General features: G+C 42.0%; 53 protein-coding genes and 1 other annotated feature (2 of these 54 cut by a window edge). Of the genes, 28 read left to right on the top strand and 25 right to left on the bottom strand.

Going from position 1 to position 57,671, the window contains the following annotated elements:
- Together addA and FZC79_RS03290 are read left to right on the top strand one after the other, a co-directional pair.
- Positions 1 to 1,543, top strand: partial view of a helicase-exonuclease AddAB subunit AddA gene (gene addA / locus FZC79_RS03295; protein ID WP_148945426.1) — the 3' portion only. Its footprint begins 2,228 nt before the window's first position; the window shows 1,543 of its 3,771 coding nt (coding positions 2,229–3,771); its start codon lies beyond the left edge, outside the window; the stop codon is at positions 1,541 to 1,543.
- 792 nt (positions 1,544 to 2,335) lie between these two features.
- Positions 2,336 to 2,641 (top strand): HNH endonuclease, encoded by a 306-nt coding sequence (locus FZC79_RS03290; RefSeq protein WP_148945425.1) that lies wholly within the window; start codon positions 2,336 to 2,338, stop codon positions 2,639 to 2,641.
- 22 nt (positions 2,642 to 2,663) lie between these two features.
- On the opposite strand, the gene FZC79_RS03285 is transcribed toward FZC79_RS03290, so the two are convergent.
- The 6 genes from FZC79_RS03285 to FZC79_RS03260 form a co-directional block, all read right to left on the bottom strand.
- The gene (locus FZC79_RS03285) at positions 2,664 to 2,882 is read right to left on the bottom strand and encodes a spore germination protein (RefSeq protein ID WP_148940742.1); all 219 of its coding nucleotides are present in this window, start codon (positions 2,880 to 2,882) and stop codon (positions 2,664 to 2,666) included.
- A 65-nt stretch (positions 2,883 to 2,947) separates the two neighbouring features.
- The gene (locus tag FZC79_RS03280; protein WP_148945424.1) at positions 2,948 to 3,328 is read right to left on the bottom strand and encodes a spore germination protein GerPE; all 381 of its coding nucleotides are present in this window, start codon (positions 3,326 to 3,328) and stop codon (positions 2,948 to 2,950) included.
- 6 nt (positions 3,329 to 3,334) lie between these two features.
- On the bottom strand, positions 3,335 to 3,514 hold the full coding sequence (locus tag FZC79_RS03275) for a spore gernimation protein GerPD (protein WP_148945423.1): 180 nt from the start codon (positions 3,512 to 3,514) through the stop codon (positions 3,335 to 3,337).
- A complete protein-coding gene (gerPC, locus tag FZC79_RS03270; protein ID WP_148945422.1) occupies positions 3,489 to 4,127 on the bottom strand; it encodes a spore germination protein GerPC in 639 nt (212 codons plus the stop codon). The genes FZC79_RS03275 and gerPC overlap by 26 nt, the downstream gene beginning before the upstream one ends.
- Positions 4,128 to 4,154: 27 nt before the next feature.
- A complete protein-coding gene (locus tag FZC79_RS03265) occupies positions 4,155 to 4,376 on the bottom strand; it encodes a spore germination protein GerPB (RefSeq protein WP_148945421.1) in 222 nt (73 codons plus the stop codon).
- A gap of 17 nt (positions 4,377 to 4,393) precedes the next feature.
- On the bottom strand, positions 4,394 to 4,615 hold the full coding sequence (locus FZC79_RS03260) for a spore germination protein (protein WP_148940733.1): 222 nt from the start codon (positions 4,613 to 4,615) through the stop codon (positions 4,394 to 4,396).
- A 129-nt stretch (positions 4,616 to 4,744) separates the two neighbouring features.
- Between FZC79_RS03260 and FZC79_RS03255 the strand changes: the two genes are divergently transcribed.
- From FZC79_RS03255 to FZC79_RS03240, 4 genes are all read left to right on the top strand, one after another.
- Complete coding sequence (locus FZC79_RS03255; protein ID WP_148945420.1) at positions 4,745 to 5,926, top strand: DUF418 domain-containing protein; 1,182 nt, start codon at positions 4,745 to 4,747, stop codon at positions 5,924 to 5,926.
- A gap of 528 nt (positions 5,927 to 6,454) precedes the next feature.
- Positions 6,455 to 7,357 carry a fumarylacetoacetate hydrolase family protein gene (locus tag FZC79_RS03250; protein ID WP_148945419.1) on the top strand — a complete coding sequence of 301 codons (903 nt, stop codon included), beginning with the start codon at positions 6,455 to 6,457 and terminating at the stop codon, positions 7,355 to 7,357.
- 98 nt (positions 7,358 to 7,455) lie between these two features.
- Entirely contained in the window at positions 7,456 to 7,827 is a 372-nt protein-coding gene (locus FZC79_RS03245; protein ID WP_148940728.1) for a YisL family protein, read from the top strand.
- 585 nt (positions 7,828 to 8,412) lie between these two features.
- Positions 8,413 to 11,328 carry a bifunctional diguanylate cyclase/phosphodiesterase gene (locus FZC79_RS03240; RefSeq protein ID WP_148945418.1) on the top strand — a complete coding sequence of 972 codons (2,916 nt, stop codon included), beginning with the start codon at positions 8,413 to 8,415 and terminating at the stop codon, positions 11,326 to 11,328.
- 578 nt (positions 11,329 to 11,906) lie between these two features.
- Here FZC79_RS03240 and FZC79_RS03235 read toward each other — a convergent pair.
- Entirely contained in the window at positions 11,907 to 12,467 is a 561-nt protein-coding gene (locus FZC79_RS03235) for a DUF2777 family protein (RefSeq protein ID WP_148945417.1), read from the bottom strand.
- 176 nt (positions 12,468 to 12,643) lie between these two features.
- Between FZC79_RS03235 and asnB the strand changes: the two genes are divergently transcribed.
- Complete coding sequence (asnB, locus tag FZC79_RS03230) at positions 12,644 to 14,494, top strand: asparagine synthase (glutamine-hydrolyzing) (RefSeq protein ID WP_148945416.1); 1,851 nt, start codon at positions 12,644 to 12,646, stop codon at positions 14,492 to 14,494.
- A 484-nt stretch (positions 14,495 to 14,978) separates the two neighbouring features.
- On the opposite strand, the gene FZC79_RS03225 is transcribed toward asnB, so the two are convergent.
- From FZC79_RS03225 to FZC79_RS03210, 4 genes are all read right to left on the bottom strand, one after another.
- Positions 14,979 to 16,355, bottom strand: coding sequence for an ammonium transporter (locus tag FZC79_RS03225; RefSeq protein ID WP_148945415.1), 1,377 nt, complete (start codon positions 16,353 to 16,355; stop codon positions 14,979 to 14,981).
- Between the two features lie 125 nt (positions 16,356 to 16,480).
- Positions 16,481 to 16,822: a P-II family nitrogen regulator gene (locus tag FZC79_RS03220; RefSeq protein ID WP_148945414.1), complete on the bottom strand. Its 342-nt coding sequence runs from the start codon at positions 16,820 to 16,822 to the stop codon at positions 16,481 to 16,483.
- 876 nt (positions 16,823 to 17,698) lie between these two features.
- On the bottom strand, positions 17,699 to 19,045 hold the full coding sequence (locus tag FZC79_RS03215) for an MATE family efflux transporter (RefSeq protein ID WP_148945413.1): 1,347 nt from the start codon (positions 19,043 to 19,045) through the stop codon (positions 17,699 to 17,701).
- 952 nt (positions 19,046 to 19,997) lie between these two features.
- Positions 19,998 to 21,755: an alpha-glycosidase gene (locus FZC79_RS03210; protein ID WP_148945412.1), complete on the bottom strand. Its 1,758-nt coding sequence runs from the start codon at positions 21,753 to 21,755 to the stop codon at positions 19,998 to 20,000.
- 262 nt (positions 21,756 to 22,017) lie between these two features.
- Here FZC79_RS03210 and FZC79_RS03205 point away from each other — a divergent pair, with 262 nt between their 5' ends.
- The 5 genes from FZC79_RS03205 to FZC79_RS03185 all read left to right on the top strand — a co-directional run bounded on the left by FZC79_RS03205 (position 22,018) and on the right by FZC79_RS03185 (position 28,282).
- Entirely contained in the window at positions 22,018 to 23,304 is a 1,287-nt protein-coding gene (locus FZC79_RS03205; protein WP_148945411.1) for an extracellular solute-binding protein, read from the top strand.
- Positions 23,305 to 23,472: 168 nt separating this feature from the next.
- Entirely contained in the window at positions 23,473 to 24,765 is a 1,293-nt protein-coding gene (locus tag FZC79_RS03200; RefSeq protein ID WP_148945410.1) for a carbohydrate ABC transporter permease, read from the top strand.
- A gap of 1 nt (position 24,766) precedes the next feature.
- Positions 24,767 to 25,609, top strand: coding sequence for a sugar ABC transporter permease (locus FZC79_RS03195; protein WP_148945409.1), 843 nt, complete (start codon positions 24,767 to 24,769; stop codon positions 25,607 to 25,609).
- Between the two features lie 40 nt (positions 25,610 to 25,649).
- Complete coding sequence (locus tag FZC79_RS03190; RefSeq protein WP_148945408.1) at positions 25,650 to 27,188, top strand: alpha-amylase family glycosyl hydrolase; 1,539 nt, start codon at positions 25,650 to 25,652, stop codon at positions 27,186 to 27,188.
- 50 nt (positions 27,189 to 27,238) lie between these two features.
- A complete protein-coding gene (locus FZC79_RS03185) occupies positions 27,239 to 28,282 on the top strand; it encodes a LacI family DNA-binding transcriptional regulator (protein ID WP_148945407.1) in 1,044 nt (347 codons plus the stop codon).
- A gap of 103 nt (positions 28,283 to 28,385) precedes the next feature.
- Here the strand turns inward: FZC79_RS03185 and FZC79_RS03180 are convergent, their stop codons facing one another.
- From FZC79_RS03180 to FZC79_RS03160, 5 genes are all read right to left on the bottom strand, one after another.
- Positions 28,386 to 29,243 (bottom strand): SDR family oxidoreductase, encoded by an 858-nt coding sequence (locus FZC79_RS03180; protein ID WP_148945406.1) that lies wholly within the window; start codon positions 29,241 to 29,243, stop codon positions 28,386 to 28,388.
- Between the two features lie 106 nt (positions 29,244 to 29,349).
- Complete coding sequence (locus tag FZC79_RS03175) at positions 29,350 to 30,711, bottom strand: CoA-disulfide reductase (protein ID WP_148945405.1); 1,362 nt, start codon at positions 30,709 to 30,711, stop codon at positions 29,350 to 29,352.
- A gap of 354 nt (positions 30,712 to 31,065) precedes the next feature.
- Entirely contained in the window at positions 31,066 to 31,557 is a 492-nt protein-coding gene (locus tag FZC79_RS03170; RefSeq protein WP_148945404.1) for a YajQ family cyclic di-GMP-binding protein, read from the bottom strand.
- A gap of 325 nt (positions 31,558 to 31,882) precedes the next feature.
- On the bottom strand, positions 31,883 to 32,014 hold the full coding sequence (locus tag FZC79_RS03165) for a DUF3941 domain-containing protein (RefSeq protein ID WP_148945403.1): 132 nt from the start codon (positions 32,012 to 32,014) through the stop codon (positions 31,883 to 31,885).
- A gap of 62 nt (positions 32,015 to 32,076) precedes the next feature.
- A complete protein-coding gene (locus FZC79_RS03160; protein WP_148945402.1) occupies positions 32,077 to 32,943 on the bottom strand; it encodes a DegV family protein in 867 nt (288 codons plus the stop codon).
- A 308-nt stretch (positions 32,944 to 33,251) separates the two neighbouring features.
- On the opposite strand from FZC79_RS03160, the gene FZC79_RS03155 reads away from it, so the two are divergent.
- Positions 33,252 to 34,106: a YitT family protein gene (locus tag FZC79_RS03155; RefSeq protein WP_148945401.1), complete on the top strand. Its 855-nt coding sequence runs from the start codon at positions 33,252 to 33,254 to the stop codon at positions 34,104 to 34,106.
- 57 nt (positions 34,107 to 34,163) lie between these two features.
- Positions 34,164 to 34,922 carry a BsuPI-related putative proteinase inhibitor gene (locus tag FZC79_RS03150; protein WP_148945400.1) on the top strand — a complete coding sequence of 253 codons (759 nt, stop codon included), beginning with the start codon at positions 34,164 to 34,166 and terminating at the stop codon, positions 34,920 to 34,922.
- Between the two features lie 908 nt (positions 34,923 to 35,830).
- On the opposite strand, the gene FZC79_RS03145 is transcribed toward FZC79_RS03150, so the two are convergent.
- From FZC79_RS03145 to FZC79_RS03140, 3 genes are all read right to left on the bottom strand, one after another.
- Positions 35,831 to 36,025: a DUF3813 domain-containing protein gene (locus FZC79_RS03145; RefSeq protein WP_148945399.1), complete on the bottom strand. Its 195-nt coding sequence runs from the start codon at positions 36,023 to 36,025 to the stop codon at positions 35,831 to 35,833.
- 3 nt (positions 36,026 to 36,028) lie between these two features.
- Positions 36,029 to 36,181: a hypothetical protein gene (locus tag FZC79_RS22940; protein ID WP_187442618.1), complete on the bottom strand. Its 153-nt coding sequence runs from the start codon at positions 36,179 to 36,181 to the stop codon at positions 36,029 to 36,031.
- Between the two features lie 319 nt (positions 36,182 to 36,500).
- Complete coding sequence (locus FZC79_RS03140; RefSeq protein WP_148945472.1) at positions 36,501 to 37,316, bottom strand: Cof-type HAD-IIB family hydrolase; 816 nt, start codon at positions 37,314 to 37,316, stop codon at positions 36,501 to 36,503.
- A 144-nt stretch (positions 37,317 to 37,460) separates the two neighbouring features.
- Here FZC79_RS03140 and FZC79_RS03135 point away from each other — a divergent pair, with 144 nt between their 5' ends.
- Both FZC79_RS03135 and FZC79_RS03130 read left to right on the top strand, forming a co-directional pair.
- The gene (locus tag FZC79_RS03135; protein ID WP_148945398.1) at positions 37,461 to 38,228 is read left to right on the top strand and encodes a prolyl oligopeptidase family serine peptidase; all 768 of its coding nucleotides are present in this window, start codon (positions 37,461 to 37,463) and stop codon (positions 38,226 to 38,228) included.
- 106 nt (positions 38,229 to 38,334) lie between these two features.
- A complete protein-coding gene (locus FZC79_RS03130) occupies positions 38,335 to 38,643 on the top strand; it encodes a metal-sulfur cluster assembly factor (RefSeq protein ID WP_148940689.1) in 309 nt (102 codons plus the stop codon).
- Between the two features lie 139 nt (positions 38,644 to 38,782).
- Here FZC79_RS03130 and FZC79_RS03125 read toward each other — a convergent pair whose 3' ends face one another.
- The gene (locus FZC79_RS03125; RefSeq protein WP_148945397.1) at positions 38,783 to 39,475 is read right to left on the bottom strand and encodes a Crp/Fnr family transcriptional regulator; all 693 of its coding nucleotides are present in this window, start codon (positions 39,473 to 39,475) and stop codon (positions 38,783 to 38,785) included.
- A gap of 825 nt (positions 39,476 to 40,300) precedes the next feature.
- Positions 40,301 to 41,113: an undecaprenyl-diphosphate phosphatase gene (locus tag FZC79_RS03120; RefSeq protein WP_148945396.1), complete on the bottom strand. Its 813-nt coding sequence runs from the start codon at positions 41,111 to 41,113 to the stop codon at positions 40,301 to 40,303.
- A gap of 313 nt (positions 41,114 to 41,426) precedes the next feature.
- Between FZC79_RS03120 and FZC79_RS03115 the strand changes: the two genes are divergently transcribed.
- Positions 41,427 to 41,609, top strand: a complete 183-nt coding sequence (locus tag FZC79_RS03115; RefSeq protein ID WP_113930483.1) for a YjzC family protein — start codon at positions 41,427 to 41,429, stop codon at positions 41,607 to 41,609.
- A 99-nt stretch (positions 41,610 to 41,708) separates the two neighbouring features.
- Positions 41,709 to 44,300 carry an ATP-dependent chaperone ClpB gene (gene clpB, locus FZC79_RS03110; RefSeq protein WP_148945395.1) on the top strand — a complete coding sequence of 864 codons (2,592 nt, stop codon included), beginning with the start codon at positions 41,709 to 41,711 and terminating at the stop codon, positions 44,298 to 44,300.
- 657 nt (positions 44,301 to 44,957) lie between these two features.
- Here the strand turns inward: clpB and FZC79_RS03100 are convergent.
- Positions 44,958 to 45,149 (bottom strand): YjzD family protein, encoded by a 192-nt coding sequence (locus FZC79_RS03100; RefSeq protein ID WP_397541097.1) that lies wholly within the window; start codon positions 45,147 to 45,149, stop codon positions 44,958 to 44,960.
- 562 nt (positions 45,150 to 45,711) lie between these two features.
- On the opposite strand from FZC79_RS03100, the gene FZC79_RS03095 reads away from it, so the two are divergent.
- From FZC79_RS03095 to FZC79_RS03080, 4 genes are all read left to right on the top strand, one after another.
- Positions 45,712 to 46,452, top strand: a complete 741-nt coding sequence (locus FZC79_RS03095) for a hydrolase (RefSeq protein WP_148945393.1) — start codon at positions 45,712 to 45,714, stop codon at positions 46,450 to 46,452.
- 27 nt (positions 46,453 to 46,479) lie between these two features.
- On the top strand, positions 46,480 to 47,238 hold the full coding sequence (locus tag FZC79_RS03090) for a hypothetical protein (RefSeq protein ID WP_148945392.1): 759 nt from the start codon (positions 46,480 to 46,482) through the stop codon (positions 47,236 to 47,238).
- Between the two features lie 191 nt (positions 47,239 to 47,429).
- On the top strand, positions 47,430 to 48,392 hold the full coding sequence (locus FZC79_RS03085) for a BMP family ABC transporter substrate-binding protein (RefSeq protein ID WP_187442624.1): 963 nt from the start codon (positions 47,430 to 47,432) through the stop codon (positions 48,390 to 48,392).
- Between the two features lie 2 nt (positions 48,393 to 48,394).
- A complete protein-coding gene (locus FZC79_RS03080) occupies positions 48,395 to 48,583 on the top strand; it encodes a ComZ family protein (protein WP_148945390.1) in 189 nt (62 codons plus the stop codon).
- Positions 48,584 to 49,572: 989 nt separating this feature from the next.
- Here FZC79_RS03080 and FZC79_RS03075 read toward each other — a convergent pair.
- Positions 49,573 to 49,803 carry a hypothetical protein gene (locus FZC79_RS03075; protein WP_148945389.1) on the bottom strand — a complete coding sequence of 77 codons (231 nt, stop codon included), beginning with the start codon at positions 49,801 to 49,803 and terminating at the stop codon, positions 49,573 to 49,575.
- A 261-nt stretch (positions 49,804 to 50,064) separates the two neighbouring features.
- Between FZC79_RS03075 and FZC79_RS03070 the strand changes: the two genes are divergently transcribed.
- The 5 genes from FZC79_RS03070 to FZC79_RS03050 all read left to right on the top strand — a co-directional run bounded on the left by FZC79_RS03070 (position 50,065) and on the right by FZC79_RS03050 (position 54,990).
- Positions 50,065 to 51,000 carry a beta-ketoacyl-ACP synthase III gene (locus tag FZC79_RS03070; protein ID WP_148945388.1) on the top strand — a complete coding sequence of 312 codons (936 nt, stop codon included), beginning with the start codon at positions 50,065 to 50,067 and terminating at the stop codon, positions 50,998 to 51,000.
- Between the two features lie 66 nt (positions 51,001 to 51,066).
- On the top strand, positions 51,067 to 52,305 hold the full coding sequence (fabF, locus tag FZC79_RS03065) for a beta-ketoacyl-ACP synthase II (protein ID WP_148945387.1): 1,239 nt from the start codon (positions 51,067 to 51,069) through the stop codon (positions 52,303 to 52,305).
- Positions 52,306 to 52,663: 358 nt separating this feature from the next.
- Positions 52,664 to 53,446, top strand: a complete 783-nt coding sequence (locus FZC79_RS03060; protein ID WP_187442617.1) for a DUF2268 domain-containing protein — start codon at positions 52,664 to 52,666, stop codon at positions 53,444 to 53,446.
- A gap of 373 nt (positions 53,447 to 53,819) precedes the next feature.
- On the top strand, positions 53,820 to 54,068 hold the full coding sequence (locus FZC79_RS03055; protein WP_252183226.1) for a hypothetical protein: 249 nt from the start codon (positions 53,820 to 53,822) through the stop codon (positions 54,066 to 54,068).
- A gap of 175 nt (positions 54,069 to 54,243) precedes the next feature.
- Positions 54,244 to 54,990: a YjbA family protein gene (locus FZC79_RS03050; RefSeq protein ID WP_148945385.1), complete on the top strand. Its 747-nt coding sequence runs from the start codon at positions 54,244 to 54,246 to the stop codon at positions 54,988 to 54,990.
- 187 nt (positions 54,991 to 55,177) lie between these two features.
- Here FZC79_RS03050 and trpS read toward each other — a convergent pair whose 3' ends face one another.
- Positions 55,178 to 56,164: a tryptophan--tRNA ligase gene (gene trpS, locus FZC79_RS03045; RefSeq protein ID WP_148945384.1), complete on the bottom strand. Its 987-nt coding sequence runs from the start codon at positions 56,162 to 56,164 to the stop codon at positions 55,178 to 55,180.
- Positions 56,165 to 56,239: 75 nt separating this feature from the next.
- Positions 56,240 to 56,465: a binding site (T-box leader), on the bottom strand.
- 40 nt (positions 56,466 to 56,505) lie between these two features.
- Positions 56,506 to 56,880 carry a DUF3899 domain-containing protein gene (locus FZC79_RS03040; protein WP_148945383.1) on the bottom strand — a complete coding sequence of 125 codons (375 nt, stop codon included), beginning with the start codon at positions 56,878 to 56,880 and terminating at the stop codon, positions 56,506 to 56,508.
- 490 nt (positions 56,881 to 57,370) lie between these two features.
- Here FZC79_RS03040 and FZC79_RS03035 point away from each other — a divergent pair, with 490 nt between their 5' ends.
- Positions 57,371 to 57,671, top strand: partial view of a peptide ABC transporter substrate-binding protein gene (locus FZC79_RS03035; RefSeq protein WP_148945382.1) — the beginning only. 1,388 nt of this gene lie beyond the right edge of the window; 301 of the gene's 1,689 nt are visible here — the first part of the coding sequence; it begins with the start codon at positions 57,371 to 57,373; its stop codon lies beyond the right edge, outside the window.

The following is a 57,671-nucleotide window of genomic DNA, read 5'->3' as shown; positions in this document are numbered from 1 at the left end:
CGCCGGAGGGATGCCTGGAGGGAAACAGAGGCAGGCCAATTTAAGAGCCCTCTATGACAGAGCACGCCAGTATGAAGAAACCTCTTTTCGGGGATTATTCCGTTTTCTGCGCTTCATAGACCGTATGCGCGAACGGGGAGATGATTTAGGAGCAGCAAGGGCCTTGAGCGAACAGGAAGATGTTGTGAGAATGATGACCATCCACTCTAGTAAAGGGCTTGAATTTCCAATCGTATTTGTGGCTGGACTATCAAGGCAGTTCAACTTAATGGACCTGAATCAGCCCTATCTGCTTGATAAGGAATATGGTTTTGCTTCGAAGTACCTGGACCCGGACAATAGGATCAGTTATCCCTCATTGCCTCAGCTGGCTTTTAAAAGAAAGAAGAGGCTTGAGACAATAGCAGAAGAAATGAGAGTGCTCTATGTCGCTCTTACTCGTGCGAAAGAAAAACTATATCTTATAGGTACTGTAAAAGATGCGGAAAAGTCAATTAAACAATGGAATGCAGCTGCGCACCATCAGGAATGGCTGCTTCCGGATTTTGAAAGGGCCAAAGCCTTGAGTTTCATGGACTGGATAGGGCCGGCCCTTGTCAGACACAAAGATTGCTCAATCTTAAGTGAGGGTGGTTCCGCATCCAGTCCTCTTCATCCCGAAATCGGTGAGCATCCGTCTTGCTGGAAACTTGACGTCATCCCGAAATCGCAGTTCTTGATTTTAGATGGAGAAGAAGATGCCAAGGAGACGGAGTGGCTGGAAAAGGTCAAAGCAGGACTTCCTCTTGAGAAGGAATCTCCTGATAAAGAGGAAGTTGTTGAAGCATTGTCGTGGCGTTATCCATTTCCGGAAGCAGCTGTACTTCCTTCAAAGCAATCCGTTTCGGAAATCAAAAGAATGTTTGAGATTTCTGACGAAGCCAGCAGTGACCGGATGGTAAGGAAAATCCAGAAGCCAGTCTTCAGGCGGCCTAAATTCCTTCAAGAGAAAGAGCTGACCCCGGCTGAAATCGGTACAGCCATGCATATGGTCATGCAGCATATTTCTTTTTCTGAAATGCCGGACGAGCAGTCGCTGGGTCTGCTCCTTGAAGACCTGAAGCGGAAGGAACTGCTGACAGATGAGCAGGCCGAAGCTATTGACCAGCAGAACATCCTTGGATTCTTCAAAAGCAATATGGGGCAGAGAGTATTGAGAGCTGAGGAAATTCACCGGGAGGTTCCTTTCAGTATGGCTGTACCGGTCCAGGAAATTGATGCGGCGGCTTCTGCAAAAGATTCGGAAACAGTTCTGGTCCAGGGAATCATCGACCTGATTTTCCGGGACGAAAATGGCCTTGTCCTCATGGATTACAAGACTGATGGCATAGAAGACCGTTACAAAGGCGGCTTTGAGGAAGCAAAGCCGATTCTGCTTGATCGTTATCGTGTGCAGGTAGGGTTGTATACCAAAGCCGTTGAACGGATTTGGAAGGAAACAATCAATGAACGTTACCTGTATTTCTTTGACGGCAGTCATGTGTTAAATGTGGAAAAAGAGTAGCATTGGAAGCTCCGGGGATTTTTCTCCGGAGTTTTTTGGGGGTGAGGAAGGCAGCGGGCAGTATGGCAGTGGGGCTAAATGTATGCTTTAGCGTAAGGAAGGGTAAATATAACTTAATAATACGCGGGCAGAGGTGGACTGTTGACGAAAACGGAAAAATGTGGAGATGATGTACCTGGCATCAAGAGCGAGGTACCTGAAACCGGAAAAACGCGAAGATGATGTACCTCGCTTCAAGAGCGAGGTACATTAAAACGGAAAAACGCGGAGATGATGTACCTCGCTTCAAGAGCGAGGTACATTAAAACTGAAAAACGAGGAGATGATGTACCTCGCATCAAGAGCGAGGTACATGAAAACAGAAAAAGGCGGAGATGATGTACCTCGCATCGAGAGCGAGGTACATGAAAATAGAAAAACGCGGAGATGGTGTACCTCGCTTCGAGAGCGAGGTACATGAAAATAGAAAAACGCGGAGATGATGTACCTCGCTTCAAGAGCGAGGTACATGAAAACAGAAAAAGGCGGAGATGATGTACCTCGCTTCAAGAGCGAGGTACATGAAAACAGAAAAACGCGAAGATAATGTACCTCGCTTCAAGAGCGAGATACATGAAAACAGAAAAACGCGGAGATAATGTACCTCGCTTCAAGAGCGAGGTACATGAAAACAGAGAGAAAGCAGGATTCAGGCCCGCAACAAACAACCAACAAACCCCAAGCCTGCTGATACCCCAGTCTTTCTGAAATTCCAAAAAACTTCCCTTAAATAAAAAGCAGGAGGTGGAAAGGGTGGCCAAGAGTTCGATTGGTACTTGTGAATTATGTATGAGAGAAGAAGTTGAGACAACCAGACACCATCTCACCCCAAAGGAAGAGGGAGGAACGTTCCTGCCGACTGCTCAACTTTGCAAAGCCTGCCATAAACAGATTCATTCGCTCTATACAAATGAAGAGTTGGCTGCAAGGTTATCGACCATCGAAAGTCTCCGGAAAGATGAAAAGATAGGAAAATTCGTAAAATGGATTAGAAAACAGCCGTCCACCAAGCTGGTCAAATCAAGGAAATCGAAGGAAAGAAGACAAAAGGGAAGGTGATGATGAATTCATCTGCCTTCCCTTAGTTATTTCCGGTAATCGGCTGGTCGATTACATTGCAATCAAAGGTCGTATTAGCACTGAACACGTTATACGTAAGCTGGAAAGGCCCTGTATTGAAACCGCCGGAGCCCGCTGTTGTTTTTTGGCTGGATTTTGGAGAAATAATTCCGGCATCCCCGAACTGGACATTCCCTCCGCCTACACTGAGAATTTGGACAGGTCCTATAATAGCCGGCATAAGAATACATCCTTTATCGTCAAATTGGCTTATAGTTCTACTTTATGAAAAAACGGGGCATTTGTTCATACTTCATCATTTCCACGAGGTTTGAGCTGCCTTATATTCTTGACCCTTGCCTCCATAAATACATTTTCTGTCTGGCCTATATGGAGGACAGATGAAAAGGATGAACCAATGATATCGATTTTGTTCACTTTTATCGGGCACTCGTCTAATTTTGTAAAAGCCACTGGAGGGGGCGGAGGTGTAAAAGGGATAGGTTCACTGTAAATGGGGTATTGGCTGAAATCCCCCTCACTGGAAAAGAATAATTCTCTTTCTCTTTGAACGGCAAATGCCTTTTGAAAGGAGGTGATTTCTTTTGAATCTCCGATCTGAAGGACAGCACTGAAAGAGAGGGTTCTAATTTTAAACTCTTCTACAATGGAATATCTATTGCCCATCCACAATCACCCTTTCGGAGTCAAAGGAACAAATGGTCCAATAATGAGTGACTCAGCGGGAGTGTCGAAAGTGGAGGCAAGCTGTATGATGTTGGCGTCTCCAATCAAGAGCAGGGATGAACTTGCCACTGCCTCAATATTGAGGCTATTCACGCATAATTCACGATTGATCACTTGAAGGTTCATTTTGGACATCTCCTTTCATATTATGGGGAAGATTGGCCATGAAGGCATGAATGGCATTCGAGATATCACTTTTCACCTTGGCAAAAATTTTCTCCTCCCAAGCGGGTTCTCCTTGCTGCCTTTCCTGATATACAGGCATGGATTGAATGTAAAATTGAACTCTCTGCGGCATCTGCTTCTTTATATCTTCTTTAATCAATTCATAATAAGATTCATCCAGTGATATGCCTAATTGAAGTTCGGTGTCACTAATGATTCCTGGGACTTCTTTCTGAATATAATCATTTACCCTAGGCATGAGGGACTTTTGCATATCTTCCATGTCAACCTGCTTGACAGGGGGGATGGGGGCTGAAGGCTGCCCTTCAACAGCGAAGTCTTCAATTTTTTCCAAATCACTTGGGTTCAAGCCGATATTGAGCGTCCCTTCCAGGGTTTCAACCTTGAGCTGGTCAAATCGATATTCAATACTTTCTACATTGATGGATGGTTTTTCTTTTAGAGCAGAGACTTCCTGCTGCAGCTCTTGGATGAGTGTCTCAAGGTTGCTTACTCGTTTGTTTTGCTCAGTTATAAATTGATAGAGTTGCTGGTAAGTGTAATACTGCTGCAATGGTAGTCACCGCTTTCTTTTAAAATTCTATATTCCTGGCGCAGTCAAAGGAACCAATACATCGTTCCCCTCTGAAGCTGGGCCGTTCTTTTCCGGTTCCGGTGCTGGTTCCTCAAACCCGCCTGTATTATAAAGGTAAGAAGTCGGGAGGATTTGTCCCGAGGTGCCAATCTGAAAAACGGAGGAGTTGGTCATTCCCCCGATTTTAATCATGTGTATATGAATGGACTGCTGGACATAGAGTTTCATCTTGATCACACTCACAATCACAATGTAAAATTTATTCCCTGGTCAAGCGTATCATCATCAATTGTGTAGGTAACAGAGTTTTCATTATAAACAGAAATCCCATCACCGGTAATGAACGACCCTGCTCCTGCAAATGTTTTTGCGGAGGAAACCGGCCTTATCTGAAACACGTCACCGATATGAAAGACTCCGCTTGATCCCACGCTGATAACTTGAACAGCTCCTACAAAAGCCGGCATACTGTTCACACCTTTTCTGCTGAGTTAGTTAGATTATCTTATGACAGCGGACGGTGGATGTGATAATCGCCTAAAAGCATTAAACAAGTTACAATAGAGGATATAACCGTTAGAGAAGGAGACAGAAACATGCAGGTGCTTCAACCAGTCAATAAACAGGAAAGGCTGCTTTCACTTGATGTGATAAGAGGCTTTTCGCTGCTCGGAATATTCATCATTAATATGATCTCTTTTCATTCGCCATTTTTGTATGTGGACCACTATTCCTGGTGGAGCTCGCCGGCTGACCAGCAGCTGTTCCCATGGATAGATATTTTGGTTCAATCAAGCTTCTATCCGCTGTTTGCTATGCTGTTTGGATATGGATTGGCCATACAACAGGAAAGGTCAGTAGAGAAAGGAGTAAACTTTTACCCCCTTGCTGTAAGGCGGCTTCTCGTACTTTTGCTCATAGGCTGCGTCCATGCCTTCCTGATTTGGTCGGGAGATATTCTGATCAACTATGCTTTATTTGGTCTGATATTACTTGGTTTTATGAAAATGTCCGGAAAAGCATTGCTGTGGACGGGCGCATTGTTATTTTTGCTTCCGCAAATGTTTTTCAGTATCCTGCTTCTGCTCGTTAGTGTTACTGACCCGGCAGGTACTGCTTTTTATTCTGATTTAACAAATATCACGAATTCATTGGAAGCATACAGCAGTGGAAGCTTCAAAGAAATCTTTCTTCAGAGATTTGAAGATTGGTACAATGTAAATGGACCTGGAAATATCATTTTCTTGATGCTTTCGATTCTTCCAATGCTCATGATTGGAGCAGGTGCCGGCAAGCTGAAAGTGCTGGAACGGATTCCTGAACATAAAAAATTTTGGATGGTGATGCTGGCCATTTTTGCTTCTGCAGGATTGATCCTTAAATCATTGCCATTCACTACCCATGCCAATATTGCTTCTGCTTATATACAAGATATGCTGGGAGCTCCATTCTTATCAGTATCATATGCGATACTGTTGGCTTTATTATTGATTAACCGAAAAATTTCAACCGTTCTTAAGCCATTGGCAGCTGCAGGAAGAATGTCACTGACGAACTATCTGGCACAGTCAATCATCGGAACATTGATTTTCTATAATTATGGTTTGGGGTTATATGGAGAAGTGACCTTGGTAACCGGAGCATGGCTGGCGGCAGCGATTTTCCTGATTGGAGTGATTCTGTCAGAATTATGGTTGTCCAAGTTCCGCCAAGGTCCTATGGAAAAGCTTTGGAGAGTCCTTACTTATAAAAAAGAGGGAGCAGAAACATCTAAATAAAAGGCTGTTTTCGCAAAGATTGTGGCTTTGAGAAGTAATAGATTTCCGCTCCAGGCGGACGACTCCGCGGGGCGGGCGGTGAGCCTCCTCGGCTTCGCCTGCGGGGTCTCACCTGTCCCGCTAGTCCCGCAGGAGATCGTACGCCCTCCGCTCCCATCCTTCTACGTAAAGGGGGTGAAGGTAAAGAAGCATTCTAAAGCATCAATCATTTAGTTAAATAGAGAGTTTTGGCATTTATTATTATTGCTGAAAAATCCCATGAGCACCACGCTTTATACTAATTTTTCTCTCTATATGTGAATCAGCTCATTTACTGTTGCTTACAGAATATTACCTGTTAAGAAGTCTTATCTTATGAAGATCATATAAAATAGCAACAAACTATACGAAAAGAGCCAATCATAAAGAGCAGCTCTTTTCTCTCTTACTAACGAGGATATTCCGGTACATCTTTGTAAAATTGTATCAAATCAAATAGCAAGAAAGTTTATGAAAAGAGCCAAATAAGAGATAAAGGCAGGGTGAATTATGAAACTGGTATCATTCAAAACAGGGAAGGAAGAAAGATACGGTGCTGTAAAGGAAGTAGGAGAGACGATTTGGAATCTGGCTGCATTGGAGAGGAGTTTTGACAGGAAGAAAGTGCTTCCTGCCTCACTGCTTCAGCTCATTCAAGAAGAGACGCATATGACCCGCCTGGATGAATTGGTAAGGTTCGGAGAGTCACTCGGGGATACAGCCTCACTTGTATATCCTTGGAGAGATGTGACTCTGCTCCCGCCGATACCAAGACCGGTTAAAAATATTATGTGTGTGGGCAAGAATTACCGTGAACATGCCATAGAAATGGGAAGCGAGGCGGACATCCCGGAGCATATCATGATATTCACGAAGGCACCAACATCGGTGACTGGCAGCATGACTGCTATTCAATCCCATAATTCTTTAACATCGCAGCTTGATTACGAAGGAGAACTCGCGGTCATTATTGGTGAAAAAGGGATAAATATTTCGGAAAAAGAAGCCCGTCGCCATATTTTTGGTTATACGATACTCAATGACATCACGGCCAGAGACCTTCAAAAAAAGCATAAGCAGTTTTTCCTTGGCAAGAGCCTTGATACGACGTGCCCAATCGGTCCTTATATCGTAACGGCAGATGAAATTGAGGATCCCGAATCTCTCACCATTACAACCCGGGTGAATGGGGAAGTCCGTCAGGAGGCACCAGTAAGTGATATGATCTTCCCAATAGGAAAAATTATTGCAGAGCTGTCAGCAGGCATGACTCTTGAACCAGGAGATATCATTGCTACAGGCACTCCTTCAGGGGTAGGGAAAGGTTTCACACCACCCAGGTTCTTAAAATCTGGTGATAAAGTTGAAATTTCAATAGACAGGATAGGAACACTTACCAATACCATTCAATAGAAGTTACAATTTTTTGTCTTTAACAGCTATTATTCGTGCAGATGAAGACTGGTATGGTAAGATAATGAGGATATTAGTTGTTCAAGGAGGATAAGTACATGTTTGATAATACTCATGCCCATATTGCAACGTGGGTGATCGGGATTATTTTGTTCTTTGCAGCACTGTACCTACATAACAGCGGCAAAAAGAAAGCGATGAAAATTGTTCATATGACATTGAGACTTTTTTACCTATTGATCATCCTGACAGGAGCTCTTCTGTTCTGGAAACATCAAGGAGTCTTTCCGATGCAGTACGGACTGAAGTTATTGGGAGGATTATGGGTAATTGCCATGTTTGAAATGATTTTAGTCCGGACCAATAAAGGCAAAAAAACAGGTATTTTTTGGGCTCAATTGATTATTGCCCTGGTAGTTACACTTTATCTTGGCGTCTGGCTGCCATTGGGACTTTGGTCTCTGGCATAATTGCTGCAAAGGCTGCTCTTAACGGAGCAGCCTTTTTTATTGTTTACCAGGAAATTATTAAATCACCCTCTGTGGATAACTTATAGATATTTCAGCGCCTAGCCCCTCGGGGTCAAATAACCCCCGGAGAATAAAAGGAAAGAGCGCCTTTTTTTCTCCGGGGAACATTTGCCTGTCGGGGCTGATCGAGGCGCTTCCGCTTTTGTTCTTGATTTAACATAACAAAAAACACAGGATATGAACTGACAGCCAAAAACTTCCCGCTGTCCAGCCGGCTAATGAAAATCCGTAAGGCAGCGACGTAAAAGTATCCATCGATTGAAGTAAAAAAACTGGGTGGCCGGGAATATCAAAAAGCAACAATTTATGCGAAAGCAGCTTGTTTTTAAAAGCATCATAGACAAAAAAATACTATGAAAGCCACATTCCCTTAACATTCTACATAAATTACAAAAAATATGTACATTATGTCTGAAAATTATGGTATTTTTTATATAAGTCATATACGTCTGAATCAATAATGTACGAATACTAAACAAAAGAAAAAGTATTACATAGATTGTTTCCAAGAGCGGTGGTGTGTCAATGGCTAAATCATTCAATCATATATATTCTTCTCAAGAAAGACTGGCTGGTTACATCAGCTCAAATAAATTAGAACTGTACCCGACTATACTTGTTCAAATGTTTTTGGGACAAGTGGGGATGGACGAGGCGAAAGAGATCAGAGCAGAAATTTTATCCTATCTGCCTGGGGCTGTCATTATTGGCTGCAGTACTGAGGGTCAGATTATAGATGGAGAGATTATTAATGATTCTCCTGTTTTGTCCTTTACAATCCTTGAAAAAACAGAAGCAGTTTCTAAGCTTTTAGAAGTCATTGATGATGAGCATGCCTATGAAACAGGCAGGCGTCTGGCTGAAGAGCTCGTCGATATGGAAACAAAAGCAGTCATCCTGTTTGCGAGCCATCTGGATATAAATCTGCCAAGAATCCTCGAAGGATTTCATTCTATAACTCCCCAGATACCAGTGGGAGGCGGTGTTTCAATAGATGTTCCAGGAAGAAAACAGTCAATTGTATTGACCGAAATAGAAGAATCGGAAAAGGGTATAGTTGCAGCTGCCCTGAACAACTCTGGCTTGATTGTTCAAACCTTTATCAATGAACAATGGAAAGAAGTAGGAAGGTCATTAACGGTCACGCAGTCAAAAGGAGCCGTCATTGAAAAGATCGATCATTTGAAACCACTGAAGGTATTGGAACACTATCTGGGGGAAAGCTTTGTTTCCCGTCTTCCGGAGTCAGGTGTTGAGTTTCCTTTCCTGGTGAAGAGAAATGAGGGGGTAACTACTCTCTTTCCAATAAGGATCCTGGGAAATGGTTCTATAGAAATGAGTAAAGAAGTGAAACAGGGAGACTGTCTCACTTTTGCGTTTGCTGATCTGGAATCGATTGTGAAATGTTCATTGAAAGAATTAAATCGGTTAAGGAGGAAGCCGCCCGAAACTCTATTCATTTTTAACTGTGCTGCACGCAGGCAGTTCATTACGGACTTTACTAAGTCCGAAATGGAAATGATGGCAGAGATAACAAACACATCCGGTTTTTTCTCGCATGGGGAAATTTTATTGGACGGCAGCAAAACACCTGATTTATATTCCCATTCTCTTACTTACCTCTCTATCTCTGAAAATGATAGGCTGCTCCCTATTGAGAGGGACAGGTTTCAGTACACTCTTACTTCAGAAGGAAATACAAGGGTTTCCCTTACACAGCTGATTAATGCTTCTTCTAACGATATTCAGAAGTTGAATGAAAATATCCAAATTTCCGAGGAATACTATCGGTCTCTATTTGAAAATAATACTGATTTTGTCTACTCAACCGACTTAAAAGGTAAATTTAATTCTGTAAATCCGACCTTCCTGAAGACATTTGGATACTCTGAATCTGAGCTGATCGGGAAATTATCCATATCTTTTATATTTGAAGAGGATGTTCCCCGGATCAAGCGGCATTTCTTCAGGACTCTATCAGGAAAAGAACAATTTTACGAGCTGTGGATTCCCTCCAAGTCCGGGGAGGTTCAATTATTTCATATTAAAAATATCCCGATTACCATCGACGGTAAGTGCGTAGGCTTATTCGGAATCGGCAGGAATATTACCGAACAGAAGAAAACAGAAGAAAAAATTACCCAGCTGGCTTATTTCGATGCAGAAACAGGTCTCCCGAACAGAGTGAAATTCAGGGAGTTATCAGAAGAATTCATCGAACGGGCCAATAAAAAGAAGCGCCGTCTCGGAATCCTCTTTCTGGATATAGACCGTTTCAAACTGGTTAATGACACACTGGGACATTCTGCAGGTGACCGCATTTTGATCCAGCTGGCTGAAAGGATTAAATGTGTGCTGCCAAAAGGGGCTTATCTTGGCAGGTTTGGCAGTGATAAATTCACAATATTGATAAGCAAAAATGTAACAGATGAAAAAATCAGGCAGGTTGCAGAACTAATTGCAGAACATATCCAGATGCCGATCGTGCAGGGAAACCAGGAATTCTATATAAAAGCAAGTATAGGTATTGCGGTATATCCAAACCATGGAACTAACTTGTCAGACCTTTTGAGAAATGCCGATACGTCATTGAATTGGGCGAAATCAAATGGTGGAGATCAGGTTGTTTTCTATACGGATGAAATGAATATAAATACGCTGAACAAAGTGAAGATGGAAAGTTATCTGCGAAAAGCCCTTGAAAGGGGAGAATTCAGCCTTTATTACCAGCCTATTGTGGAGCTGAGCGGAAGGAGGGTGATTGGAGCAGAGGCCCTAATCCGCTGGAATCACCCTTATCTGGGAACCGTATCTCCAATGGAGTTCATTCCGTTGGCGGAAGAAACCGGGTTGATAGGTCCAATAGGAAACTGGGTGCTTCAAGAGGCTTGTAAGCAGGCTAAGGAATGGCAGGAAAAAGGGCTTCCTGATTTTTATATTTCAGTGAATGTCTCAGCTAACCAGTTTCAACAGCCTTCCTTCACACAGGAAATCAACTGCGCATTAAAATTGTCTGGGCTGTCGCCGGAGTGCCTCTGCCTGGAATTGACAGAAAGTGTGATGATCCAGCATTCGGAACATACGATTGATAAGATGGAGGAACTGTCAGCCCTCGGAGTCAAGATTGCCATTGACGATTTCGGAACAGGTTATTCATCTTTAAGTTATTTGAAACATCTCCCTTTACACGTTCTTAAAATCGATAAATCATTTGTTCAGAATATCGAGGAAAGCAGTTCTGACTATGCTATTGTCCAGGCTGTTTCAACAATGGGGAAAGGGCTGGGCATGCAGGTAATCGTCGAGGGAATTGAAACTGGTGAACAACTCGATCTCCTCCATGATCTCAATTGTGATTTGGGACAGGGATACTTTATTTCAAAGCCTGTTCGTCCGGAGGAAATGGAAAAGTGGATGAGAGATACCCGGGTTTACCTTTGAACTCAGAGTGTTGTGTTACTTTAAAATTTGATGCTTTTGATAGTGATCTTTCCATACCAACTTCAAGAAAAGTCCTGCCTGTAATTCAAACACATTTTTGAGTTATCAGGAACCGGGTTGTCAATGAACCAATAAGATAAAAGAAAAGCTGTTAGTCCCGGGCTTCAGCTTTTCTTTAATGGGCGAAAATCCATTAAAAGCATACTCTATGTGAAAAGTCCTTGTGAAAAGAGCAAAAAAAAGAAACTGTAAGCCGGCAGTTTCTTTTTGATAAGGAATTTATAAAATTACCCTATGTGGAGTACATGCGGCTATATTATGCCCGTCCAGCTGCAGCGCCTAGCCCCTCGGGGTCAAATAACCCAAAGAGAGGAAAAGGGAAGACCGCCTTTTTTCTCTTTGGAACATTTGCCTGTCGGGGCTGAACGAGGCGCTTCCGCTTTTGATCCGTCCAGCTGCAGCGCCTAGCCCCTCGGGGTCAAATAACCCAAAGAGAAGAAAAGGGAAGACCGCCTTTTTTCTCTTTGGAACATTTGCCTGTCGGGGCTGGTCAAGGCGCCTCCGCTTTTGTTCTTGTCTTATTCAAGTTTTTCAATAACGATTCTCTTTCCGGTACTCAAGGTGAACTCAAATCGGTCGCGTTGTTTTTTATAATAAGTAAAGTGATGCTGTACCGAACACACTGTCTCCCCATTATCAAACGTCAAAAAGTTCACCCCTTCTCTGATTTTCCTGTCTTCGAGAAAACAGAGGTGATTGTGGCAGAATATGCAATCATACAAAGAGAATTCAAGTGAGTTCAAGCTGGTCAGAAATTGAAAAAAAGAATCATCACTTAATTCCTCAATCAGCATTTCCAGTGAATAGACCAGTGCTTTTTTTATCCGGATCATTTCCGTATCTTTGAGATTCGTCTTATCGTAAGAAGTCTTTACAATGCCCTCAGACTCTAATATCCCTCTTTCCCATCCCTGGTCCCGAAAAACTTCAACTTCCTGCTGTGTGTAAAATTCCAGATCGGTCGCTTCATCCAACTCATCATCAAAAAATACCCATTGATTATGAATGAATTCTACAGTTCCTAGTGTGTAGGAGCGGTTTTGCCGCTGAAGGAGCTTCTTTCTGTACAGGTTATTCACCTATTTCCCCCCTTACCTGAAAATGTTATATCAACATTATCTACATTTTGGGCCTAATTTAGCATATTCATTTAAAGTAAAAGTGAAATAAGACAATTAACCATTTTCAGAAGATTGCATATGATAATCCATATTGCATCTAGCCCAATTTGCCTGAAACAGAAAGGATGACTGAAATGTGTGGAATAACAGGATGGATCAACTTTAGAAAAGACTTGAGAAACTCCAGGGGTATCTTGGAAACTATGACCGAAACACTCTCTAAAAGGGGACCGGATGATTCCAATGTATGGCTGGACACTCATGCTGCTTTTGGGCATAAAAGGCTTACAGTCGTAGATCCTGAAGGCGGTAAACAGCCGATGGCAAAAGAGGCGGAGGGGCACAGGTTCGTCATATGCTATAACGGAGAGCTGTATAATACGGAGGATATAAGAAAAGTCCTGCTCTCCAAGGGCTATACATTCAAGGGGCATTCAGACACTGAAGTACTCTTGACTTCCTATATCGAGTGGAGGGAGGACTGTGTTCAGCATCTAAACGGAATCTTTGCTTTTGCTGTATGGGACAGCGAGAAGCAGCAGGTATTTATCGGAAGAGACCGGCTTGGTGTGAAGCCATTTTTCTTTACAGAGAGAGACAGTGGACTTCTATTCGGATCAGAATTAAAAGCATTGCTTTCCCATCCGTCTGTACCAGCAGAAGTCGACAGAGAGGGCTTGTCAGATTTGCTTGGGCTCGGACCATCGCGTACACCGGGATCTGGAGTTTTTAAAGGTGTTAAGGAATTGAGACCGGGGCATGCCTTGATATTCTCAAGAAATGGACTGAAGATCTGGAGATATTGGAATGTCAAAAGCGGCCGGCACACGGACAGCTTTGATGAAACGGTTGAAAAAGTGAGCTTCTTAGTGAAAGACAGTATCACCAGACAGTTGGTTTCGGATGTTCCTTTATGCACGTTTTTATCTGGAGGGCTGGATTCCAGTGCCATCACAGCCATTGCAGCAGAGGCCTATCAAAAAGAAGGGAAAGGAAGGCTGCACACATATTCTATTGATTATGAGGGCAATGATGAGCATTTCAAATCCAATAAGTTTCAACCTGACTCTGACAGCAAATGGATTAACTTGATGTCGGATACGTTCAATACCGTCCATCATAACTGCATCATTACACAGGAAAAATTAAAGAATCACCTGACAGAGGCTGTACATGTAAGAGATCTGCCTGGAATGGCCGATGTCGATTCATCGCTCTTATGGTTTTGCAGAGAAATTAAGAACGAATTTACTGTAGGATTGTCTGGGGAGTGTGCAGATGAAATTTTCGGTGGATACCCATGGTTCCACAATGAAGATGATTTCAATCGTAAAGGTTTCCCGTGGATGAGATCTGTAGAAGAGAGGCAGTCTCTGTTGAAAGCCGATTTACGTAAAAAGTTAAATCTCGAAGAATATGTACTCTCGAAATACAATGAAACCGTGGCAGAAACCCCTGCTCTTGAAGGTGAAACCCCAATAGAAGCTAAAAGAAGGGAACTCTTCTATCTGAATATTATCTGGTTCATGACGACCCTGCTGGATCGAAAAGACCGGATGAGCATGGGAGCGAGCCTTGAAGTACGTGTGCCGTTTGCCGATCACCGCCTGGTTGAATATGTTTGGAACATTCCTTGGAAATGGAAAATGCATGAAGACAGGGAAAAGGGGATTCTGAGAAAAGCGCTGGAAGGGACTTTACCTGATGAAGTGCTTTATCGAAAGAAGAGTCCTTATCCCAAGACGCACCATCCCGTATACACTTCCTTGGTTAAGAACTGGCTTGAGGAAATTCTGGAAGACAAATCCAGCTCACTCTATGAGTTATTTGATCACGGGAAGCTGAAGTCACTTGTTGAAACGAATGGGGAAGCCTTTAAAACCCCTTGGTTCGGACAGTTGATGACAGGACCGCAGCTCCTCGCTCATCTCGCACAAATTCACGTATGGTTCAAAGATTACAATATTAATATTGTGGATCGATGATCTTCCGAAGTTCATGCCGTTTACGGTGTGAGCTTTTTTGGCGGGATTGAAAACAATGTTCCCTTGAAGCTTTTGCGTTTTATCAAAAATTTCTTTTAATTACATTACCATGGCAGTGCGGGGGTGTATGGTTTAAGGAGTTGAAGGAAAGTGCCTTGAATATTAAACCAAAAAGTGATGCAGTCGAAATGGTGATCTACCGCATGATATCCTCGCATATCAAAATTGGTGCAGTCAGTAAGCCCCAAATACAGAATAAGCAGCAATCCATTAATCCCCTTCAAGGTACGCAAAAAACCCCTTCCGCATTCAGGAAGGGGTTAAAAGTTATATCAAGTCGAAAATAGGCAGCGTTTCTAAATCCAGCTCCAGCGCCTAGCCCCTCGGAATCAAATACCCTGGAGAATAAAAGGAAAGACCGCCTTTTTTCTCTTTGGAACATTTGCCTGTCAGGGCTAACGGGGCGCTTGCGCTTTTATTATTCTCAGTGGTATTGTTTCTTTGACGGAGGAACACTCAAGCCATCAAGCTTCCTCACCAGCTCTTTACCAAAAGCAGCATTCGGTTGGTTGGAGTGTGACGTCAATACAGTTTCACTTAATTCATATGCAGTGGCGCCATGCTCGGAGAAATCGAGACCAGCCAGCTCATCCTCACTGGAAACGCGGATACTGTCGGCCTTGTTGACAAGGTAGATGACTGCACCGGAAGAAACAGCGACCCATAGTATGACGGCTGCCACCCCGATTGCCTGTGTACCTAAAAGCGAAAGGTCCCCTCCATAGAAAAGTCCATTTGATACATCGAAGAAACCAATAGCCAATGTTCCCCAGATTCCACAAAGGCCGTGCACGGCAATGGCTCCCACAGGATCATCCACTTTCAATTTCACTTCAATAAAACGTACACCTTCGACCAATAGTATACCTGCAATGAATCCAATTACAAGGGATCCTCCGATGGAAACATTGGCACATCCAGCTGTGATTCCTACCAAACCTCCTAAAGCACCGTTTAATGTTAGAGAAGGGTCAATTCTGTTAAAACGGAATGCAGTGTAAAAAGCAGAAGATAAAACTGCTGCTGAAGCAGAAAGCAGTGTGGCAGTGATTACCCGCGGCACCAAGTCAGGATCGGCAGCCAATGTGCTTCCTCCATTGAAACCAAACCATCCGAACCATAGGATGAAGACGCCAAGAGCTCCGATTGGGATGTTGTGGCCGGGAATGACGTTTACTTTAGAGTTGGTATATTTGCCTATACGCGGTCCAAGGAAGAGAACGGCAATGAAAGCAGCTACTGCACCGCTTAAGTGGACAACAGTGGAGCCTGCGAAATCAACAAAGCCAAGTTCTGAAAGCCAGCCTCCGCCCCAAACCCAGTGTCCGACAACAGGATAAATGACTCCTGTAATAACCACGGTAATAAGCATATAGCTTCTTAGTTTCATCCGTTCCGCAACTGCGCCTGATATGATCGTTGCACAAGTGGCTGCGAACACTGCCTGGAAGACAAAGAATCCGATGTCTTCGCGGCCTGCCAAAAGGAATCCATCCGTACCAGTAAGTCCGTTGGCAGTGCTGCCAAACATCAAGCCAAATCCAACAAGAAAATAGAGGATGGAGGCGATGGAAATTGTAAGGAAGTTTTTCATAAGGATATTCAGCGTATTTTTAGAGCGGGTAAACCCGGATTCCACCATCGCAAACCCGGCATGCATAAAAAACACCAATAAAGCTGCGGTCATGATCCACATACCGTCAACTGAACTCTGAACACTTGCGGCAGTAGGGGTTTGGGCAAAAGCGGGAGTGGCGGCCAGCAAAAGTAAAGCAGATAAAGATGATACTTTTTTCAGCATTATTTTTCCTCCTGATTTTATATTCTTTGGTCATAAGGCGAAAGAGAAACTGAGAGCCTGCAGTAAGTCTTGGTGGAGAATGGTTTACGTGTTTAGAAGAGAGTTCAATGACATTTGTAAAGAAATTAAATAAATGCCTGCTTACCGCGTTCTTTGGAACGGATTCTGACTACTTCCTCAATATCGGAGATGAAAATCTTGCCGTCGCCAACTTTTCCTGTTGAACAGTATTCACAAATCAGGTCGACAATCTCCTCCGTTTCAGAATCCTCTACAATCATTTCAACCTTTACACGAGGGGAGAGAGCGACTTCAAAAGTGGTGCCCCGAAACAACCCTTGTTTTCCTTTTTGTTTGCCGCAGCCTGCAGCTTCAGAAACAGTCAATCCATTAAATCCACTTGCAGCCAATCCTTCTCTTAATGCTTGAAATACCTCTGGACGGATAATAGCTTCAATTTTTTTCATATACATCAACTCCTTGAATTCGATGTCAGAAAATCTAACATCAGTTAGTTATGTTTTCTATCATATTCTGAATACTTGAAAAAATCAACTAATTAAAATCCATGTAAGCGTTTTAATGAAAAAAACTTTATGAAGTAGGCTTTTTTCACTTCAAGTAAGTCTGTTTTTTTAAAAGCTCTTTTCGCAAAGATTTTGGCTGTTCAAAAGAAATGGATTTCCGCTCCGGGCGCGCGACTCCGCGGAGCGGGCGCCCGGCCTCCTCGGCTTCGCCTGTATATAATGTGGAAGCGCCCTGATCAGACCCGACAGGCAAATGTTCCGCATCGAAAAAAAGGCGGTATTTCCTTTTATTCGATGCGGGTTATTTGACCCCGAGGGGCTGGGCGCTGCAACTGGATTGGGGGTCTCACCTGTCCCGCTAGTCCCGCAGGAGGTCGCACGCCTTCTGCTCCAATCCCTCTACGGAAAAATGGGAAGGAGATAAAATAGCATTAAAAAGCAACAATCTCTTAGAAAAGAGCCTTTTTAAAAGAGGCTGTTTTCGCAAAGCTTAACAGTATAAAAGGCTTAGAGATGAAATAATCTCTAAGCCTTTTAGTAAATCCATGGAAATGAAAAAAATATTATTCGCTAAAAAAGTAAATAAATAAGAATATATTCTTAATCTGAAAGTGAATCTTCTTCAAATGGGTTTAAAGGCTGCACCTCTAAATCAAACCAGTTTAGAAATTAGCGGGGTTATTGAAGCAAGGACTGGGATTTATAGTCAAACTATAAGCAGAACAGTACTGAATGGAAAGGTAAACAAAGAGGGAGGATGGGCTGAATTATAGCGAAATTAAAAACCCCCTGCTTGAATAAGCAGGGGGCACTGTGTTACTTTGCTGAGGCTTTGCCTATAAAGCTTTTATCCATCCATACTTTTGATCTCCAACGGCGGAGCATGATCACTCCACGGAGCCATTCATCAGCGATAAAGGAGATCCAGACGCCGATCAATCCAAGTCCAAATACAATGCCCAATAGATAAGACAGAAACACACTTACTCCCCACATGGAGAGGATGCCAACATAAACCGGGAATTTGACGTCGCCCGCTGCACGGAGCGAACTGATGACGACTAAATTAAAGCTTCTTCCTGGTTCGAGGATGATGGTCAGCCAGATTAAAATGCTTCCGAGATAAATGATTTCTTCATTGCTTGTGAAGATCCTCAAGAGCGGTTCAGAGAACAATGCAAAAATGACGGCCATTCCCAAGGAGATAATGATCGATGTTTTTAAACTCTTGATACATCTTTCATAGGCCGATTGAAAGTCTTTACGGCCTACCATGTGCCCGATCATGATTTGGGTTCCCTGGCTGATGGCGAGTGCAAATAGAAAGATGAACATCATAAGGTTTTGTGCATATACCTTTGTGGTCAATGCCTCAGTACCGAGAATGGCGATAAAGTAAGTGATGGCCATCTGTGAACCGTTATAGGACAGGTGTTCACCTGCTGAGGGGATGCCGATCCTGAGCAGGTCTTTAATATGCTGGACAGGAAAAAGACGATTGACGGAAAAAATCCCTGGAATCCGTTTTACTAAAACAAAGGAAATGGCAATAAGGCCGATCGTCCTGCTGACAACGGTTGAAATGGAAACACCTTCAACACCCAGGACAGGAATGCCGAATGGTCCGAAAATAAATAGGTAGTTTCCAATTACGTTTAAAATATTCATCCCAATAGTGATATACATGGCGTCTTTAGTAAATTCATAGCTTCGCAGAGTTGCACCTGCTGTCATAATTAAAGCTTGAATAAAGGAGAAACCGCCAACGATAGTTAGATAGGTGGATGCTTCTCCTCGTAATTCCTGAGGGATATCCATGAGGCTGAGGATTTGGCCGTTAAAGGCAAATATGAGCACACTTAACAGAAATCCAAATGCCAGATTGGCAATCAGCGAAACTACAGCTACTTCCCGTGCTGAGGTGATCTTATCGGCACCTAAGTTTTGCGAGACAAGTATTGAGGTCCCGGTTGCAACAAATCCGAACATTACAATGATCAAGGACAGTACCTGGTTTGAAACCCCGACAGCCGCCACAGAGTCATCCGAATATTGGCTCAGCATCAATGTATCAGCATTCCCCATCAGCATATGCAGGAATATTTCTACGAAAATCGGCCAAGTAAGTGCGTAAAGGCTAAGTTTTTTCTTATCTAGACTCATGGAGCAGTCATCTCATTTCTAACAAATTATATTACTCAATTATACTGAAAAAATATCAGCAGGGGGGTGATTGGAAAAAATAAAAAGTATATTTCTTTAAGGCTGTTTTCGCAAAATTGTGGCTGCTTTAATTCAAAATAGATTTCCGCTCCAGGCGGACGACTCCACGGGGCGGGCGGTGAAGCAAAAGCGGAAGCGGCCGTTCAGCGACGTACAGATTGTAGGGCTCTCGCATGAGATAAAGGAATCACGAAGAGCGATAGCGATTCGATGATGACTTATCGCAAGGAGAGAGACCGAAATCTGCTAGTCGCTGGCCGCTGCAGCTGGATGAGCCTCTTCGGCTGCGCCTGTATAAAAAGTGGAAGCGCCTTGGTCAGCCCCGACAGGCAAATGTTCTCAAGAGAAAAAAAGGCGCTCTTTCCTTTTATTCTCTTGAGGTTATTTGACCCCGAGGGGCTAGGCGCTGGAACTAGATTGGGGGTCTCACCTGTCCCGCTAGTCCCGCAGGAGATCGTACGCCTTCCGCTTCAATCCTCCTGCGTAAAGGGGTGTAAAATTGCATTCTAATCAGTATTCAACCAGAAAAGGCCCAATTAATAGACTGTTTTCACATTTTTTCTTTCGGCAGTATTCCTCCGAGTACTAAGCTTTTTCTCTCTAAAACAGGGAGCAGTTCATTGGATTTCCAGAATAAAGAGCAGTTATCTTACGAAGTTAATATAATATAGCAACAAGTCTGCAGAAAACTCCCATGACGGCACCACAGCCACCATTTATCAAATAAAGCTACTTTAACCATTCTCACATTATAAGTACGATTCCAAGTGGATAAGCAAATAGTTTTCCTAAGCCTAATTAAGTTTTATTCATACAAAGAGCTTTCTTTAAAAATCATCTGCGAAATAAACAAAAGCCTCCCGGCAGTTTCTTTTGCCGGGAGGAAGTTACTTTAAAATTGCAGGATGCTGAAGCCTAGGGGAATTAATTCCACCCCTATATCTTCGGAATCTGCAGCAAATTCTTGATCCTGCCAAACATCTGTAATTTTCTTTCCTTTTAGATTAAATGGCAGAGGGTAGACCACATGTTTATCTGACGCATTTAAAATAATGACGATTGTATTCTCTCCATCTGATTTGGTATAAGCTATGCAATCGTCATTAATCTCAGCAGGCATAAAAGTGAATGTTCCATCATTCGCAAGAAGCTTATGTTCTTTCCTGAGGGAAATTAACTTTTGGACATGTTCGAACAGTTCTCTGTCCTGTTTAGCAGTATCCCATTCCATGCACTTTCTGCACCCGGGATCGGCTCCTCCAGTCATCCCGATTTCATCTCCATAATAGATACAAGGAGATCCGATGAAAGTAAGCATCAAGGTAAAAATTTGTTTCACTTTCGCTTTGTCGCCACCGCATTCGGTAAGGATCCTGGGAGTGTCATGGCTGCCAACGAGATTGAAGGCAGTCTTCATAACATTCCTAGGATACATATGAACAACTTGTGTCATGCTTTCCATGAACTGCCTTGGATTAATGGTGTCTTTGGCGAACAAATTCAGGATATTGGTGGTGAAAGGGTAGTTCATTACCGCATCAAACTGGTCACCCCTAAGCCATGGCATTGAATCATGCCAGATTTCACCAAGGATATATAAATCTGGTTTAATCGCCTTAGTTTCTTTGCGGAATTCTCTCCAGAAAGAATGGTCCACTTCATTTGCAACGTCCAGTCTCCAGCCGTCGATATCAAATTCTTTGATCCAATACCGGGCGGCTTCCAGAAGGTAATCCCTGACTTCAGGGTTTTCCGTGTTAAGCTTAGGCATGGATGGTTCAAAAGCGAATGTATCATAATTTGGAAGAGGATCCTTTTGCAGCGGAAACTCTCTGATATGAAACCAGTCTTTGAATGGTGAACTTTCCCCTTTCTCCAAAACATCCTGGAACTGAGGAAAATACAGTCCGCTGTGATTGAAAACAGCATCCAGCATGACTTTGATTCCGTTTTCGTGACATGCTTTTACAAGGTCTTTAAGTGTTTCTTTATCACCGAACTGCGGATCAAGCTCAAAATAATCGATGGTATCATATTTGTGATTTGAATAGGCTTTGAAGATTGGCGTAAAATAAATACCGTTGATGCCCAGCTCTTTTAAATATGGAATGCCGTCCATGACACCCTGGAGGTCGCCGCCGAAGAAATTATCCGGTTTGGGATCTGTGCTTCCCCAAGGAAGGGTGCCTTCCGGATCCCAGTCTTTATTCCCATTTGCAAACCTTTCGGGGAATATTTGATACCAGACAGTATCTTTGACCCAGGAAGGTGCTTGGAACACATCGATTGAGTTCAAGAATGGAAAACAGAAGTAATCTCCAACATCATTTGTCGGCTGGTCGAGAAAGCCCCTGTCTCCATAAAAATGCGCCTCTTGTTCATCCTCAAGCAAGAACCCGTAGCGAAGTCTCTTAAAAGGCGGTTCAACCGAAGCGAACCAGTAATCGAAAAGCTGATCGGTTCCGGTAAGGACCATAGGCAGCGAAGAATATATCCATTTTCCGTCTTTCCATTCGTAAGGATCTCCATGCAGCAGTGAGACTTTTTTGACGTCATTCTTTTTCGTTCGGATTCGTATATGTATTTCTTTATCCGTGCAAGCGTATGCATAGTTATCTTTTGGTCTGTGATAGATAGCTTCTAAGTGCATATTTCAGCCTCCTTTTTGAAATTCCCTTAAAGGTTATTCCATATCTATAGTAAAGTCAACGGGGATGTTTCTACACATAGAATAAAACGTTTTCAAAAAAAATCAAAAAAGGTATTGTCAAAATAAATATAAGCATTATAATAGGGGTAGGTTGTGCAATCGGTTTCACAAATATAAAAGCGGTATCTAATACCGAATATTTTTTGACGTTTTGTGCAAACGGTTGTTCAATTTAATTTTTTTGTACTCAGGAGGGGTCAGAATGAAAAAGACACTATCATTATTGATGGTAATCATGCTGGTTTTAGGCGCATTGGCTGCCTGCGGACCTAATCGTGAAGAGGGAGCAGGGAATAATAACCAAGGCGGAGACGATAGTGAAACACCTGAAACAAGCAAGCCAGAGAAGCTTGTCGTTTGGGAAGATGATAAAAAGTCAGGCTGGTTAGACGAAGTAGGTGCCAAATTCACTGAAGAACATGGCATTGAAATTGAAGTCAAAGAAGTAGAAATGGCTACGAAGATGAAAGAACAGCTTCGTTTAGATGGTCCGGCTGGGACAGGCCCGGATGTACTTACACTGCCTCATGATCAAATCGGTGAAATGGCCCTTGCAGGCCATATCGCAGAGCTTGATGTAGAACAAGAAATAGTAGATCGCTTTTCTGAATCTTCTATTCTAGCGCAATCTTATGAAGGAACACTATACGGTCTTCCGAAATCTTCGGAAACTCCAGTATTCATTTACAACAAAGAGTTAATGGAAGAAGCTCCGGCTACTATGGATGAAGTATATGATTTCTCTACTGATTTCACTAAAGACGGAAACTATGGCTTCCTTGCACTGTGGGATAACTACTACTTTGCTCATGCTCCTATCGGAGGAATGGGTGGATATGTATTCGCTGAAAATGACGGCGCGTTAAATCCTGCAGATCTTGGATTGAACAATGACGGTGCTGTTGAAGGTGCTGAATATATCCAAAAATGGTATGAAGAAGGCTTATTCCCTAAAGGGGTCGTCGGTGAAAACGGCGGAGCTGCAATGGATGGATTGTTCAATGAAGGAAAAGTTGCTTCTGTAATGAACGGACCTTGGTCTTTCCAAAGTTATGAAGAAGCAGGAATCGAGATTGGTGTAGCTGCAATGCCAACGCTTCCAAATGGCGAGCCGATGAAAACATTCATGGGTGTTAAAGGATGGCACGTATCCGGCTACTCTGAAAACCAAGAGTGGGCACAAACGTTCATCGAGTTCATCACACAGGATGAGAATTCAAAACTTCGATTTGAACAAACAAAAGAAGTTCCTACGAATACAGCCCTTGTAGATGATCCTGCAATTGCTGAAAACGAAGGAGCAAAAGCTGTAGCTGAGCAGTCTCAGCATGCAGTGCCAATGCCGAACATTCCTGAAATGGGAGAAGTTTGGGATCCAATGGCAGATGCTTTGCAAACGGTCGTTACTGGTAAACAAGAGCCTAAAGCTGCCCTTGATTCAGCAGTAGATACAATCGAGCAAAATATCGAAGCGAACCATTCAAACTAAACATAATAGAGGGGACTGACTCTTACTTGAGTCAGTCTTCTATATTAAAGTATAGTAAATCTCTGAACAGTAAGAATTCTTCAGGGACTTCATGAAGAAAGATTGTATCTTTCTTGATAAAGCTTCTGAAGCTTATAAAAATATAAAGAGAAGAAGGGGGAATTTAGGATGGCTGAAAATTCCTATCAGACAAAACATCGAAAAACAGCGCTTGCCCTTTCCTTAATACCCGGGCTGGGTCAGTTCTACAACAAACAAAAATTAAAAGGCGGATTTTTCCTTATAATGGCTGCGGCCTTTATCTTCGTATTCCGTGATTTGATTGATTATGGACTTTGGGGGATTTTTACCCTTGGCGAAAGTACGGCTGCGCCGTATAGAGATCATTCCATTTTCTTGATGGTATATGGGATTCTTGCAATCATCATCATTCTATTTGGATTAGGCTTCTACGCCTTCAATCTTTATGATGCTTTTAGAAACGGAGAGAAGAGAGACCGCGGTGAAAAGCTCAGCACAATCAGAGAACAATACCGCAATCTTGTTGACAATGGGTTTCCGTACCTGATCATGTCTCCAGGTTTCCTGCTGTTAGTGTTCGTGGTTATCTTCCCGATTATCTTCGTTGTGCTTCTGGCATTTACGAACTATGATCTTTATCACTCTCCTCCAGCAAAGTTAGTAGATTGGATCGGTATTCAAAACTTTATTGATATTTTCCAGATTGATATTTGGAGAAGCACATTCTTCTCTGTGTTGTCATGGACGCTTGTTTGGACATTTGGGGCAACGACAACACAGGTTGCACTTGGTATCTTCCTGGCGATTCTTGTCAATCAGAAAGATTTAAAAGGGAAAGCGATCATCAGGACTGTTTTTATCCTTCCTTGGGCTATCCCGGCGTTCGTCTCTATCTTGATCTTTGCCGGAATGTTCAACGAATCATTCGGTACGATCAACAATGATATACTCGCTTTTCTCGGTATAGGCGACATCCCCTGGATGACCGAAGCTATGTATACCAGAATTGCGTTAATCTTTATTCAGACATGGCTCGGTTTTCCGTTTATCTTTGCCATGACTACCGGGGTACTGCAGTCCATTCCAGATGAGCTTTACGAAGCTGCCACTGTGGACGGAGCTTCAAGCCTGCAGAAATTCAAGAACATCACACTGCCGCTTGTTCTATTTGCAACGGCACCGATTTTGATCACTCAATATACATTCAACTTTAACAACTTTAATGTTATCTATCTGTTTAACGGCGGCGGACCAGCTTTGACCGGCCAGAATGCAGGCGGAACAGATATCCTTATTTCATGGATTTACAGCTTGACCATGACATCTGCTCAGTACTCTAAAGCAGCTGCTATCACTTTACTGCTTTCTATCTTTGTTATCACAATAGCGGTATGGCAGTTCAGAAGAACAAAATCATTCCAAGAAGAGGATATGATGTGATATGAATTTAAAAAAACAGAAACTCATCAGATTGACACTGTCCTATATAGCCATTGCGATTATGTTTTCTATCATCTTGTATCCAGTTGCGTGGATCATCGGGTCATCTTTTAACCCGGGCCAAAGCTTGTCCGGCTCAAGTATCATTCCTAAAAATGCAACATTGGCACACTACAAGGAACTATTTGATTTAGAACAAAGCAACTACCTGATTTGGTATTGGAATTCATTGAAAGTCAGCTTGTCGACAATGACTTTAACCGTGTTGATGGTCAGCTTGACTGCTTATGCATTCTCCCGCTATCGTTTCGTGGGGAGAAAAAATGGATTAATGACTTTTTTGATCTTGCAAATGATTCCTAACTTTGCAGCTTTGATTGCCATTTTCGTACTGGCTTTGGTAACAGATCTGCTAGATACACACCTTGGTTTAATCCTTGTATACGTCGGAGGACAAATACCGATGAACACTTGGTTGATGAAAGGGTATCTTGATACGATTCCTAAGGAGCTTGATGAATCTGCAAAAATGGACGGAGCGGGACATTTCCGTATTTTCTTCCAGATTGTTATGCCTCTTGCGAAACCGATCATCGCTGTTGTCGCATTATTTTCATTCATTGCACCGTTTGCTGACTTTATCATTGCCAGCATCCTGCTAAGATCGGAAGAGAAGTATACTCTGCCGGTAGCACTATATGATATGGTGGCTAAACAATTCGGAGCGGAATTCACAACGTTCGCTGCCGGATCAGTACTTATCGCCATCCCGATTGCCGGCCTGTTCCTGTACTTCCAGAAATACTTTGTTTCTGGATTGACGGCAGGGGGAACAAAAGGATAATCTTAAAGGCGTAACTAATTAAATTTAAGGAGGAGCGGAGATGAAAAGAAGAGTATTTTCTCTTATTCTTATTCCGTTTCTTCTTTTTTACGCCCTCCCTGCAGGAGCTGCTGAAAAAGAAGAACGTACATGGCAAGATGAATCCATTTATTTTTTGATGATAGACAGGTTCCATAATGGTGATCAGTCCAACGATCTGGATGTGGACAGAAATGACCCTAAAGCCTACCAGGGTGGTGACTTTCAAGGGATCATTGACCAGCTTGATTATATAAAAGATATGGGATTTACAAGCATCTGGCTGACTCCCGTTTTCGATAACCAGGAAAAAGGCTATCACGGGTACTGGATAAAAGATTTTTATAATACGGATGAACATTTCGGTTCAATCGAGAAATTCAAGGAACTTGTAGACGAGGCTCACAAGCGTGATATGAAAGTTATTTTGGACTTTATTGTCAATCACGTCGGTCCAAACCACCAATGGTTGAATGATCCCGAAAAAGAAGATTGGTTTCATGAAAAACAGCCGATGAATTTTAATGATGAAGAGAGTCTTCAAAATGCCTGGCTGTATGACCTGCCTGATTTGAATACAGAAAACCCTGAAGTGAAACAATATCTATTAGATGCTGCCGCCTGGTGGATTGAAGAAACGGATATTGATGGATACAGGCTTGATACTGTCAGGCATGTTCCTCAAGAATTTTGGGAAGAGTTTTCTGAAAGAGTAAAAGCTGAAAAGGAAGATTTCTATCTATTAGGCGAAGTCTTTGATTACGACCCGCGCAATATCGCCAAGTATGAGGGAGTTGGGATTGATGGCTTTGCTGACTTTCCGCAGGCTCAAGAGATGCGCGATGTTTTCCAGAAGCCTGACACAGATATGGACAGGCTCTTCAATTTTTGGGAGTATAACCAAACTTACTTTGAAAACCCATACTTGATGGGCACGTTCATTGATAATCATGATATGGTGCGATTCACCAACTTGATCACACAAAATAACCAGTTCCCTGGTACACGCTGGAAGCTGCCGCTGGCATATATGTTTACCGTTCCAGGCCTGCCGATTCTTTATTATGGTTCTGAAATTGCTCTCAGTGGAGGGGAAGACCCTGATAACCGCCGATTGATGGATTTCAGAACAGATAAAGAGCTCATTGAATATATTACCAAGCTTGGCGAATTGAGAAACACCCATTCAGCCCTTACCAGGGGCAGTATGGAACTGCTGTATGAAGAAGAGGGTATGGCCGTCTTCAAACGTGAAGATGAGAACGAGACGCTGGTTGTTGCGATAAATAACACCAGTGAATCACAGAGTGTCAAACTGAAATCACCACAGCTGCCGGAAGGAATGGAACTTAGAGGTCTGGTTGAAGGGGACCTTGTCCGGGCAGAAGGGGATAGTTATGACATCATTCTTGACCGTGAAAAGGCTGAAATCTATACACTTCAGCAAAGAAGCGGCTTGAACTATGGATTTATAGGGGCTCTATCCGCTGTATATATTATTTTCCTTATCTTTATTTATTACGTCTGGAAAAAAGGTAAAAACAGGAGAAAAGTTGAATAATCGCTGAATTTCAGTCTTAGGTTTGAGTTATTGGGGAAGGGGAGAAAAATATGGCTGTAACAATAAAAGATGTAGCAAAGCTGGCTAATGTTGCGCCATCTACTGTTTCCAGAGTGATAGCCAATAATTCCCGTATTAGTGACAGTACAAAACAAAAAGTAAGAGAAGCAATGAAGAAGCTGGGGTATCATCCGAACTTCATCGCGAGAAGCCTGGCGAACCAATCGACCCAGGTGCTTGGCCTGGTATTGCCTGGATCAGCGGATAAATTTTTTCAAAATCCGTTTTTTCCGACGGTACTGCGCGGTTTAAGTGAAGGCGCTCATGAAAAACAGTATGCACTGCAAATGACTACAGGACAAAGTGAGCAGGAAATCTATGACGGGATCGTTCAAATGGTTCAAGGGGGAAGGGTTGATGGAATCGTACTCCTTTATTCCAAAGTGGAAGATAAAGTCATGATGTATCTTAAAGAGAGAGATTTTCCTTTTGTCGTGATTGGAAAGCCGTTTAAGAATGCCGATGAAATCACACATGTAGATAACGATAATTTCAGGGCAACGAAAGAAGTTACAGATTACTTGTTGAAAGCGGGACATGACCGGATAGCATTCGTCGGCGGAGATTTGAATCTGGTTGTTACTGTAGAACGACTGCTTGGCTACGAGAAATCCCTTAGGAATGCCGGTATACCTCTTGAAGATAGATATATCGTGCATGAAGAATTCTTGAGAGAAGGCGGCCAGGAAGCCGTAAAGGAGTTAATGAGGCTGAAAAACCCGCCAACTGCTCTGGTGGTTGCGGATGATTTAATGTCTCTTGGGGTATTAAATACTTTGAATGAGATGGGAATCTCGGTACCTGATGATATTTCCATCATCAGTTTCAACAACGTTATGCTGGCTGAAATGTCCCGGCCGCCGCTGACTTCCGTCGATATTAATATTTTCGACTTAGGATATCAAGCAGCACGGAACCTTATACAAAAAATTGAAGATCCTCGTGAACCTGTGAAGAGAATTACGATTCCTCACCAAATCGTGGAGCGTTCTTCATGCAGTATTGTAAAAGCGCTAGAAAATACTGAGTTCTGATAGAAAGCTGGCCGTAATGGCTGGCTTTTTTTGAGGAATTAAACCTCTAAACATAAAACAGACAGCTCCTCGGTATATCGAGGGCTGTCTGTTATTATTATGGTCAGCCATTTACAATCTTTCCGCCGTTGACATGCATGACTTGGCCGGTTGTGTACTGTGAATCATCACTTGCCAAATAGACATAGGCCGGTGCTAGTTCGAATGGCTGTCCAGCTCTGCCAAGGGGTGTATCAGCCCCGAATTTGGCCACCTTATCCTCAGGGAAGGTAGACGGGATTAAAGGAGTCCAGATAGGGCCGGGTGCCACTCCGTTCACTCTGATGTTATCAGATGCGAGTGACTGTGATAGAGAGCGTGTGAAGGCAACAATCGCTCCTTTGGTTGATGAATAATCAAGCAGCTGCTCATTCCCGGCGTAAGCAGTTACTGAGGTGGTGTTTATGATAGAGCTTCCGCTTTTAAGATGAGGCAGCGCTGCTTTTGTTAAATAAAAGAAGGAAAATACGTTTGTTCGGAATGTCTTTTCCAGTTGTTCATCTGATATGTCCAGCAAACTCTTTTGAGGATGCTGTTCCGCGGCATTGTTGACAAGGATGTCAAGCTGTCCAAAATGATCAACCGTTTTTTGGACTACTTCCGCACTGTAGGAGGAACTTCCAAGGTCACCAGAGAACAGCAGACAGGTTCTGCCCTCTTTTTCAACAAGGTTCTTGGTGTCCTGCGCATCCTGGTCTTCTTCCAGGTAAGCAATTGCGACATCTGCTCCTTCTTTCGCAAAGTATAGGGCGACCGCTTTGCCAATTCCGCTGTCTCCTCCAGTAATAAGGGCGACCTTGCCTTTCAGTTTGCCGCTTCCTTTATAATTGTCATCCATATACTTTGGCTGTGGATGCATCTCCTTTTCGGTACCCGGCTGATGATCCTGATGCTGTGGTGGAAAATTATTTTCTTGAGACATCAATCACTTCACTCCTTCATGAATTTGAGATTTGTATGAACGGTTCTTAACGAGGATGATTGTAGTGCTCTATTTTCAAATTATCTTTACCCGATTGATTGAAAATTTAATCACGACTCTTATTTTTAATCATACTTTCAGCTTTATACCCTATGATGTTGATAAGGTCCTTGGGTGATGAATAGGGAGGTGAATACGCTGTTTCAATTTCCTGCAAACGATCGGCTGTTATATTTCCATTGATAGAGGCTGCAATAATATCGATTCTTTTATCGACCCCTTCACCCCCTATAATTTGGGCTCCAAGTATCCTGCCTGAATCCTTGCAGAAATGCATCCTGATACTGACTCTTTCAGCACCAGGGTAATAACCTGCGTGGGATTTTCCTGTATGTGTGACAGTGTGAAAGGAGATATTTTCGTCTAAGAGCTGTTTTTCGTTTAAGCCAGTAGAAGCTGCGGTCAAGCTGAATATTTTAACAACCGATGTCCCAAGAAGGCCCTTGAAACGGACCGGGTCGCCGGACAGGTGCTTTGCCGCAATGTAAGATTGCCGATGCGCAGGCCACGCAAGCGGTATTCTAACAGGTTTTCCTGTAATTGCGCTCTTGCTCTCAACAGCATCACCTACTGCATAGATGGATGTATCACTGGTCTGCATATATTCATTCACCACAATGCCCCCGGTTTTGCCGATTGAGAGTCCGGCATCCTCAGCAAGCTTTGTCTGCGGTCTGACACCGGCAGCCACGATGAAGAAATCTGAATGGATTTCCTTCCCTCTCTGAGTAACAATGACTCCCTTTTCGTCCACTTCCTGCACGCCATCATTAAGGAGTACATGTACTCCTTGTGCTCTCACTTCTTCTTCAATAATTTCACTCATTTCATCATCCAATACACCCATCAGATGGGAAGAAGCTTCTATAAGGTTGACATCCAATCCCCGGGCAGACAGGTTTTCCGCCATTTCGATGCCGATAAAACCGCCGCCTATAATTGAACAGGAGGATGGCTGCTTTGTCTCTATAAACTGTTTGATTGTGTCCATGTCTTCAATATTCCTCAGAACAAAATGGCGGCTCTCCTTCAGGCCGTCAATCGGAGGCAGGAAGGGGGCAGCCCCGGGTGCCAGTACAAGGTAGTCGTAGTTTTCCAGATACTCCTCTTTTGAACGAAGATCTTTCACCTTGATACTCTTTTCATTTCGATCGATTGATAAGACTTCATTGAAGACGCGGACATCAATATTGAGTTTCTCTTTCATGGATTCGGGATCCGCCGCAAACAGATGATCTCTTTCTTTAATGATGTCTCCTATAAAATAAGGCATCCCGCAGTTTCCGAACGAAATATGCTCATCTTTTTCGAACATCACGATTTCACATTCTTCATCCAATCTTCTGAGCTGTGCTGCTGTAGTTGCGCCTCCTGCAACACCGCCGACGACCAATATTCGTCTTGTCATGGATATTCCTCCTTAGGGTTCTATATTAGATAAAAACTGAAAAGGGTGATTATCAAGAGCTCATGTTGTTAAGCAGTTATGCTTTCTTAACCGTTCACAGGTTGTAGAAGATAAGCATTCCTTATTAAAAGCTTCTTCTCTTATGCTTGAGGATTTTCGAGAGTACCGTCAAAATTCATTAAAATATCAAGAAAAGCAAAAGACAAGAACTGCTCTTCCTGTTGAGAGAGAAAACCCCGGTACCGAGGCGGGATATAAAAGCAGCAATTGATACTGAAACAGTTTCAAAAATGGTATATAAAAAGCCGGTTGGATATATTTTACCCAGCCGGCTCTATTAAAAACGAAGCGCCATCAGCGGAAATTCATAAATTGGACGTCTACAGACAAATCAGCCTCTCTAATGGCTGCCATGATTTGCTGCAGATCATCTCTGCTTTTTCCGGTTACGCGTATTTGATCATCTTGAATTTGGCTTTTTACCTTAACACCAGAATTTTTGATGAGCGTATTTATTTTTTTTGCATCTTCTTTCCCGATTCCTTGAATTAATTTCGCTCTTTGGCGGACGGTCCCTCCGGATGCGCCTTCCATTTTTCCGTAGTCAAGATTCTTGACTGGAACGCCTCTTTTGATGAGTTTGCCTATCAGAACATCTTTTAGCTGTTCCATCTTATATTCGTCGTCAGAAACCAGTACGATTTCTTCTTTGTCCAGAGAAATATCACTTTTGCTTCCTTTAAAATCATAGCGTGTCTTGATTTCTTTAAGTGCTGAACTAATGGCGTTTTTGACTTCAGGGAAATCAACTTGAGAAACTACGTCGAATGAATTTTCTTTTGCCATGGAAATGACCTCCTTATGTATCACTCTCTAAGCCATACTATCCTTATGTTAGGCCTGTTAGTTACATTATAGACAACGAAATAATAGCATACAACTTTTAGCCTTTTAGAAGGCTCTTTCCATAATCTTAGTGGTTATTTGATACAAATTTTAAATATATAGTAATAATTAAAAGGAAAGAGCTGCTCTCCCTAGTGTCTGGGAAAAAATTAGGCTCTTTGATTTTTCCGAAAGCAACAATATATGCGAAGACAGCCATTAGAAAAGAATGGGACGGCTCTGGAATAAGTCCGGAGCCGTCCATCTTATCGAATACAGTCACAGCTTACAAGTGGTCTGTCTTCTTGGAGTATTGGTGTTTACCCGCTTTGCGGTTTTTTTCTTTCATCATATTCTTCTCATGATGAAGAGCGTTATTGTCTTTAGCTTTCTTATCGTTATCAGAAGTATGCGGCAAGATAGGATTCTCCCTTCTAAATCTAAGTTCAGATTTAGTTTTTCCTGAAAGGGGAAGGGTTATTACTCGGAATCAGGTGATTGGCTGGAAAAGAATATGGCCAGTGTACCCGGTCCTGCATGGGAACCTACTGCAGCTCCAATGATATTGATGTAAACCTCTTTAGGCTGAAATCTTTCCTGTATCAGGTTTTTCATATCATGGGCGAGTTCCTCATCATCACCATGGCTGATGGCTATAACTTGCTTCTCCAAATTTTCGCCCCGCTCTTCCATGAGATCAAGAATTCGCTTTAAGACTTTTTTACGGCCGCGGATTTTTTCAATTGGTACAAGCTTACCGTCTTCCACGTGAAGCAGCGGTTTGACATTGAGGAGGCCGCCCAGGAAAGCAGAAGCTTTTGATACTCTGCCTCCTTTAGCCAAGTAATCAAGATCTTCTACAGTGAAGAGATGTTCCATATATTCGCATTTATTCTTGGCAGCAGCTATAATTTTCTCAGCTGAAGCTCCGGTTTTTAATAATTCTGCCGTTTCTCTAACTGCGAGTCCATACCCAAGGGAAGCGCACTTACTGTCAATAATCGTCAAGTCAAGCTGAGGGTACTCATCTTTTATCTGATCCCTGATCATGACGGCTGTCTGATAGGTTCCGGATAATTCAGATGAGAAAGTGACATAAATGCCTTTATCACCGCTTTCAGCCAGGTCTGTGAAAATCTTTTGAAATAACGAAGGGGAAGCTTGAGAAGTCTTTGGCATTTTTCCTTCCCTGATTTTTTGAAATACTTCCTCAGGCTGGATAGTGACCATATCCTCATATTCGTTATCATCAATTAAAACGCGCAGAGGGATAAGCGTTACATTGTATTCATCGTAAAAAGCTTTTGGAAGATCGGATGCACTATCAGCAAATAAACGGATACTCATTGGACCATTCACCCTTTAATATGTTTTTATAAGACTGTACCGGCAGATTTATGATGAGTTAAAATTTATGTAGATGGAAAGCATCAGTCTGCGGCGGCATACAGCCCTTAATTCTTTTTGCCGGTTGTTCTCAGGAGACTGCATTAAGAGATATCAGTAATATGCATGAAAACAACACTTAGGTTTAAAAAAGATAAGCTATATACACTAAGTCTAGCCATTTATAGAAAAAATGACAATCATTTGTTGTTTTTTTCATTTTTGGGATAAATAAAGAAAAGACATATTTTTAAAAAGGAGGGAATGCAATGTCTCGTGACTTTGTAGTATTAGAAACAAAAAAACTAATTATCGTGTTATTTGGTGCCCTATTAAATGCACTTGCGCTGAATTTGTTCTTGATCCCAGCTAACGTTTATGCCAGCGGGTTCACCGGAATCGCACAGCTTCTTTCCAGCGTATTATCAGATTACACACCAATCACTGTATCGACAGGTATTCTGCTGTTGCTGCTGAATATCCCTGTGACGATCCTGGGCTGGTTGAAGGTCGGGAAATCTTTCACCTTTTACAGTTTCGTCTCAGTCCTTTCCACTACCGTATTTCTGGGCTTCATCCCTGTGATACATCTGTCTCCTGATATTTTGCTGAATGCCGTTTTTGGGGGTGTCATTGCAGCTGTCGGAGTAGGTATGACGTTGAAGTGGGGGGCATCAACAGGAGGCATGGATATTATCGCCATGATTCTATCCAGACTGAAAGATAAGCCTGTCGGTACATACTTCTTCTTAATGAATTCCGTCATCATTATTACTGCCGGTCAGCTTTATGGATGGGAAAAGGCATTATATACATTAGTCACACTGTATGTTTCCACCCGTGTGATTGACGCCATCCATACAAGACATGAAAAACTGACGGCCATGATTATCACCAAGAATTCGACCGAGTTAAAAGAAGCCATCCACTCTAAATTGGTAAGAGGAATCACAACCCTGCCTGCAAGAGGCGGCTTTACAAATGAGGATAAAGAAATGCTGTTTATTGTTATTACCCGTTATGAGTTATACGATCTCGAACATATTATCAAGGAAGTCGATCCGACTGCCTTCACAAACATAGTAGAGACTGCCGGCATCTTCGGTTTCTTCCGACGGGATTAATACTGCGATAGTTGAGGATAATAAAGGGTGCATCCTTAAAGAAAGGGGTCCATCTCTTTGAAAAAAGCAATCGTGATATTACTTTTTATAGTCTCGACAGCCTATTATCCGACCGGAACCATCCAGGCGGGAAATCAACAGCCGGAATGGGCAGTGAAGGCAGAAGAAGGGGACGGGGGTGTTGAGATAGAATTGACCGTCTCCAATAATACTTCAGAAAAGATGATCTTGGAATTTCCCTCCAGCCAATTTTTTGATTATATAGTAAAGGACCATTCCGGAAAAGAAGTCTACCGGTACAGCGATAATAAAGCTTTCCTGCAGGCAATCCAGCGCATCACTTTAACGAGCGGCGAGCAAAAAGTCTGGCAGAGCAAATGGAACCATACATCCTCAGGTGGACAAAAAATTCCTCCTGGAGAATATATGGTAGAAGCTTTCCTGCAGGTTAAGCAAGTTAATGGAAAACCAGTGGGAGAGCGAATTGTCGAGACGGTGAAACTAACAATCGAGGAACAGAATCCCTCCTTTAAAAACGTTAAAATGGTTTCTTCCGGGAACAGCTATTGTGTCAGGGGGCAAGCCAAAGTAGCAGCAGGCAGCTTTTATTACACAGTGGAGGATGGCCATAACATCCTTATAGAAGAAACCCTTGTGAAAGTGAACAAGGAATCTCCGAACTGGAGTGACTTTGAATTTAGCTTCGAGCTGGGAAGAGATAAAATTGCCAAAAACCGGCCAGTGATTTTGAATTTATATGAAAGAAACCTTGAAGACGGTACGGTTCACCATAATTATACAGTTGAAGTTAATTGAAGTTAGCGGCATCTAGTATAGGTCTCTAGGGGTTTTCCGGAGACCGGAAGACATTGGAAATTTTAGCGAAGTAGTGTCTAGGAAGCTTTTTGATAGGGTCAAACCCATTTGAGAAGGAACTGTACAAACTTGTGCAGTTCCTTTTGGTTTTGATGAGGTTACCCTTTCAAAGCAAGTGAGATGGTTTGCCGTGAAGGTGGGGACATGGGTTAGTCTATGTGGAGAGAGATATGTACCAACTTCGGTCATATGGACTCATGAGCCGAGCAATTAGGCTGGAGATATGTATCCAAGTCGGCCGAGTGAATACATGAGCAGTGCATTTAGGCTTGAGATATGTATGCAAGCGTGCCGAGTGGGTACATGAGTAGAGCATTTTGACCAAAGACATGTATCCAAGTGTGTCAGGTGGGTACACGAGCCGAGCATTCAGGCTGAAGATATGTACCCAAGTGTGTCAGGTGGGTACATGAGCCGAGCATTCAGGCTGAAGATATGTATCCAAGTGAGTCAGGTRGGTACACGAGCTGAGCGTTCAGGCTGAAGATATGTATCCAAGTGTGTCAGGTGGGTACACGAGCTGAGCGTTTAGGCTGAAGAAATGTATTCAAGTGTGTCAGGTGGGTACACGAGCTGAGCGTTTAGGCTGAAGATGTGTACCCAAGTGAGTCAGGTGGATACACGAGCTGAGCGTTTAGGCTGGAGATATGTACCCAAGTCGGCCGAGTGGATACATGAGCCGAGCGTTCAGTCCCAAGATATGTATCCACATTTGTCATCAGAAATCATCATAGGAGAATTATTCAGTGCCTCTGCTATTTTAAGCTAGGGTTCTAGAGGAGGTATGAACCTCTTTTAAACAGTATAGAAAAAAAGCATCCGGAAAAAACCCCCGGATGCTTCTGTACTTAATGTAATTGGTTCAATTCGCTCTGTAATTCCCGAAGCTGCTCTTGTTCGGCTCTGGTTGTGTTGGCATAAGCAGAGGAAAGAGCGTTCTTAGCGCGCGCAATGGTTTGCTGGGTGTCTTCACTGCCTGTGGTTGAAGCCTCTTTAGCTAATTGGACATACTGGCGGGCTTCCTGGAATAATCGGTTTCCCATTTTTTATATGCCTCCAAGCGAAGAGTTTTCAACGTTTTCTAATTTTTTGGCTTCAGCCTCAGCCAGTGTGGAGTGGTAAGGAATGCGGTCATCATGTTTGGAAACCGCGTCTTTTCCCTGTTGAACAAATCTTTTGGATTTATTGCCTTTGCCCATCTTCAGCACCCCTTTTTCTTTTTAAGCACAGCACTGAACCTGTGTGCTCATAGATAGTATGAACGGAACCGGGGAAGATTAGTGTAAAAAATTATTGCCAGCATTGTTAATGTCTGTTTGTATTTGGCTCTTTTCGTAAACTTTGTTGCTATTTCAGACTAATTCCGAAAAAATAACATAAATCACCGGAATAACCTCGTAACCAGGAAAGAAAAGAGCTGCTTTCGCAGATTTGAGAGAAAATTCTTAGTATACGGGGAAAAATCCGGATTTTGGGATTTTTCCAAAAGCAACAATGTATGAGAATACAGCCTTGTATTCAGCTCAAACGGAGGTGGCTGTTTAAGAATGCTGCAATTCCATCTTCTTCGTTGCTCAATGTAATGTCATCTGCTACGCTCTTCAAAGGTTCGATTGCATTTCCCATGGCGACACCTACACCGGCATACTTAAGCATTTCAAGGTCATTATCCTCATCCCCGAATGCAATGATGCGGTTCTGCGGGATTTCCAAATGGCTTGCAACTTTTTCTATTCCGACAGCCTTGTTCAATCCGCTTTTGACTATTTCGATGACATGCCAAGGGGCTGCCCAGCGGCGGTGGTCGATGACTTCAGCATGAACACTGCTCAAATGCTTCCTGATTTCGGTTACATGCTCCTCATCCGCATGAATCAGCATGGAAGTGGGGGATTGGGTTAAATAGTTGCGTAAATCCCCCGTAGTGACATTCGGCTCTCCAAAATTGAAAACATCAATCAGGCGTTCGTCATGATAGTGGAAATAGACATCATCCATTACTTCTGCAATGATGTTTCTGAAATTAAAATCAAAGTCATGACAAGCCTGGACAATCTCCCTTGCTACTCCGACTTCCATTGGCTGGTGGAAGGTTTCCCAGTTGTGGTCGAGAGGATGATGGACAAAGGCACCGTTGAAATTGACAATCGGTGTATTTAAGACTAATTCTTTGTAATACATCTCACTTGCTCTATAAGGCCTTCCTGTTGCTATCATGATTTCATGGCCTTGCTCTTTGGCTTTATGTAAGGTTTGCTTGGTTTTCTGTGAAATCTTCTTTTCATCCGTCAGTAATGTACCATCGAGATCCAAAACGATTAAATGCTTATCCATACTCATTAAATCAATCTCCATTCTATTTTTATATACAAGTATAGTGTATATGTTTCGTAAAACAGAAGTCCACCATGGTAAACTGATTTATACAAACTTTTACAGTAGGTTAACCCTAATGTATTTGGTAAAGGAGTAATGCACATGATTACAATAAAAAAAGATAGAATTGAAAATATACCAGTACTGAATCTCAGCTTGCAGGAACGGTCTGATGAGAAGCTTCCTGCGGTATTCTTTATGCACGGTTTTACAAGTGCAAAAGAACATAATCTGCATTATGCTTATTACTTGGCGGAAAAGGGATATAGAGTGTTAATGCCGGACTCACTGCTCCATGGAGAGAGAGGGGAAGGATTAAACGAAAGCCGATTGAGTGTGCGTTTTTGGGAAGTTGTCGTCACGACTATTGAGGAATTGGGCAAGTTGAAAGATTATTATACACAGAACGGTCTCATTGATGAGGAACGAATCGGTGCCGCAGGAACCTCGATGGGCGGAATTGTTACATTGGGGGCACTGACAAAGTATACTTGGATCCAGTCCGCAGTAAGCTTGATGGGATGTCCTTCCTATACAGATCTGGCAAATGCCCAGATCGGCTCTTTGAAAAGAAAAGGATACCAATTGCCTTATTCAGATGAACAACTCAATTCGCTCCTGGATATGCTTAAAGGATATGATTTAACTTTACAGCCTGAAGTACTCCAGGGGAAATCGCTCTTTTTCTGGCATGGAAAGCAGGATACTGTTGTTCCATATCAGCCTGCTTATGATTTTTACAGCAGACTTTCTGAAAGCAGCAAACCGCAAATGAAAGATTTACAATTTATTACCGACGAAACAGCAGGACACAAAGTATCGCGGGAAGCTGTATTGAAAAGTGCAGCTTGGTTTGCAGAGAACCTCTGATCCCACTTTTCCGGGAAGCAAAGGTGAAGAGCCGTATCACTTTCTATACATAACATTCTTTGTTAAGATAAAAATAGAAAAAGGTGCAGATAAGGAGTGAAATTAGATGGATCAAGATATGAAAGATAGTATGATGGGGACACTTGAACAAGTTGTCGATCCGGAATTGGGAATAGATATCGTCAATCTCGGCTTAGTATATGACGTCGACTTGGATGAAGAAGGCAAAGCGACGGTGACTATGACATTGACATCGATGGGCTGCCCGCTGGCGGGAACAATAGTGGATCAGGTGAAAGCAGCTCTTTCTGATCTTCCTGAGGTAAAAGAAACAGAAGTGGATATCGTTTGGAATCCACCTTGGAGTAAAGACAAAATGTCCAGATATGCGAAAATCGCACTGGGTATTCGATAAAAACATAAAAAAGCAGTGCAAATTCATCTGAATGTTGCACTGCTTTTTTATGTTTTTACTCCATGGAATAGCAGCTGGATGATCTTCGACAAAAAGGGAAACCGTCCAATCCTTAATGCAGTTTCCTTCATTATCATCTCTATTTTATCGTGCAGACATTAATTGGACAGTTCTCACAATCAATCTCTTTCTTCAGATAATCCAAGTCATGCACAATGATTTTGTTTTTGTCGACTATTACAATTTTTTCTTTTCTCAACTCACTCAGCATCCGGTTGACTACTTCCCTTGATGTGCCGCAGAAGTTGGCAAGCTCCTGGTTGGTCATCGGATAATCAATTAAAATACCTTCATCAACCGACTTTCCGTAGCTGTTTGTCAGTCTGATCAGAGTGGAGTATAGAGCTCCTTTTTTCCCGTGTAAAATAAGATCGCGGAATTTCGTTTGATTTTTCCTGCTTTGAAGCTGGACCCATTTCAGCCATTCAACAGTCAGCTGCGGCTTATTCGAGAGATTTTCTTCAAAAATCTGTTTTGAAAGGATATAGACTTCAGAATCCTCCATAACTTTGGCATTAAGCATGTAAGTGGATTCATCGCAAAATAATGTTAATTCTCCAATCACATCACCATTGGAACAAATCCTCATGCTAAGCTCCCTGCCGTCGGGAATCACTTTTCCGATCTGTACCTTCCCGCTCTTAACAAGAAATAATTCCTTGGCTGTCTCACCTTCCTGAAACAAATAACGGCCTTTTTCAACTTTCTTTAAACTTGCCTGGCTTGTAAACAGATTTTCAATCTCAGTAAAAGGATTATTGGGTTCGCTCATCTCATCACCCCGCCACAATATAAGTAACGCCATTATAACATATGGCTGTTAGCGTGTTGCTCATCTGTATAGAAAAGATCCAGTATGCAATCTTTGAATTTTCCATCATTCTCAAACGGGATTCTTAGTTTAAAAAAGGTGCCCTCCAATTAACGGGTTCTGTTTTCGAGTGCAAAATTAACAATTACACATCAAAAGGAGTGTCAAATCGCATTGATTTTGACGCTCCTTTTTGGTTGGTTTAGCGGTATTCTTACTGGTAAATCTGTTCAATTGGTTATGCAAAATGCATGCTAAATAGTAAATGACAGAACTTTTTGTTTTTCAAAATTTGTGACACAATTTCCTATACACGTTCAATCCTAATATTAGTATGAAGGAGAGTTGTAAATTATAGTTAATTATAGAGATTCTAGCGATTGGAACGGAAGGTGCGTGACCTCCTGCGGGACTAGCGTGACAGGTGAGACCCCACAGGCGAAGCCGAGGAGGCTCACCGCACGCCCCGCGGAGTCACGCATCTGGAGTGGAAATCACTCAACCATTTCTTTGGCTAATTAGAAGTTTGTACTTCAAAAAAGAACCCGTTCCCTCCAATCCACTTTTTAAAAAGGAGGTTAACCACCAGCCTTTTGGGAAATTAATTGGTGCACTCTTTCCTTTTGGATAGGTGTATTCGGTAAAATTTAAGAGGCAGGATTTTTTCATCCTGAACAGGTGAGCAGCTCTCGTCTTCCCTGGATTACGAGGTTAAATATAGCCGTCTTATTAAGAAAACAGCCATCTGAAAAGAGCATAAAAAAAGAACGGAAAAAATCCGTTCTCTTAGAAGATCAGTACAGCTGCACCGACAATTACGCAATAAATGGCGAAAATTTTCAAATTACCTTTGGCCATGATATTCATGAACCATTTAAGCGAGAAGTAGGAAGCAACCAGAGAACCAAGGAACGCGACAGCATATGGTATGGCTCTCTCTGTTAAGTTTTCATCAGCTAGCAGGTCAGATAAACCAAGAAGCATACCTCCAAAGCTCACCGGAATAAACAGAAGGAAAGAATACCGCAGTGCTGTTTCCTGGTTCATCCCTCTAGCCATTGCTGCGACAATTGTTGCCCCGGAACGGCTTATTCCTGGAATCAAGGCAACCGCCTGTGCCAATCCTACAATGATGGCATCCTTGAAGGTAAGGTCGCCATCGTGTTTGCGTCCCCGAAGGTTTCGGATCAGCCATAAGGCGAAACCAGTTATGATCAGCGTAATGGCAACTGTTTTGATTCCGGAAAGTTCTTCAGAAATAAAGTCACCGAATAATACACCAATCACTCCCGCCGGAATAGTTCCGATGATCAGGTAAATAATAAAGTGAAAGTCACGTTTATTTTCAGGTGTTTTTTCTTTGAAGTAACCCAGCCCATTGACTATAAGACGCAGGATATCTCCCCGGTAGATAATTAGTACGGCGAATAATGAGGCTGTGTTGACAAGCAGTTCAAATGTTAATCCGGGAAGGTCTATGCCCAGGTAATGCTGCGCGAGTTGTAAATGTCCGCTTGAAGAGATTGGAATCGGTTCTGTAAACCCTTGAAATAATCCAAGAAACAGGTACTTCAGGAGCTCATATGCAGTTTCAGTCATTTAGTTTCCTCCATTGAAAAATTTCTTCACATCTCTCTATTTAACAACAAAGAACTGATACCTGCAAGACATAACTGAACAGTTTTCAGAGAAGCCCGATGCAGAGTCGTCTTGCAGAGTATAAAAGATAGTAAGTACTGACAGGTTCTGTCGCCCGGCAACAGTCACCTTCAGAAACCAACCATCTTGAATGGCAATAAAAGCCGTGAATCTTTTTGTTCAATGAAAGTCATAGTAAAGGTAAGCGATTCGTCCAATCGCCTTTCGTTTGTGTCAGATTTACAAAGAAAATTGCAATAAGGGAGGGACTGCCATGGGCCAGTCAAGACAATTTCGCTCTGGACAGAAAGCACCGAATAACGGTATCTATCTCGAGATAGGTGAGACCGGGAGCGGTGTCATGAACCCGAAGAAAGTCAAACTGAAAGCTGGTGACCGTTTTCCGGAAACCTCTAATGACAAACGTTATTGGACATATATGCCAAAAACTCAATAGTGAAGCAGTAAAGCCATCCTAAAGCGGATGGCTTTACTTTTTTTCGGTAATAATTATAATGAAAGTAAAGGTCAATAATGGTCAAAACGGAGGTGTGCAATGAATATTGAAGGTTTCACATACAAGGTACAGGACGCAATTGTTTCCGCCGGAGAAATCGCAAAAGAATTGCAACATACTGATATTATGGTTCTGCATTTATGGAAAGCGCTGCTCTCCCAAGAAGACGGACTGCTTCGTTCAATTTACAGCAGGGCCGGTATAGATACCGATGAATTTATCTACCATATAAATAAACTGCTTTCTGAAAAACCTGCTGTGTCAGGGGAGGGAGTGAGTTATGGCCAGTATGCCTCCCAGGATTTTAACCGGCTTTTCCAAGATGGCGACAGGATAAAAACCAAGATGGGGGATGAGTACCTGTCTGTAGAACATCTTGCGCTGGCGCTTCACAGGCAAAAGCAGCATCCTGCCGCTGTTTATGTTGAAAAATTCTTATCAGAAGATCAGATATCTACTATCATTGAGGAAATCAGAGGAGGAGAGAACGTGAACACGCAGAATCCGGAGGCAAAGTATGAAGCACTAAAAAAATATGGAAGAGACTTAATACAAGAAGTGAAAACAGGGAAGATGGATCCGGTTATCGGGAGGGACGGCGAAATCCGCCATGTCATCAGAATTCTTTCCAGAAAAACAAAAAACAATCCGGTGCTTATTGGAGAACCGGGGGTAGGGAAGACCGCAATCATTGAAGGGCTTGCTCAACGGATCGTCAGAAAGGATGTTCCAGAAGGCCTCAAAGATAAGCAGATTTTTGAACTGGACATGGGTGCTCTTGTGGCAGGGGCAAAGTTCCGGGGTGAATTTGAAGAAAGATTGAAGGCTGTATTAAATGAAGTAAAGCGCAGCAATGGAAATATCCTTCTGTTCATTGACGAGCTTCACACAATCGTTGGAGCCGGAAAAACAGAAGGTGCCATGGATGCAGGCAATCTATTGAAGCCAATGCTTGCAAGGGGAGAACTCCATTGTATTGGAGCAACCACCTTGAATGAATATCGAAAGTACATTGAAAAAGATCCGGCTTTGGAGCGGAGATTTCAACAAGTTATGGTCAAAGAGCCGGATGTAGAAGATACGATCTCCATACTCAGAGGATTAAAGGAGAGGTTTGAAATCCACCATGGAGTCAATATCCATGACAAAGCAATAGTAGCCGCCGCTTCTCTTTCCAACCGCTATATTACTGACCGGTTCCTTCCAGATAAAGCGATAGACTTGGTCGATGAAGCATGTGCTCTTATCAGGACAGAAATTGATTCCATGCCATCTGAACTGGATGAGGTGACCCGGAAAATCATGCAGCTCGAGATTGAGGAAGCGGCTCTCTCAAAAGAAAAGGATGAAACAAGCAGGAACCGTTTACTGCAGCTGCAAGAAGAGCTTTCCAATTTGAAAGAAGAAGGCAATGCAATGAAGGCAAAATGGCAGATGGAAAAAGAAAAAATCAATTCACTTCAAGGAAAAAGGGAAGAATTGGAGCAGCTTCGCCGGCAGCTTGAGGAAGCGGAAGGAAATTACGATTTGAACAAAGCAGCTGAGCTTCGTCACGGTAAAATTCCTGAGGCTGAACGGGAACTGCAAGAGCTTGAAAAAGAAATGGCGAATGAACAGGAAAACCGCTTGCTCCGTGAAGAGGTCACAGAAGAAGAAATTGCCGGCATTGTGGCTAGATGGACAGGGATTCCCGTCAGCAAGCTTGTGGAAGGCGAGCGGGAAAAGCTGCTAAAGCTTGAGAGTATCTTGCATGAGCGTGTAATAGGCCAGGAAGATGCCGTCCAGCTCGTCAGCGATGCAATCCTGAGAGCGAGAGCAGGAATCAAAGACCCTGGAAGGCCTATTGGTTCCTTTATATTCCTTGGCCCGACAGGCGTTGGAAAAACCGAACTGGCCAAGACCCTTGCCCATACCTTATTCGACAGCGAAGAGCAGATGATACGGGTTGATATGTCAGAGTATATGGAAAAACATGCGGTATCCAGACTGATTGGAGCACCGCCGGGGTATGTCGGCTATGAAGAAGGCGGACAGCTTACAGAGGCAGTCAGAAGAAAGCCGTATTCTGTCATACTACTTGATGAAATAGAAAAAGCTCATACCGAAGTTTTCAATATACTGCTGCAGGTGCTGGATGATGGCAGAATTACGGACTCGCAAGGAAGAACCGTTGATTTTAAAAATACAGTCATTATTATGACGTCAAATATCGGCTCACAATTTCTGCTGGAGAGAGAAGAAGGTTCAGAAGAAATTGATGAAAGTACGAAAGAAAATGTTATGGGTCAATTGAGGGCATCCTTCAGGCCGGAATTCCTTAACCGCGTGGACGATATCGTTCTATTCAAGCCTCTGAGTATCTCAAACATTAAAGGTATCGTAGAAAAAGCCATTAAGGACCTGCAAAAACGGCTTCAGGAACAGAATATCACCATGGAGATCACTGACCCTGCGAAGGAGTTCATTGCAAAAGGAGCATATGATCCAGTTTATGGGGCACGCCCGTTAAAAAGGTACATTCAAAAAAATATTGAAACGAAATTGGCGAGGGAAATTATTGCAGGTCATTTTAAAGCAGAGGATACAGTCAAGATAGATATCCTTGAGGATAAGATTGTTTTTGATAAATAAAAGCTCTTTTCGTAAAATTTGCTGCTATTTGTTAATTCCTAAACATTCACCGGTATAAGCTAGTTAGCATTAAAAGAAAAGAGCCGCTATCCCGATTAGAGAGAGACCCCTTAGTATGCGGGGGATATCGCTCTTGTAATTTTTCCGAAAGCAGCAATGTATGCGAAAAACAGCCAAAATAAAAAAGGAGAATCCGCAATAGAGCGGATCTCCTTTTTTGTTGTTTAGAGAATGATAAAATCACTCTCTGTGGATAACTTATAGCTATGATATCCACGTCCAGCTTCAGCGCCTAGCCCCTCGGGGTCAAATAACCCTCAGAGAATAAAAGGAAAGAGCGCCTTTTTTTCTCTGAGGAACATTTGCCTGTCGGGGCTGGACAAGGCGCTTGCGCTTTTGTTACGTCCAGCTTCAGCGCCTAGCCCCTCGGGGTCAAATAACCCTCAGAGAATAAAAGGAAAGAGCGCCTTTTTTTCTCTGAGGAACATTTGCCTGTCGGAGCTGACCGAGGCGATTCCGCTTTTGTTACGTCCAGCTTCAGCGCCTAGCCCCTCGGGGTCAAATAACCCTCAGAGAATAAAAGGAAAGAGCGCTTTTTTTTCTCTGAGGAACATTTGCCTGTCGGAGCTGACCGAGGCGCTTCCGCTTTTGTTCTGATTAATGATTTTCAATGGGGTCGTTAGGAATGATCATTGAAACGACAATTATCAGTATGGAGGCAACTACCCCCAATATTAAGCCTGTCTCAAGCACGAAGGGAGCCCCTGTCATTGAACTGACAACATAAACAGTCATTTCTACCAGCAGGATGGTCCAGAAGAAAGTCCAAAAGTATTTCAAAACATTCACCTCAATTCCATGCATCTATGTATAACAAATAGTTATAGAGTCCAGAAGGGAAAGTGTCATTGATCCCTTATTAAACATTTTCTGTATTATCGTACCATAAGAATGAGAAATAATAAATCATTTTCAGTTTAACAATGTAAACCTTTTCCTGGATATGAACTCTTTGTGTCTTACTCGATTTGTAATAAAGTTTATATGAGATTCTTCATAACGGTGAAAAAATTTTTTGTTTGCAAACTGCTTAGGTGCGGTTCTAAACACTCTCCCCGAAAGCAACTATTTCATGGCCCTTTTTAATACTTTAGAACAACTGACTGCTGTAGCTAAAAGGGTGCTTCCCCTTTTCATTACTCCTCTTTTGTATAAGGCTGACTGATTCAAAGTTTACAGATGGAGAAAAAAGATGAAATCCGCTGAGTTTTAACTGTTTTATAGGCTGTCCCCCATACAATGAAGGAATTTTTCCATAAACTATCATGACGAGTTATGTTTAGCTGTGCACAGGCACAGAAAACCATCATTATAGCTTCGGAAGACAGCTTTATAAAAGGGGATTTTTTAAATGAGCCAACGAATTTTCACCATCGACAATGAACATTGTATAGTACATTATCCTTTCCGCCCAAACGGTTTTGCCGTACTGATTATAGGAGATGTCAATCATTATGTAGATGAAAAAAGCAGCTTTTGGATTCAGCAGGAGACAAGACATTCGATTATCAGTGCACTTACCGAAAAAGGATACATTGTTTTTTATTCCAACTTATATGGAGCAAACTGGGGAAGCGATAAAGCCGTTGGTTTGACCCAGCGTCTTTACCATTATATTAAGAGGAGGGAAATCATTAACGAGAAGATTCATATTCTTGCAGAAGGAATGGGGGGGCTGTTCGTCGAAAAGCTGCTTTCTTCAATGGGAGATCAAATACGTTCTGTGGTGATGCTGACTCCATGCATCTCCCTGTATGAACATTTTTCACAAGAAAAAGAACAAAAGTTTTTTTATAAGAAACTTATGAAAGAAATCACGGTGGCTTATAACTTAGAAGAGCAGCAATGTGAGGATGTGGTTAACACAGGTGTCCATGCGGGGAGAGACCTCAAGAAAACCGATAAACCACTTTACACCATTCAATCAATCAACTCTTACCGTTATAAAAATCAGTTTCCCCTCATAAATGATATATATATAGAACGAAATACTAAACATCTCCCTGGAGAGATATATATCATTCTTCCAGAAAAGAAACATAAAGCTTCCTATAAAATCATTTCATACTTTTCAGCACATGAACAACTTTAAACTGGAAGCGAGGAGGGATTGTGAAATATGGAAAAAGCGATTATAACAGGTGCCACGGGGTTTTTCGGTTTTGAATTGTGCCTGGCTATGCTGGAGGAGGGTTTGGAAGTGCTGGCAGCCGATACTGCAAATGAAGCAGGAGAAAGGTGGCTCGAGGTGGGAAGAAACTCAAATATCACTTACCAGCCCCTCCACCAACTGATTTCAGAGAGAATTTCCAAAGCTTCCGTCTACATTAATTTATATGATTATTTTACAGAAAGGAAGAGGGGTGAAACGCTGGCGGCTATCACCGGGTTTATTGAAAAAAACAAAAAAAATTTCGAAGATGCAACGGTATTGCTTCCAACTGTGCTTTCCGATAGAGCAGGGAAAGATGAACTTTCTGACTTTCTTCAATTTATGGAAGAGCAAGATATGACCAATCTCTCTTCAATTTATATCCCTACTCTTATTGGACCAAGACAGCCTGAAACCTTTTTATTTCAGCAGTTGATATCTAAATCAAATAGGGATGCTGAATTCGTGGATGATCCCCGTTCCGCTATTTATGTTAAAGATGCAGCTCAGGCCGTACTCCACCACGGAAGGAATTTAAACAGCCTCCTTTTTCTTTCTGAAGAAGAGGACAGCTGGAAGAAAAGCCTGAATCTGTTAAAGAAGGCTGTACAAGACAGTGGAGAGACGCTGAATCATATTGACATCGTTCCCGACACATTGATGCATGTCAGTGTGAAAGCAACTTTGTCTTTTGAAGAGGTACTCGAGCTTCAGAAGAGTCCCTGAAAGACCACCAAGTCAACTTTTTCTTTTCTTCATGCATAAAGCAAGGTAAAATAGAAGAGTCAAACCCTTGCCGGCCAATCGATTCATTGCAGGGGATTCGCAAATATCTGCGAATCAAGATGTCATCACTAAAAGGCTCACTTTGAAGCAAGCAGAAGCCGGCGGTTGGATGACATCCTTAAGGAGTTGCTATAATGAAGAAATTAATTTATTTCCTGACTTTGATGCTCTTATTGACTGGATGTTCAGGGCAAAGTGATAAGAAAAGCCTTCAGAACGTCGGTCTTCTCGTTCCTGAAACGATAAGCGACCAAGTTTGGGGAACGAAAGGATATAAAGGGTTACTAAAAATACAGTCTCAATTTGGAGTGGATGTCTTTTATAAAGAAGGAATAAAAACAAGGCAGGCTGTTGAACAGGCAGTAGCGGAGTATGATAAGAAAGATGTCAACTTGATTTTTGGGCATGGCCAGGAATATGCCTCCCTTTTCAATGACTTAGCCTCAGATTATCCTGACATGCATTTTGTCAGTTTTAATGGCAATGCCAGCCAGCCGAATACTACCAGTTTAAAGTTTGAAGGATACGCTATGGGGTTCTTTGGCGGAATGACGGCTGCCCATGAATCAGAAACGAAAAATATCGGAGTTGTCGCTTCTTATGCTTGGCAGCCGGAAGTGAAAGGATTTATTGAAGGTGCTGACTTTCAGGATAGCAGTGTTGAGGTGACGGTTGATTACACGGATGACTGGGATCATACAGAAAAGGCCATGATACTTTTACATACTCAATTAAGAAAAGGCGTGGATATCGTTTATCCAGCTGGAGACGGATATAATATTTCAATCATCGAGAAGCTGAAGGAAAAAGGACTGCATGCAGTTGGTTATGTATCGGATCAGTCCGATATGGGTGAGTCAACGGTCCTCACCAGCACTGTGCAGCATGTGGACAAACTTTATGAAGTAGTTGCGGAAAGATATTCTAATGGTAAACTGAAATCAGGAAATATACCCTTTGATTTCCAGGACGGCGTCATATCCATGGGGAAATTCAGCCCGGAGGTAGATGAGCAGTTCCGTGAAGTCATCGAAAGTGATATCAGTCATTATATTAAGATGGGGGAACTCCCGCATGAAAGAAAGGATGAGTAGGGATGCAAGATAAGAATATGGAGTTTATGCAAATTGCTATGAAATACCTGCCAGAAGCAAAAGAACAATTGGAGCAGTCAGGGATTGAACTATCTATAGACATGATCCAGCCCTTCATGACCCTTTTTACACAGGTAATGAATGAGGCTTACGAGATGGGATATAGAGACGCACAGGAAGAAAATAAATAAAAGCTCTTTTCGTAAACTTTGTTGCTATTCTATACTATTTTCAAAGAAATTACCTTATTACGAAGATGAAACCTGGCAAAACCGAAAAAAAAAGAGCTGCTCTACCCGTTTAGAGTTAAAACTCTTAGTATCCGGGGATATCCGAAAGCAACAATATATGCGAAAACAGCCTAAATAAAAAGCTGAAGGACGGAATCCCCATGGATTTCGTCCTTCTTTCTTTAAGAATGGGTGCTGTCTGGTGCGTTCTAAAGTGAGCTGAAAACTAAAACAGAAGATCCTGTTAAAGAGCACTAAATCTTCAGATCGTAAACATGATGCAGTAAACCTCCCCTTTTAACAACATCAAGCTAAAAAACCAGAAGAATGATGTTGTAAAGAGGCGGTATAAACAGCATCACCTCCTGAAATCGAGAACATGATGATGTAAAAACTCGCGTTAAAGAGCACTAAATCTTCAGATCGTAAACATGATGCAGTAAACCTTCCCATTTAACAGCATCAAACTAAAAAACCAGAAGAATGATGTTGTAAAGAGGCGGTATAAACAGCATCACCTCCTGAAATTGAGAACATGATGATGTAAAAACTCGCGTTAAACAGCATGAAATCTTCAGATCGTAAAGATGATGCAGTAAACCTCCCCATTTAACAGCATCAAACTATAAAACCAGAAGAATGATGTTGTAAAGAGGCGGTATAAACAGCATCAACTTCTAAAATTGAGAACATGTTGCAGTAAACCTTCCCATTTAACAACATCAAACTAAAAAACCACCAGAATGATATTTTGAAAAAGGCAGTATAAACATATAATCTGAACATCAGTAATAAGATGCCGTACAAACTATTGTATAGAAAGCACCAATTCAAAACTTAGAATCTATGCTGCAAATAAACCTGACAGCTCTGCATCTATAAACAGAGTTAGCAGATATGCGGGCATTAGTTGATACTCCCTTATAGCTATACATATTAAAGAAAGCTATTCAGGATTTCGTCCACTTGGTTATGAGGGGCATGACTTTGTGAAAAAGTGGCTTTAGATCTGACACTGCAATCATCAAATTTTCAATATGCGACATAAGATCTACATTTTCTTCCGATTCTTCTTCGTTAACATCTTCAAGACGATCTTCCTTTTCATCAGTCTTGGGTTCTTCTCTTCTTCCCATTACCATGACATCAAAGGGATGCGGGCGATTTTGTTTCTGCTCCATATACGATTCTCCTTCCTGTAAAATAGGACTCTATTACAAATAGAGTATGTGCATCGGCCGTGCTTGTATAGACAAACGCATAGAGGCCTCAAAATATAAAACTGTTGCAACAAAAGTTGATTTTCGTTAAAATTAGTACCAAGTCATAATAATTGATATAAATATTAAGTATAAGCTTAATTTTACAGTATACATACGCGGCAGAAGATCTTGGCTTTCATCTTATGCTGCGGCAATAAAACCGGAAAGAAGGGACTAAATATGAATGCTGGTGTTATCGGGATTGGGAGATATCTGCCTGAAAAGGTTTTAACAAATGCCGATTTAGAAAAAATAGTTGATACATCAGATGAATGGATCCGTACAAGGACTGGTATTGAAGAAAGAAGGATTGCCGGGGATGATATGGATACCTCGGACATGAGCTATGAAGCGGCAGTCAATGCCATCCGGGATGCCGGCATTTCTGCGGCTGAAATCGATTTAATCCTGGTTGCTACGGTTACACCTGACCGTCCGTTCCCATCTGTTGCAACCATCCTTCAAGAGAGGCTGGGGGCCAGTAAAGCTGCGGCAATGGATGTAAGTGCGGCATGTGCGGGATTCATGTATGGAATGATAACAGCAAAACAATTCATTGAAAACAAAGCTTATAAACATGTTCTGGTGGTTGGTGTTGAAAAACTTTCCAAAATCACCGACTGGAATGACAGGAATACAGCAGTCCTCTTTGGAGATGGTGCAGGAGCTGTAGTCATGGGACCGGTTTCCGAGGGAAGAGGGATTCTTTCATTTGAACTAGGTGCCGATGGTTCCGGCGGCAAGCATTTGTTTCAGGATGACGCCTTTATCTATATGAATGGAAGAGAAGTTTTTAAGTTTGCTGTAAGGCAAATGGGAGAATCCAGTATCAATGTTATCGAAAAAGCGGGATTAAAAAAAGAAGATGTCGACTTTCTAATTCCTCATCAGGCGAATATCAGAATCATGGAAGCTTCAAGGCAGCGTCTTGAACTTCCAGAGGAAAGGATGTCCAAGACGGTTCATAAGTATGGAAATACTTCCGCTGCTTCCATTCCTATTTCACTGGTGGAAGAGCTGGAAGCCGGCAAGATAAAAGATGACGATATCCTGGTGATGGTAGGGTTCGGCGGAGGATTGACCTGGGGCGCGATTGCCCTCAGATGGGGCCGGTAATGGATCTGAAGAGCATTTTTACTAATATATATTTCTTCTATGACCAAAAAAAGGAGATGGAATGAAGTGACAAAGCGCAGAGTAGTAGTAACAGGATTAGGTGCGGTAACACCGCTTGGTAATGATGTTGAAACCACATGGTCAGGTATCCTGGAGGGGAAGAGCGGAATTGGCCCGCTGACCAGGCTGAATGCAGATGAATATCCTGCAAAAGTGGCGGCAGAGCTAAAAGGATTTGATCCTGAGCAATATGTTGAACGGAAAGAAGCGAGGAAGATGGACCGCTTTACACAATATGCAGTGGCGGCTTCCATGATGGCAGTGAAAGATGCAAACCTTGAAATTACAGAAGATATAGCCAACCGAGTAGGAGTTTGGATTGGATCGGGTATCGGCGGTATGGAAACCTTTGAAAACCAGTTTGAGACCTTCCAGAAGCGGGGCTACCGCCGAGTGAGTCCTTTCTTCGTCCCTATGATCATTCCTGATATGGCTGCGGGGCAGGTGTCCATTCTGCTGGGAGCCAAAGGAATCAATTCATGTACTGTGACAGCTTGCGCCACTGGAACAAATTCTATTGGAGATGCTTTCAAAGTGATTCAGCGCGGAGATGCAGATGTTATGGTGACTGGAGGTACTGAAGCACCGATTACTAAAATGTCTATGGCAGGCTTTTGTGCCAATACAGCATTATCCACAAACGAGGATCCAACCAAGGCGTCCCGTCCTTTTGATGCTGGGAGGGACGGATTCGTAATGGGCGAAGGAGCTGGAATCGTCATTCTGGAAGACCTTGAACACGCACTTGCCCGTGGAGCAAAAATCTATGCTGAGATCGTAGGGTATGGATCCACAGGCGATGCACATCATATTACTGCTCCAGCACCAGGAGGAGAAGGCGGGGCAAGGGCGATGAAAATCGCCCTTGAAGATGGAGGTCTTTCCGCTGAAGATGTGGACTATATTAATGCCCATGGAACAAGCACTCCTTATAATGATAAATATGAAACAATGGCAATCAAGGAAGTATTCCATGATCATGCTTATAAATTGGCTGTCAGTTCAACAAAGTCCATGACAGGCCATCTGCTGGGTGCAGCAGGCGGAGTAGAGGCTATCTTCTCTGTCCTGGCTCTGCAGGATGATATCCTTCCACCAACAATCAACGTTGAGACGCCTGATCCCGATTGCGATTTGGATTATGTTACAGAAGGGGCCAGGAAATCGGAAGTGAACGTGGCTATGAGCAATTCACTTGGATTCGGCGGCCATAATGCAACTATTGTATTTAAAAAATATAAATAATTCTCCAGACTGTTTCATAAGGATATAGAAAAATCCTTATGAAACAGTCTTTTTTTATTTCGTTTTTTCTGGAAATTTGCTGATAGCGATATAAATAACTCTAAAAAACTGTGTTCATAGCAGCTTCCTTGAAAAGCAAGAAAGAGTAACTGCTTTTCCTTATCTGCCACAGGGGAATCCAGCTTTAATAAAACATAAAAATAGCCCTTCACAAAGAATGGGCAGTTAGAATATTTCTTATGAGTTCTGCTGCCTCTCAGAAAGTGATGTTGTTCTTTTGTCATTCATCGAAACAAATAGAATGAAAGAAGAAACTTATCAGCAGGATTTTTCGAATGATGAAAAAGGGGGATGTTTAATGGGAGTTATTGAAACTAGTAAGTGGCTGGATGACTATGCTGAGGAACCTGAGAAATTACTTATGAAAAAAGGAATCACAAGTAAAGAGGCAGCCGAATTGTACAGTTATCTGAAATCTTTTGGAATGTACACGCCTTCCTTATATACAAAACAATTGGTTCTCTCTTTGAAGGGTCGCAATGCCTGGAAGAAGGTTAATCTATTTTATAAAAAGTACCGGGCATTATGGAAGGGACCCTCGATACCGGTCTATATATTTCCTGTGCAAGCTTCCAGGGGAATCTTCAGCAGCGGTTTGAAAAAATCGGGTGTGTCCTTCAAAGAGGAAATTTATTTATTCCTTTCCGATGAAGAAGATGAAAAGGAATGGGAAGCTTTATTTGTCCACGAGTATCACCATTGTACTCGGATGAATCTATTAAAGAAGAACCCTGCTGAATATACATTGATGGACTCCCTTATATTCGAAGGGCTGGCAGAAGATGCTGTGAAAGAATATTGCGGTGATCATTATGTCAGCGAATGGACTAAAAAATATAGTGAGCTTCTTCTTCGAAAGTTATGGAATCAACACATTAAAAATGAACTTCACTTAAGAAAAAATGACTCCAGGCATGATCAGCTTCTGCTGGGAAGAGGAAAGTATCCAAGCATGCTTGGATATGCTATTGGTTTTTATTTAGTAGGTAAATTCAGAGAGAAAAATGAAATGTCTGCAAGACAAATGATGATTCTTGATTCTAATCGGTTTATTGAAGATGAAAAAGCAGGAGAGGATTGAAAAGGATGAACGATTTATTCAGTCTCTTTTCGTAAACTTTGTTACTAATCTCAAAAGACTATTACGAAGATGAAATCTGGCAAAACCGAAAAGAAAAAAGCTGCTCTTCCCCGTTTAGAGTTAAACTCTTAGTATCCGGGGATATCCGAATGCAACAATATATGCGAAAACAGCCTTTATTTAAGATACAAGAATGCTGAATAGTGTAAGCAAGAGTCTTTGATCAGTATTGCAAAGACTCTCTAAGGAAAACATCGCAACTTTTTTGTGCGTACAAACTTTCAATGGTTTTTTCTTCCGTTTTGAATGTTCATATATTCTAATTTCTTATCATAGAATGCTAGTACATGGACAAGCAGAAAAGGTGAGAAAAATGAATATCTTGAAAATCTGGACGGTAAGGGCGGAAGGAATGATGTTTCGAGTATTTATATTATTAATTGGATTTGGATTTTCTGTATCTGGCGGAGTGACATTGATTATGTACCTTAACTTTCTGGCTGCTGGATTGTCTTTTCAAGACTATTTTCTTTTCATATTAGGAAGGGTAGAAAGTTATCTTTTGCTGGCAGGGATCTTTTTAATAACTATTTCGATCTATTCTCCTGCTAGAAAGAGTTAATATCTACAAAATGAATTCGGTATTAGTTAACGCTTATTCTAGAAGTTATAATAAATCTCCAGCAGGCTGATAAATATTCTAATAAATCCTGCCGCAAAAATGAGCTTTACAAGGAATAAATTGGGTGTTGATTGCCTATACTGATTGACAAATAGGCTGAAGCGAGGGGTCAATCATGCTATATCTTCATGACGTATGGGTAAATTGGTTTGAAGGTGAAGAAAACGGTTACAATATTTGTCATTTTCATGAGTGGAGGAAAGAGGATGTTATTGAGCTTCTCGACCAGGTTCCTCTTATCAAAGTAACTCCTGAGTTTTTCCATTACATAGAAAATGACTTGTCAGAACTTCCTCAGTCACTGCTCAATGATATCTACCAAAAAGCATATCTGCGTAAAAATCATGAAAGAATTCAGCTGGAGTATTGTTTTATTGTCACGGATGGAACAGGCATACTGGCTGTTGATACAATCGGCTATTCCATCCCAATCAGAAAAAGCAGAATCATCCCGCGCCAGGAACAGCTGGTATATGAAATGACAGAAGATCAAGAGCCATACAGCTATAATTTCCTGCAGGAAAAATCAGATAAGGATTATCATATTCTTTCTCCTAAGCCGACGATCATGAGTGGCTTGACCAGAAGGGAAAGACAATTGAAACAGTTGATGTTCATGGCACTTGATCAGCTGCATTCGTCAAAGAATACAGCGGAAATCAGGTACTGGTGTACAGAGTGGACACCTGAAAATTATGAAAGAATACAATCGCTGGACTTTGAACAAGCGTGGCAGAGCCTTTTTGAAGAAACAAAAGAGGGGTGGACAGACAAGCATTTGCTTTTCTGTGAAAATTTAATAAAAGGACAGCCATTTTTTGAAAAACTGTGGGAAATGGAAAATCGTCCAAAAGTGAACTAAAAGGCAGCCTTTGGGGCTGCCTTTTATTCTGTATAACGGCTGTTTAATACTGGCAGCCAGCAAAGTTCTATAGAAGAACGCTAATTTGGTATTTAAATCTGCTGCATATTCAAGTTTTCATGGCTTAAACTAGAATTGATTTAAAAAAGGCAAAAGGGAGCTGTTCAAGCTCCCTTTTGCGTACTCTCTATCTTTTTCTTCCTAGTCCCATAGCTTTTTCCATCTTCTTAACCATTTTATTAGCGGTAAAATTGGCTTTCTCTGCACCTTTATCAAGAATTTCATCAAGCTCTTCTGAATCAATAAGCTCATTATATCTTTGCTGAATAGGAGCCAGTGCATTCACAACAACTTCTGCAAGGTCTCCTTTGAAGTCTCCGTATCCTTTTCCATCGTACTTTTCTTCTAAATCCCCGATACTCGTATCAGTAAGAATAGAATAAATAGATAGAAGATTGGAAACTCCCGGTTTTAGTTCTTTATCATATTTTACAATTCCATCAGAATCTGTCACGGCGCTTTTAATCTTCTTTTCGATTTGTTTAGGAGTATCTAAGAGAGTGATAAATGCTTTTTGGTTAGGATCTGATTTGCTCATCTTCTTCAATGGATCTTGAAGGGACATCACCCTTGCTCCAACTTTCGGAATCCTGACTTCCGGTATAGTGAAGATATCATTGTATTTCTTATTAAATCTCTCTGCCAGATCCCTGGTCAATTCAAGATGCTGTTTCTGATCTTCCCCGACAGGAACAAGATTTGTTTTGTATAGCAGGATATCCGCAGCCATTAATGGAGGATAAGTAAGCAGTCCTGCCGACACGGCCTCTTTTCCATGAGACTTATCCTTGAATTGAGTCATCCTTTCCAGCTCTCCTATGTAAGCGACACATTGCAGCATCCAGCCAGCCTGAGCATGGGCAGGGACTTCGGACTGAATAAATAGTGTTGATTTATCAGGGTCGATTCCGCTGGCTATATAAAGAGCAGCCAGACTTTTAATGTTCTTTCTTAACTCCAGCTTATCCTGGGGAACCGTTATAGCGTGCTGATCGACTACACAGAAATAACAATTGTAGTCCTCCTGCAGCTCTGCGAATTGCTTAAGAGCTCCAATATAATTGCCTAAGGTTATCGTACCGCTTGGCTGTATACCGCTGAAAATAGTTTCCATTTCCATTCCTCCATTCAAAAAGTTTGTTTCTACTAGTATAAGTAAACATAAAAAAATCCACCCGTCCTAAATATGAATAGGGACGAATGGATTATTCCGCGGTGCCACCCTAAGTTGCCCCGGAAGGCCGCTTGGTCCATGTAAACATGGTGCCCGGATATCGGCGGGCTGCCGTCTTAAGCTACTTTAGTTCACTTATGATGCTCGAAAGTCCATTCCATACTTCGGTTGTTTGTTCGCACCGGCCACAAACTCTCTGAAAAACCAAGATATATGTACTACTCTTTGTCATCGCATAAATATTATCCAGAAATGATTATAAAAGAATTCATAAACCAAAATCAAGTATAGAAAAGGTAGGAGACAACAAGATCGGCTGCAACCGCGATGCCTCCGCTTAACAGTAATGGCATAGTTAAAGGGTAAGTGTCCCTTTTATTAAATTCTTTGTAGGCCTCACTTGTATCATCCATATCATCAAACTGGGCTATGTAGCTTCCTTCTTTGCTGCTTTTGCGAAAACGCTTAAAAGCATATTGAATTCCATTGAAGAAACCCGATTCGACGACTTTCATCAATCCGCCGATAACCAGGAATCCCATTCCGATAAGGAAGGAGATATTGATGATGCCAAGAAAGATTTCATCCTGGGAGAAAAATGATATAACGGCAGAGATCAGAAAGATTGTTAACACTGCAAAAAATACTTTTTTCAATTAATTCACCAACATTATTTTTTTTTTAGTATAACGAATCCCACGGGGTTATATCAAGATTTTTTAAATATATATTCATTATTGACGCAATTTCACAAAGGGTAGTTTTCTTTCAATTCTGACACTTCCCTATTAGTTAGAAGACTAAAATGCCCTCCAAAGAAAAGAAGTGAAATAGTTATATGAAATAAGCATTCATTTTTTTGCATAAACATAAGAATAGAGACACTAATAGACGGCGTATTATATATGCATATTTTGGTAATTTATACTCAAATAACGCCAATTGTAAAGATTGTAATAGAAAGAATTCAAATTAAAATGCGTCTAAACCATTGATACATAAGGGTTTATAAGGTGATGTGTCAATTTTGCAAAAAAACTGTTAAATTAATATTGCAATAATTTCTGTATGTTGTATAATAGAAAACGAATCTTCTGATAAATCGGAAGATAAATAAATATGAAATACGAGGAGGTCAATTTCAAGATGAAGAAAAAGTTTTCATTTCTTTTAGTGCTATTATTGGCACTAGCAACTTTCCTAGCTGCTTGCGGCGGTAACAACGGTAACAACGGCAACAATGCAGCAAATAACGGAAACAACGCTAACTCTGGAAATAACGGCGGCGAGGAAGAGCCTGCTGCAGAAGAGAGAGCGCAAGTACTTAACCTGCTAGAAGGATCTGAGATCCCATCAATGGATGCAGCTCTAGCAACTGACGCTGTTTCATTCAACGTAATGAACCAGGTGTACGAAGGCCTTTATCGTTTAGGTGAAAATGATGCAG

The sequence above is a fragment of the Rossellomorea vietnamensis genome (assembly GCF_008180615.1).
Classification (GTDB): Bacteria; Bacillota; Bacilli; order Bacillales; family Bacillaceae_B; genus Rossellomorea; species Rossellomorea vietnamensis_D.
The sequence above is the reverse complement of the archived record's forward strand: the minus strand, read 5'-3'. Positions and strand labels throughout refer to the sequence as shown.

Excerpts from the sequence above, each read along its gene's own strand:
- FZC79_RS03285 (WP_148940742.1), bottom strand. The coding sequence starts at position 2,882 with ATGCCGGCTATTATAGGACCTGTCCAAATTCTCAGTGTAGGCGGAGGG.
- FZC79_RS03280 (WP_148945424.1), bottom strand. The coding sequence starts at position 3,328 with ATGGGCAATAGATATTCCATTGTAGAAGAGTTTAAAATTAGAACCCTC.
- FZC79_RS03275 (WP_148945423.1), bottom strand. The coding sequence starts at position 3,514 with ATGAACCTTCAAGTGATCAATCGTGAATTATGCGTGAATAGCCTCAAT.
- FZC79_RS03265 (WP_148945421.1), bottom strand. The coding sequence starts at position 4,376 with ATGAAACTCTATGTCCAGCAGTCCATTCATATACACATGATTAAAATC.
- FZC79_RS03260 (WP_148940733.1), bottom strand. The coding sequence starts at position 4,615 with ATGCCGGCTTTTGTAGGAGCTGTTCAAGTTATCAGCGTGGGATCAAGC.
- FZC79_RS03255 (WP_148945420.1), top strand. The coding sequence starts at position 4,745 with ATGCAGGTGCTTCAACCAGTCAATAAACAGGAAAGGCTGCTTTCACTT.
- FZC79_RS03250 (WP_148945419.1), top strand. The coding sequence starts at position 6,455 with ATGAAACTGGTATCATTCAAAACAGGGAAGGAAGAAAGATACGGTGCT.
- FZC79_RS03245 (WP_148940728.1), top strand. The coding sequence starts at position 7,456 with ATGTTTGATAATACTCATGCCCATATTGCAACGTGGGTGATCGGGATT.
- FZC79_RS03240 (WP_148945418.1), top strand. The coding sequence starts at position 8,413 with ATGGCTAAATCATTCAATCATATATATTCTTCTCAAGAAAGACTGGCT.
- asnB (WP_148945416.1), top strand. The coding sequence starts at position 12,644 with ATGTGTGGAATAACAGGATGGATCAACTTTAGAAAAGACTTGAGAAAC.
- FZC79_RS03225 (WP_148945415.1), bottom strand. The coding sequence starts at position 16,355 with ATGCTGAAAAAAGTATCATCTTTATCTGCTTTACTTTTGCTGGCCGCC.
- FZC79_RS03220 (WP_148945414.1), bottom strand. The coding sequence starts at position 16,822 with ATGAAAAAAATTGAAGCTATTATCCGTCCAGAGGTATTTCAAGCATTA.
- FZC79_RS03215 (WP_148945413.1), bottom strand. The coding sequence starts at position 19,045 with ATGAGTCTAGATAAGAAAAAACTTAGCCTTTACGCACTTACTTGGCCG.
- FZC79_RS03210 (WP_148945412.1), bottom strand. The coding sequence starts at position 21,755 with ATGCACTTAGAAGCTATCTATCACAGACCAAAAGATAACTATGCATAC.
- FZC79_RS03205 (WP_148945411.1), top strand. The coding sequence starts at position 22,018 with ATGAAAAAGACACTATCATTATTGATGGTAATCATGCTGGTTTTAGGC.
- FZC79_RS03200 (WP_148945410.1), top strand. The coding sequence starts at position 23,473 with ATGGCTGAAAATTCCTATCAGACAAAACATCGAAAAACAGCGCTTGCC.
- FZC79_RS03195 (WP_148945409.1), top strand. The coding sequence starts at position 24,767 with ATGAATTTAAAAAAACAGAAACTCATCAGATTGACACTGTCCTATATA.
- FZC79_RS03190 (WP_148945408.1), top strand. The coding sequence starts at position 25,650 with ATGAAAAGAAGAGTATTTTCTCTTATTCTTATTCCGTTTCTTCTTTTT.
- FZC79_RS03185 (WP_148945407.1), top strand. The coding sequence starts at position 27,239 with ATGGCTGTAACAATAAAAGATGTAGCAAAGCTGGCTAATGTTGCGCCA.
- FZC79_RS03180 (WP_148945406.1), bottom strand. The coding sequence starts at position 29,243 with ATGTCTCAAGAAAATAATTTTCCACCACAGCATCAGGATCATCAGCCG.
- FZC79_RS03175 (WP_148945405.1), bottom strand. The coding sequence starts at position 30,711 with ATGACAAGACGAATATTGGTCGTCGGCGGTGTTGCAGGAGGCGCAACT.
- FZC79_RS03170 (WP_148945404.1), bottom strand. The coding sequence starts at position 31,557 with ATGGCAAAAGAAAATTCATTCGACGTAGTTTCTCAAGTTGATTTCCCT.
- FZC79_RS03160 (WP_148945402.1), bottom strand. The coding sequence starts at position 32,943 with ATGAGTATCCGTTTATTTGCTGATAGTGCATCCGATCTTCCAAAAGCT.
- FZC79_RS03155 (WP_148945401.1), top strand. The coding sequence starts at position 33,252 with ATGTCTCGTGACTTTGTAGTATTAGAAACAAAAAAACTAATTATCGTG.
- FZC79_RS03145 (WP_148945399.1), bottom strand. The coding sequence starts at position 36,025 with ATGGGAAACCGATTATTCCAGGAAGCCCGCCAGTATGTCCAATTAGCT.
- FZC79_RS22940 (WP_187442618.1), bottom strand. The coding sequence starts at position 36,181 with ATGGGCAAAGGCAATAAATCCAAAAGATTTGTTCAACAGGGAAAAGAC.
- FZC79_RS03140 (WP_148945472.1), bottom strand. The coding sequence starts at position 37,316 with ATGGATAAGCATTTAATCGTTTTGGATCTCGATGGTACATTACTGACG.
- FZC79_RS03135 (WP_148945398.1), top strand. The coding sequence starts at position 37,461 with ATGATTACAATAAAAAAAGATAGAATTGAAAATATACCAGTACTGAAT.
- FZC79_RS03130 (WP_148940689.1), top strand. The coding sequence starts at position 38,335 with ATGGATCAAGATATGAAAGATAGTATGATGGGGACACTTGAACAAGTT.
- FZC79_RS03125 (WP_148945397.1), bottom strand. The coding sequence starts at position 39,475 with ATGAGCGAACCCAATAATCCTTTTACTGAGATTGAAAATCTGTTTACA.
- FZC79_RS03120 (WP_148945396.1), bottom strand. The coding sequence starts at position 41,113 with ATGACTGAAACTGCATATGAGCTCCTGAAGTACCTGTTTCTTGGATTA.
- FZC79_RS03115 (WP_113930483.1), top strand. The coding sequence starts at position 41,427 with ATGGGCCAGTCAAGACAATTTCGCTCTGGACAGAAAGCACCGAATAAC.
- clpB (WP_148945395.1), top strand. The coding sequence starts at position 41,709 with ATGAATATTGAAGGTTTCACATACAAGGTACAGGACGCAATTGTTTCC.
- FZC79_RS03095 (WP_148945393.1), top strand. The coding sequence starts at position 45,712 with ATGAGCCAACGAATTTTCACCATCGACAATGAACATTGTATAGTACAT.
- FZC79_RS03090 (WP_148945392.1), top strand. The coding sequence starts at position 46,480 with ATGGAAAAAGCGATTATAACAGGTGCCACGGGGTTTTTCGGTTTTGAA.
- FZC79_RS03080 (WP_148945390.1), top strand. The coding sequence starts at position 48,395 with ATGCAAGATAAGAATATGGAGTTTATGCAAATTGCTATGAAATACCTG.
- FZC79_RS03075 (WP_148945389.1), bottom strand. The coding sequence starts at position 49,803 with ATGGAGCAGAAACAAAATCGCCCGCATCCCTTTGATGTCATGGTAATG.
- FZC79_RS03070 (WP_148945388.1), top strand. The coding sequence starts at position 50,065 with ATGAATGCTGGTGTTATCGGGATTGGGAGATATCTGCCTGAAAAGGTT.
- FZC79_RS03060 (WP_187442617.1), top strand. The coding sequence starts at position 52,664 with ATGGGAGTTATTGAAACTAGTAAGTGGCTGGATGACTATGCTGAGGAA.
- FZC79_RS03055 (WP_252183226.1), top strand. The coding sequence starts at position 53,820 with ATGAATATCTTGAAAATCTGGACGGTAAGGGCGGAAGGAATGATGTTT.
- FZC79_RS03050 (WP_148945385.1), top strand. The coding sequence starts at position 54,244 with ATGCTATATCTTCATGACGTATGGGTAAATTGGTTTGAAGGTGAAGAA.
- trpS (WP_148945384.1), bottom strand. The coding sequence starts at position 56,164 with ATGGAAACTATTTTCAGCGGTATACAGCCAAGCGGTACGATAACCTTA.